General features: G+C 71.7%; 57 protein-coding genes (2 of these 57 only partly in view). 42 read left to right on the plus strand and 15 right to left on the minus strand.

What is annotated here, in order from left to right; genetic code table 11:
- The 4 genes in view from FHP06_RS11335 to FHP06_RS11350 are tightly spaced (at most 2 nt apart) and all read left to right on the plus strand, a layout consistent with a single transcriptional unit that may run on beyond the window.
- Window positions 1-342, plus strand: partial view of a Rossmann-like and DUF2520 domain-containing protein gene (locus FHP06_RS11335; RefSeq protein WP_269140142.1) — the 3' end only. Its footprint begins 537 nt before the window's first position; only the last 342 of its 879 coding nucleotides appear in the window; its start codon lies off the left edge, out of view; the stop codon is at window positions 340-342.
- A 2-nt stretch (window positions 343-344) separates the two neighbouring features.
- Window positions 345-1178 carry a pantoate--beta-alanine ligase gene (panC, locus tag FHP06_RS11340; RefSeq protein ID WP_147686827.1) on the plus strand — a complete coding sequence of 278 codons (834 nt, stop codon included), beginning with the start codon at window positions 345-347 and terminating at the stop codon, window positions 1176-1178.
- Window position 1179: 1 nt separating this feature from the next.
- Window positions 1180-1647, plus strand: a complete 468-nt coding sequence (gene panD, locus FHP06_RS11345; protein WP_147686829.1) for an aspartate 1-decarboxylase — start codon at window positions 1180-1182, stop codon at window positions 1645-1647.
- A gap of 1 nt (window position 1648) precedes the next feature.
- Window positions 1649-2428 carry a type III pantothenate kinase gene (locus tag FHP06_RS11350; RefSeq protein ID WP_147686831.1) on the plus strand — a complete coding sequence of 260 codons (780 nt, stop codon included), beginning with the start codon at window positions 1649-1651 and terminating at the stop codon, window positions 2426-2428.
- A 3-nt stretch (window positions 2429-2431) separates the two neighbouring features.
- Here FHP06_RS11350 and FHP06_RS11355 read toward each other — a convergent pair whose 3' ends face one another.
- Window positions 2432-3085: a PaaI family thioesterase gene (locus tag FHP06_RS11355; protein ID WP_147686832.1), complete on the minus strand. Its 654-nt coding sequence runs from the start codon at window positions 3083-3085 to the stop codon at window positions 2432-2434.
- Between the two features lie 57 nt (window positions 3086-3142).
- Between FHP06_RS11355 and FHP06_RS11360 the strand changes: the two genes are divergently transcribed.
- From FHP06_RS11360 to FHP06_RS11370, 3 genes are all read left to right on the plus strand, one after another.
- Window positions 3143-4000 (plus strand): hypothetical protein, encoded by an 858-nt coding sequence (locus tag FHP06_RS11360; RefSeq protein WP_147686834.1) that lies wholly within the window; start codon window positions 3143-3145, stop codon window positions 3998-4000.
- 65 nt (window positions 4001-4065) lie between these two features.
- Window positions 4066-5562, plus strand: a complete 1497-nt coding sequence (gene lysS, locus FHP06_RS11365) for a lysine--tRNA ligase (protein ID WP_230973491.1) — start codon at window positions 4066-4068, stop codon at window positions 5560-5562.
- Between the two features lie 282 nt (window positions 5563-5844).
- Window positions 5845-8364 carry an ATP-dependent Clp protease ATP-binding subunit gene (locus FHP06_RS11370; protein WP_147686837.1) on the plus strand — a complete coding sequence of 840 codons (2520 nt, stop codon included), beginning with the start codon at window positions 5845-5847 and terminating at the stop codon, window positions 8362-8364.
- Between the two features lie 7 nt (window positions 8365-8371).
- On the opposite strand, the gene FHP06_RS11375 is transcribed toward FHP06_RS11370, so the two are convergent.
- Window positions 8372-9250, minus strand: a complete 879-nt coding sequence (locus tag FHP06_RS11375; RefSeq protein ID WP_147686839.1) for an HhH-GPD family protein — start codon at window positions 9248-9250, stop codon at window positions 8372-8374.
- Between the two features lie 47 nt (window positions 9251-9297).
- Between FHP06_RS11375 and FHP06_RS11380 the strand changes: the two genes are divergently transcribed.
- Entirely contained in the window at window positions 9298-9969 is a 672-nt protein-coding gene (locus tag FHP06_RS11380; RefSeq protein WP_147686841.1) for a hypothetical protein, read from the plus strand.
- 226 nt (window positions 9970-10195) lie between these two features.
- Here FHP06_RS11380 and disA read toward each other — a convergent pair whose 3' ends face one another.
- The 5 genes from disA to FHP06_RS11405 form a co-directional block, all read right to left on the minus strand.
- Window positions 10196-11224, minus strand: a complete 1029-nt coding sequence (gene disA, locus FHP06_RS11385; RefSeq protein ID WP_147687080.1) for a DNA integrity scanning diadenylate cyclase DisA — start codon at window positions 11222-11224, stop codon at window positions 10196-10198.
- Between the two features lie 82 nt (window positions 11225-11306).
- The gene (gene radA, locus FHP06_RS11390; RefSeq protein WP_147686843.1) at window positions 11307-12695 is read right to left on the minus strand and encodes a DNA repair protein RadA; all 1389 of its coding nucleotides are present in this window, start codon (window positions 12693-12695) and stop codon (window positions 11307-11309) included.
- A 31-nt stretch (window positions 12696-12726) separates the two neighbouring features.
- Window positions 12727-14301: an MFS transporter gene (locus tag FHP06_RS11395; RefSeq protein WP_147686845.1), complete on the minus strand. Its 1575-nt coding sequence runs from the start codon at window positions 14299-14301 to the stop codon at window positions 12727-12729.
- Between the two features lie 95 nt (window positions 14302-14396).
- Window positions 14397-15035: a VOC family protein gene (locus FHP06_RS11400; RefSeq protein WP_147686847.1), complete on the minus strand. Its 639-nt coding sequence runs from the start codon at window positions 15033-15035 to the stop codon at window positions 14397-14399.
- Between the two features lie 44 nt (window positions 15036-15079).
- Window positions 15080-15805, minus strand: coding sequence for a hypothetical protein (locus FHP06_RS11405; protein ID WP_147686849.1), 726 nt, complete (start codon window positions 15803-15805; stop codon window positions 15080-15082).
- Window positions 15806-15844: 39 nt separating this feature from the next.
- On the opposite strand from FHP06_RS11405, the gene FHP06_RS11410 reads away from it, so the two are divergent.
- Window positions 15845-16630: a sugar phosphate isomerase/epimerase family protein gene (locus FHP06_RS11410; protein WP_147686851.1), complete on the plus strand. Its 786-nt coding sequence runs from the start codon at window positions 15845-15847 to the stop codon at window positions 16628-16630.
- A 16-nt stretch (window positions 16631-16646) separates the two neighbouring features.
- Complete coding sequence (locus tag FHP06_RS11415) at window positions 16647-17291, plus strand: LysE family translocator (RefSeq protein ID WP_147686853.1); 645 nt, start codon at window positions 16647-16649, stop codon at window positions 17289-17291.
- Here the strand turns inward: FHP06_RS11415 and FHP06_RS11420 are convergent.
- On the minus strand, window positions 17272-18222 hold the full coding sequence (locus FHP06_RS11420) for a bile acid:sodium symporter family protein (protein WP_147686855.1): 951 nt from the start codon (window positions 18220-18222) through the stop codon (window positions 17272-17274). The genes FHP06_RS11415 and FHP06_RS11420 overlap by 20 nt on opposite strands.
- 23 nt (window positions 18223-18245) lie before the next feature.
- On the opposite strand from FHP06_RS11420, the gene proC reads away from it, so the two are divergent.
- From proC to FHP06_RS11450, 6 genes are all read left to right on the plus strand, one after another.
- Entirely contained in the window at window positions 18246-19040 is a 795-nt protein-coding gene (gene proC / locus FHP06_RS11425) for a pyrroline-5-carboxylate reductase (RefSeq protein WP_147686857.1), read from the plus strand.
- A complete protein-coding gene (locus tag FHP06_RS11430; protein WP_147686859.1) occupies window positions 19037-20212 on the plus strand; it encodes an acetoin utilization protein AcuC in 1176 nt (391 codons plus the stop codon). The genes proC and FHP06_RS11430 overlap by 4 nt, the downstream gene beginning before the upstream one ends.
- A 192-nt stretch (window positions 20213-20404) precedes the next feature.
- Window positions 20405-20590 (plus strand): helix-turn-helix domain-containing protein, encoded by a 186-nt coding sequence (locus FHP06_RS11435; protein WP_187271907.1) that lies wholly within the window; start codon window positions 20405-20407, stop codon window positions 20588-20590.
- Between the two features lie 68 nt (window positions 20591-20658).
- Window positions 20659-20760 carry a 30S ribosomal protein bS22 gene (locus tag FHP06_RS11440; protein ID WP_012359487.1) on the plus strand — a complete coding sequence of 34 codons (102 nt, stop codon included), beginning with the start codon at window positions 20659-20661 and terminating at the stop codon, window positions 20758-20760.
- Window positions 20761-20765: 5 nt separating this feature from the next.
- Entirely contained in the window at window positions 20766-21764 is a 999-nt protein-coding gene (locus FHP06_RS11445; protein WP_147686862.1) for an NAD-dependent epimerase/dehydratase family protein, read from the plus strand.
- Window positions 21761-23008, plus strand: coding sequence for a lysophospholipid acyltransferase family protein (locus tag FHP06_RS11450; RefSeq protein WP_147686864.1), 1248 nt, complete (start codon window positions 21761-21763; stop codon window positions 23006-23008). Before FHP06_RS11445 ends, FHP06_RS11450 begins: the two co-directional genes overlap by 4 nt.
- Window positions 23009-23108: 100 nt before the next feature.
- On the opposite strand, the gene FHP06_RS11455 is transcribed toward FHP06_RS11450, so the two are convergent.
- The 3 genes from FHP06_RS11455 to FHP06_RS11465 all read right to left on the minus strand — a co-directional run bounded on the left by FHP06_RS11455 (window position 23109) and on the right by FHP06_RS11465 (window position 25946).
- Window positions 23109-24209: a DUF5667 domain-containing protein gene (locus tag FHP06_RS11455; protein WP_147686866.1), complete on the minus strand. Its 1101-nt coding sequence runs from the start codon at window positions 24207-24209 to the stop codon at window positions 23109-23111.
- A gap of 85 nt (window positions 24210-24294) precedes the next feature.
- A complete protein-coding gene (locus tag FHP06_RS11460) occupies window positions 24295-25002 on the minus strand; it encodes a sigma-70 family RNA polymerase sigma factor (RefSeq protein ID WP_230973492.1) in 708 nt (235 codons plus the stop codon).
- A gap of 50 nt (window positions 25003-25052) precedes the next feature.
- Complete coding sequence (locus FHP06_RS11465) at window positions 25053-25946, minus strand: HAD family hydrolase (protein WP_147686870.1); 894 nt, start codon at window positions 25944-25946, stop codon at window positions 25053-25055.
- Between the two features lie 52 nt (window positions 25947-25998).
- On the opposite strand from FHP06_RS11465, the gene FHP06_RS11470 reads away from it, so the two are divergent.
- The 7 genes from FHP06_RS11470 (at window position 25999) to hemB (ending at window position 33605) form a co-directional block, all read left to right on the plus strand.
- Window positions 25999-27597: a class I adenylate-forming enzyme family protein gene (locus FHP06_RS11470; protein WP_147686872.1), complete on the plus strand. Its 1599-nt coding sequence runs from the start codon at window positions 25999-26001 to the stop codon at window positions 27595-27597.
- 17 nt (window positions 27598-27614) lie between these two features.
- Window positions 27615-27875 (plus strand): glutaredoxin family protein, encoded by a 261-nt coding sequence (locus FHP06_RS11475; RefSeq protein WP_230973493.1) that lies wholly within the window; start codon window positions 27615-27617, stop codon window positions 27873-27875.
- A 139-nt stretch (window positions 27876-28014) separates the two neighbouring features.
- Window positions 28015-28743, plus strand: a complete 729-nt coding sequence (locus FHP06_RS11480; RefSeq protein WP_230973494.1) for a redox-sensing transcriptional repressor Rex — start codon at window positions 28015-28017, stop codon at window positions 28741-28743.
- Entirely contained in the window at window positions 28740-30035 is a 1296-nt protein-coding gene (locus FHP06_RS11485; protein ID WP_147686874.1) for a glutamyl-tRNA reductase, read from the plus strand. Before FHP06_RS11480 ends, FHP06_RS11485 begins: the two co-directional genes overlap by 4 nt.
- Window positions 30032-30979, plus strand: a complete 948-nt coding sequence (gene hemC, locus FHP06_RS11490) for a hydroxymethylbilane synthase (protein ID WP_147686876.1) — start codon at window positions 30032-30034, stop codon at window positions 30977-30979. The genes FHP06_RS11485 and hemC overlap by 4 nt, the downstream gene beginning before the upstream one ends.
- On the plus strand, window positions 30976-32634 hold the full coding sequence (locus tag FHP06_RS11495) for a bifunctional uroporphyrinogen-III C-methyltransferase/uroporphyrinogen-III synthase (protein ID WP_147686878.1): 1659 nt from the start codon (window positions 30976-30978) through the stop codon (window positions 32632-32634). Before hemC ends, FHP06_RS11495 begins: the two co-directional genes overlap by 4 nt.
- Before the next feature lie 2 nt (window positions 32635-32636).
- A complete protein-coding gene (hemB, locus tag FHP06_RS11500) occupies window positions 32637-33605 on the plus strand; it encodes a porphobilinogen synthase (RefSeq protein WP_147686880.1) in 969 nt (322 codons plus the stop codon).
- A gap of 46 nt (window positions 33606-33651) precedes the next feature.
- On the opposite strand, the gene FHP06_RS16035 is transcribed toward hemB, so the two are convergent.
- Window positions 33652-34824 (minus strand): lytic transglycosylase domain-containing protein, encoded by a 1173-nt coding sequence (locus FHP06_RS16035; protein WP_187271908.1) that lies wholly within the window; start codon window positions 34822-34824, stop codon window positions 33652-33654.
- 112 nt (window positions 34825-34936) lie between these two features.
- On the opposite strand from FHP06_RS16035, the gene hemL reads away from it, so the two are divergent.
- The 9 genes from hemL (at window position 34937) to FHP06_RS11550 (ending at window position 43376) form a co-directional block, all read left to right on the plus strand.
- Complete coding sequence (gene hemL / locus FHP06_RS11510; protein WP_147686882.1) at window positions 34937-36265, plus strand: glutamate-1-semialdehyde 2,1-aminomutase; 1329 nt, start codon at window positions 34937-34939, stop codon at window positions 36263-36265.
- Window positions 36262-36912 carry a histidine phosphatase family protein gene (locus FHP06_RS11515; protein WP_147686884.1) on the plus strand — a complete coding sequence of 217 codons (651 nt, stop codon included), beginning with the start codon at window positions 36262-36264 and terminating at the stop codon, window positions 36910-36912. The genes hemL and FHP06_RS11515 overlap by 4 nt, the downstream gene beginning before the upstream one ends.
- The gene (locus FHP06_RS11520) at window positions 36909-37520 is read left to right on the plus strand and encodes a TlpA family protein disulfide reductase (RefSeq protein WP_147686886.1); all 612 of its coding nucleotides are present in this window, start codon (window positions 36909-36911) and stop codon (window positions 37518-37520) included. Before FHP06_RS11515 ends, FHP06_RS11520 begins: the two co-directional genes overlap by 4 nt.
- Entirely contained in the window at window positions 37520-38269 is a 750-nt protein-coding gene (locus tag FHP06_RS11525) for a cytochrome c biogenesis CcdA family protein (protein WP_147687083.1), read from the plus strand. The genes FHP06_RS11520 and FHP06_RS11525 overlap by 1 nt, the downstream gene beginning before the upstream one ends.
- Window positions 38266-39807, plus strand: coding sequence for a cytochrome c biogenesis protein ResB (gene resB, locus FHP06_RS11530; RefSeq protein WP_147686888.1), 1542 nt, complete (start codon window positions 38266-38268; stop codon window positions 39805-39807). The genes FHP06_RS11525 and resB overlap by 4 nt, the downstream gene beginning before the upstream one ends.
- On the plus strand, window positions 39804-40784 hold the full coding sequence (gene ccsB / locus FHP06_RS11535) for a c-type cytochrome biogenesis protein CcsB (RefSeq protein WP_147686890.1): 981 nt from the start codon (window positions 39804-39806) through the stop codon (window positions 40782-40784). Before resB ends, ccsB begins: the two co-directional genes overlap by 4 nt.
- Window positions 40785-40793: 9 nt before the next feature.
- The gene (locus FHP06_RS11540; RefSeq protein ID WP_230973495.1) at window positions 40794-41639 is read left to right on the plus strand and encodes an ABC transporter ATP-binding protein; all 846 of its coding nucleotides are present in this window, start codon (window positions 40794-40796) and stop codon (window positions 41637-41639) included.
- Window positions 41636-42712: an ABC transporter permease gene (locus FHP06_RS11545; RefSeq protein WP_222706459.1), complete on the plus strand. Its 1077-nt coding sequence runs from the start codon at window positions 41636-41638 to the stop codon at window positions 42710-42712. Before FHP06_RS11540 ends, FHP06_RS11545 begins: the two co-directional genes overlap by 4 nt.
- A 154-nt stretch (window positions 42713-42866) precedes the next feature.
- The gene (locus FHP06_RS11550) at window positions 42867-43376 is read left to right on the plus strand and encodes a type IV toxin-antitoxin system AbiEi family antitoxin domain-containing protein (protein ID WP_147686892.1); all 510 of its coding nucleotides are present in this window, start codon (window positions 42867-42869) and stop codon (window positions 43374-43376) included.
- Window positions 43377-43473: 97 nt separating this feature from the next.
- Here the strand turns inward: FHP06_RS11550 and FHP06_RS11555 are convergent, their stop codons facing one another.
- Entirely contained in the window at window positions 43474-43734 is a 261-nt protein-coding gene (locus FHP06_RS11555; protein ID WP_222706460.1) for a PLD nuclease N-terminal domain-containing protein, read from the minus strand.
- Window positions 43735-43782: 48 nt separating this feature from the next.
- On the opposite strand from FHP06_RS11555, the gene FHP06_RS11560 reads away from it, so the two are divergent.
- On the plus strand, window positions 43783-44046 hold the full coding sequence (locus FHP06_RS11560; RefSeq protein WP_147686895.1) for a DUF4229 domain-containing protein: 264 nt from the start codon (window positions 43783-43785) through the stop codon (window positions 44044-44046).
- Window positions 44027-45115 carry an L-cysteine desulfhydrase Cds1 gene (cds1, locus tag FHP06_RS11565; RefSeq protein ID WP_147686897.1) on the plus strand — a complete coding sequence of 363 codons (1089 nt, stop codon included), beginning with the start codon at window positions 44027-44029 and terminating at the stop codon, window positions 45113-45115. The genes FHP06_RS11560 and cds1 overlap by 20 nt, the downstream gene beginning before the upstream one ends.
- A gap of 51 nt (window positions 45116-45166) precedes the next feature.
- Here the strand turns inward: cds1 and FHP06_RS11570 are convergent, their stop codons facing one another.
- Window positions 45167-46057, minus strand: a complete 891-nt coding sequence (locus tag FHP06_RS11570) for a 1,4-dihydroxy-2-naphthoate polyprenyltransferase (RefSeq protein WP_187271909.1) — start codon at window positions 46055-46057, stop codon at window positions 45167-45169.
- Window positions 46058-46080: 23 nt separating this feature from the next.
- Between FHP06_RS11570 and FHP06_RS11575 the strand changes: the two genes are divergently transcribed.
- Together FHP06_RS11575 and FHP06_RS11580 are read left to right on the plus strand one after the other, a co-directional pair.
- Window positions 46081-46278, plus strand: coding sequence for a hypothetical protein (locus FHP06_RS11575; RefSeq protein ID WP_147686899.1), 198 nt, complete (start codon window positions 46081-46083; stop codon window positions 46276-46278).
- The gene (locus FHP06_RS11580) at window positions 46275-47306 is read left to right on the plus strand and encodes an AMP-binding protein (protein WP_147686901.1); all 1032 of its coding nucleotides are present in this window, start codon (window positions 46275-46277) and stop codon (window positions 47304-47306) included. The genes FHP06_RS11575 and FHP06_RS11580 overlap by 4 nt, the downstream gene beginning before the upstream one ends.
- Here the strand turns inward: FHP06_RS11580 and FHP06_RS11585 are convergent.
- Window positions 47303-47962, minus strand: a complete 660-nt coding sequence (locus tag FHP06_RS11585; RefSeq protein WP_147686902.1) for an SDR family oxidoreductase — start codon at window positions 47960-47962, stop codon at window positions 47303-47305. The two genes, FHP06_RS11580 and FHP06_RS11585, sit on opposite strands and share 4 nt — an antisense overlap.
- Window positions 47963-48010: 48 nt before the next feature.
- On the opposite strand from FHP06_RS11585, the gene FHP06_RS11590 reads away from it, so the two are divergent.
- From FHP06_RS11590 to FHP06_RS16305, 6 genes are all read left to right on the plus strand, one after another.
- Window positions 48011-48958, plus strand: a complete 948-nt coding sequence (locus FHP06_RS11590) for an o-succinylbenzoate synthase (protein ID WP_147686904.1) — start codon at window positions 48011-48013, stop codon at window positions 48956-48958.
- A complete protein-coding gene (gene menD / locus FHP06_RS11595) occupies window positions 48955-50544 on the plus strand; it encodes a 2-succinyl-5-enolpyruvyl-6-hydroxy-3-cyclohexene-1-carboxylate synthase (RefSeq protein WP_147686906.1) in 1590 nt (529 codons plus the stop codon). Before FHP06_RS11590 ends, menD begins: the two co-directional genes overlap by 4 nt.
- A gap of 64 nt (window positions 50545-50608) precedes the next feature.
- Window positions 50609-52192, plus strand: coding sequence for a GMC family oxidoreductase (locus FHP06_RS11600; RefSeq protein WP_147686908.1), 1584 nt, complete (start codon window positions 50609-50611; stop codon window positions 52190-52192).
- Window positions 52189-53715: an aldehyde dehydrogenase family protein gene (locus tag FHP06_RS11605; protein WP_147686910.1), complete on the plus strand. Its 1527-nt coding sequence runs from the start codon at window positions 52189-52191 to the stop codon at window positions 53713-53715. Before FHP06_RS11600 ends, FHP06_RS11605 begins: the two co-directional genes overlap by 4 nt.
- 117 nt (window positions 53716-53832) lie before the next feature.
- Complete coding sequence (locus FHP06_RS16040) at window positions 53833-53991, plus strand: hypothetical protein (RefSeq protein ID WP_187271910.1); 159 nt, start codon at window positions 53833-53835, stop codon at window positions 53989-53991.
- A gap of 29 nt (window positions 53992-54020) precedes the next feature.
- Window positions 54021-55703: the 5' portion of a helix-turn-helix transcriptional regulator gene (locus tag FHP06_RS16305; RefSeq protein WP_187271911.1), read on the plus strand. 1158 nt of this gene lie beyond the right edge of the window; the window shows 1683 of its 2841 coding nt (coding positions 1-1683); the start codon lies at window positions 54021-54023; the stop codon falls past the right edge of the window.

Below are 55703 nucleotides of genomic sequence, written 5' to 3' on the forward strand. Positions count from 1 at the left end.
ACCTATCACGCGGCGCTCGCGCACGGCGCGAACCACCTGGTCACGCTGGTCTCGCAGTCGATGGACCTGCTGCGCGGCGTCATGGCGGAGGAGGCCGGCGCTGCCGACCCCGCCGCCGTCCTGCGGCCGCTGCTCGGCGCCGCCCTGTCCAACGCGCTCGACTACGGCGACGCCGCCCTCACCGGTCCGGTGAAGCGCGGCGACGCCACCACCGTCCGGGCGCACCTGGACGCTCTCGAGGACACCGAGGTCCGCGACACCTACGTCGCGCTCGCCCGCGCCACGGCCGACCGCATCGGCCGCGACTTCGACGAGCTCGCCGGCGAGCGGATCGAGGCCTGACCATGGTCACCGTCGTCCGTACGCCTCAGGAGCTCGCCGACGCCCGCGGGGCGTCCACCGTCGCGCTCGTGCCCACGATGGGCGCGCTCCACGACGGCCACGTGCAGCTGATGAAGCACGCCCGGCCGCTCGCCGACACGCTCGTCGCGTCGATCTTCGTCAACCCCACGCAGTTCGCGCCGGGAGAGGACTTCGACACCTACCCGCGCACGTTCGAGGCCGACCTCGAGCGTTGCGACGAAGCCGGTGTCGACGTCGTCTTCGCCCCCGAGATCGAGACGATGTACCCGAACGGCCTCGACGGCGGCATCGGCATCGAGCCGGGCCCGCTCGGCACGATCCTCGAGGGCGCGTCCCGTCCGACCCACTTCGCCGGCGTGCTGCGCGTCGTGGCCAAGCTGTTCGGCCTGGTCCGTCCCGACGTCGGCGTGTTCGGCGAGAAGGACTACCAGCAGCTCGTGCTCATCCGGCAGATGGCGAGCGAGCTGCGGCTGGGCGTCGACGTCGTCGGCTGTCCCACCGTGCGCGAGGCCGACGGCCTGGCCCTCAGCTCGCGCAACCAGTACCTGTCCGACGCCGAGCGGCAGCAGGCCACCGCGCTCTCGCGCGCCCTGCGCGCCGGAGCGGCGGCGGGCGACCAGGGTGCGGAGGCCGTCCTCGCGGCCGCGCACGCCGTCCTCGACGACGCCCCCGGCGTCGACCTCGACTACCTGGCCCTGACGAGTCCCGACCTGGGCGATCCTGTCCCGGGTCACGACGCCCGGCTGCTCACGGCGGCACGCGTCGGCACCACGCGTCTGATCGACAACGTCTCACTCACGCTCGGAGGGGCCTGACATGTTGCGCACGATGATGAAGTCCAAGATCCACCGTGCCACGGTGACGCAGGCCGACCTGCACTACGTGGGCTCGGTGACGGTCGACGAGGACCTGCTCGACGCGGCGAACCTGCTGCCGGGCGAGCTCGTGCACATCGTCGACATCGACAACGGCGCGCGCCTGGAGACCTACACGATCGCCGGCGAGCGCGGCTCGGGCGTGATCGGCATCAACGGCGCCGCCGCCCGGCTCGTGCACCCTGGTGACCTGGTCATCCTCATCGGCTACGGCCAGATGGAGGACGCCGAGGCGCGGGAGTTCGAGCCGAGCGTCGTGTTCGTCGACTCCGAGAACCGGATCATCGGCACCGGCTCCGACCCGGCCGAGGCGCTGCCCGGCTCGGGCCTGATCCGCGGCGATGTGATCGGCGGGGGTGCCGGGCCGCGGGCGGCTGATGTGGTCGACAATCCCTTGGTCAGTCACTGACATGTCGCTCCTCGCGCTGGACATCAGCAACAGCCACACCACGCTGGGCATCTTCCGCGAGGAGGAGCTGAGCGCACACTGGACCGTGGCGTCCGACGTCCGGCGCACGTCCGACGAGTGGTACCTGGTGCTCCAGGGCCTGGTGACGCGGACGACGCTCGCGGAGGTCACCGCGGTCAGCGTCTGCTGCACGGTGCCGTCGATCCTGGTCGAGATCCGCGCGATGATCGAGCGCTACTACGCCGGTGCCCCGGTCTCGATCGTCGGCCCGGGCGTGAAGACCGGCGTCTCGATCAACACCGACAACCCGCGCGAGGTCGGCGCGGACCGCATCGTCAACGCGCTCGCCGTCGCCGAGCTGTACGGCGGCCCCGCGATAGTCGTCGACATGAACGGCACGGCCACGATCTTCGACGTCGTCGACGAGGACGGCGCCTACCTCGGTGGCGCCATCGCCCCGGGCGTGGAGATCTCCCTCGAGGCGCTCGCCCGCCGCGGCGCCCAGCTGCGCAGCGTCGAGCTCGCCAAGCCGCGCGGCGTCGTCGGCAAGAACACCGTCGAGGCCGTGCAGTCGGGCGTCGTCTACGGCTTCGCCGGCCAGGTCGACGGCATCGTCCGCCGCATGATCGACACCATGGACGTGGACGCCGAGGACGTCGCCGTTGTCGTCACCGGCTCGTTCCCCGACGCCGTCGTCGACCACTGCGAGACCATCACCGCCCGCGACCCGTTCCTCACCCTCACCGGCCTACGGCTGGTGCACGAGAAGAACCACGACTGACGGCTACTCGAACCGCTCTCGAGGCGTCGCGGGCTCCTCGCGGGCCCACTTGGGGAGGATGAACACGCCCTCGGCCTCGACGGTGACGCCCTCGGCGTCGCTGATGTGGCCGACGGCGTAGGTCTTGATGCCCTCGACGCGGTCGATGTGGGCCTCGGCGTGCAGGTCGCCCAACGGGGTGCCGCGGCGGTAGCGGAGGGTCAGGGTGCCGGTCATGCCCGGCTTGCCGCCGGCGCCGGCCGCTTCACCGAGGATCTGGTCGAGGATCAGGGCCGCGACGCCGCCGTGCACCAGGTGCGGCGGGCCCTCGTAGCCGGCGCCGAGGTGGAAGTCGGACCACGCCTTGCCGACGGGGTCGCGCTTGACCTCCAGCGGGGGAGCGACCGGGTTGCGGAGCCCGACGACGGCGTTGCCCCAGGCGCGGGCGTGCCCGTCGGCGTTGAAGCGGATGCCGTACGAGGACTCCATCTGCTGCTCGCGCAGGCGCTTGGTGATCGCCTCGACCTCGGACTGGGCCTCGCGCACCGTCTCCTCCGGCACCTCGGTGCGGATCACGGCGTCGGCCAGCTCCCGGACGGCCTGGGCGAGCGGTCCGTAGAGGGCCTCCTGCCGGGCGAGCTCGTCGGGGCCGATCTCGTCGTGGACGTAGCCGTGCATGCGCTCGATCCTAGGGAAGGGCCCGATCGAGCCACCGGCCGCCACTAGATTGCTGCCGTGCGCGCGATCTCGGTGGCCGCAGCCGCACTGGCGGCGGCGCTCGTCCCGGCGTCGTGCAGCCTGCTGCCACCGGACGACCCGGTGCGCGTCGCCGACTGGTCCGTCGAGGACGGGTCGAAGGGCACGGCTCAGGAGCGGCTGGACTTCGCCGAGGGCACGCTGAAGATCAAGCGCACGGCGACGTTCTCGGTCCGGATCCCGTCCGCGCCCTTTTCGACGACCGGCAGCTTCGACCTGAAGCGCGAGGCGGCCGACTACACGCTCAAGGTCAAGGTCGGGAAGGTCACCACGCGGGTGCGCACCCGGCTCGTCGGCGGCCGGTCGTACGTCCAGTTCGCCACGAACGACCCGCAGGGCAGCGCGTTCCAGCAGTGCTGGGTGCGGTACGAGGGCGACGTCGACGCCGCACCGCTGCCGTACGCGGCGAGCCTGGTGCTGGACCCCGTCGCCATGGGCGTCGTGGAGGACGAGAAGGACGCGGTGCTGGCGCGCGTGCGCGTCCTCGACGCTCTCGGCGCCGCGCTGCCGAAGCTGGTCACCAAGCTGCCCGAGGACTTCGACCCGGACGCCCGCATCCCGGCCCTGGTGACACTGCGCGGCAAGACGTTCGCGTCGGTCACGTACGACCTCGTCGACCTGAAGAAGGCGCTGAAGGAGCAGGAGATCGACCTGGAGAAGCTCTCCGCCGACGCCAAGGACTCCGGGCGGGACTTCATCGACAACGCCACCGTGACCGTGCGGTACACGGGCATCGGGTCGAAGGCCGACATCCCGAAGCCCCCACGGCGGACGGTGATGACCGTCGACGCGTCGAAGCCGGACGCCACGCCGAAGCTCTGCGCGGACGCTCGGTAGCGTCGCGGCTCCGCCGCTAGCGACCGAGATCCCTGCCGCCGACGACGCTCGGTAGCCTGACCCGTGTGAGTGCCGACGAGTCCGCCGACGACCTGCCCGAGCAGCTGCGGGTGCGGCGCGAGAAGCGTCAGCAGCTGGTCGACCGCGGCGAGGACCCCTACCCGGTCGTCGTCGAGCGCACCCACACCCTGCGGCAGGTCGTCGAGGCGCACGACGCCGAGGCGCTGGGTCCCGACGTTCACACCGGCGAGACGGTCTCGATCGCCGGCCGCGTCATCTTCCTGCGCAACACCGGCAAGCTCTGCTTCGTCCGGCTGCGCGAGGGCGACGGCACCGAGCTGCAGGCGATGCTGTCGCTCGACCTCGTCGGCGAGGAGCGCTTGGCCGACTTCAAGAGCCTTGTCGACATCGGCGACCACCTGGCTGTCACCGGTGAGGTCATCACCAGCCGCCGCGGCGAGCTGTCCGTCATGGCCACCACCTGGCAGCTGGCCGCCAAGACCATGCGGCCGCTGCCGGTCGAGCACAAGCCGCTGTCCGACGAGGCGCGCAGCCGCATGCGCTACGTCGACCTCATCGTCCGTCCCGAGGCCCGCGACAACGTCCGGGTGAAGGCCAAGGTCCTGCAGTCGCTGCGTGCGACGCTCGACGGCCGCGACTTCATCGAGGTCGAGACGCCCGTCCTGCAGCACACCAACGGCGGCGCGGCGGCCCGCCCGTTCGACACGCACATCAACGCGTTCGACGAGGACGCCCTGCTCCGCATCGCCATCGAGCTGCACCTCAAGCGCGCGCTCGTCGGCGGCGTCGACCGCGTCTACGAGATCGGGAAGACGTTCCGCAACGAGGGTGTCGACAACACCCACAACCCCGAGTTCATGATGCTCGAGGCCTACGAGGCGTACGGCTCCTACGACACGATGGCCGACCTCACGAAGGCGCTCGTCGTGAACGCCGCGCGGGCGGTCGGCAAGACCGTCGTCCCGGCCCGCGACGGGTCCGAGATCGACCTCGAGGGCGAGTGGCGGCGCGCGACGCTGCACCAGCTGGTCTCGGAGGCCGTCGGCCAGGAGATCACCCTCGACACCCCCGTGGAGGACCTCGGCGCGATCGCCGACAAGCACGAGGTGGCCCTGCGCCCGGAGTGGGGCACCGGCGAGATCGTGCTCGAGCTGTTCGAGAAGCTCGTCGAGCACACCCTCATCACGCCGACGTTCGTGTGCGACTACCCCGAGTCGGTCCGCCCGCTGGCCAAGCGCCACCGCACCACGCCGGGCCTGGTGGAGGCGTGGGACCTGATCATCAACGGCGTCGAGCTGGCCCCGGCGTACTCCGAGCTCAACGACCCCGTCATCCAGCGCGAACGTCTGGAGGCGCAGGCCCGGCTGGCCGCCGCCGGCGACCCGGAGGCCATGGACGTCGACGAGGACTTCCTCCGCGCCCTGGAGTTCGGCATGCCGCCGGCCGGAGGCATGGGCCTCGGCGTCGACCGCCTCGTGATGCTCCTGCAGGGCATCGGCATCCGCGAGGCGATCCTCTTCCCGCTGTCCCGCCGCGAGTAGTGGTTGGTTTACCAGGTTCAGTAGGCAAACTTCGCTCGCGATACGACGTCCCGAGGCAAACCTGCACATCCCAGGGCAGATTTGCCTACAGATGTGTCGGCTTGCCTACTGAACCTGGTAAACGTCCCGATGCCGTGTGCGAAGTAAGGGTTACGCCGACGGCGAACGGCCGGAACACCTGACCCCCGGTGTCAGTTGGATGACGTATACGGACAACCTCCGCGAGGTTTCCCGTCCGCACCTAGACTGAAAAGACGAAGAACCCGAGTCCGAGGGGGACGAATGTTCGAGAGGTTCACCGACCGCGCCAGGCGCGTCGTCGTGCTCGCCCAGGAAGAGGCGCGCATGCTCAGCCACAACTACATCGGCACCGAGCACATCCTCCTCGGCCTGATCCACGAGGGCGAGGGCGTCGCCGCGAAGGCGCTGGAGAGCCTCGACATCTCGCTGGAGGCCGTCCGCGGGCAGGTGGAGGACATCATCGGCCAGGGCCAGCAGGCCCCCAGCGGCCACATCCCCTTCACGCCGCGCGCGAAGAAGGTCCTCGAGCTGAGCCTCCGCGAGGCGCTGCAGCTCGGCCACAACTACATCGGCACCGAGCACATCCTGCTCGGCCTGATCCGCGAGGGCGAGGGCGTCGCCGCCCAGGTGCTGGTGAAGCTCGGCGCCGACCTCAACCGCGTCCGCCAGCAGGTCATCCAGCTGGTCAGCGGCTTCCAGGGCAAGGAGGCCGAGGCCGCCGGCGCCCCGAGCGAGTCCGCGCCCAGCACGTCCGCCGTGCTCGACCAGTTCGGCCGCAACCTCACGCAGGCCGCCCGCGAGGGCAAGCTCGACCCCGTCATCGGTCGCTCCAACGAGATCGAGCGGGTCATGCAGGTGCTGAGCCGCCGCACCAAGAACAACCCCGTCCTCATCGGCGAGCCGGGCGTCGGCAAGACCACCGTCGTCGAGGGTCTCGCCCAGGACATCGTCAAGGGCGACGTCCCGGAGACGCTCAAGGACAAGCAGATCTACACGCTCGACCTCGGTGCGCTCGTCGCCGGCTCCCGCTACCGCGGCGACTTCGAGGAGCGCCTGAAGAAGGTGCTCAAGGAGATCCGCACCCGCGGCGACATCGTGCTGTTCATCGACGAGATCCACACCCTCGTCGGTGCCGGTGCGGCCGAGGGCGCCATCGACGCCGCCAGCATCCTCAAGCCGATGCTGGCCCGCGGCGAGCTGCAGACCATCGGCGCCACCACGCTCGACGAGTACCGCAAGCACTTCGAGAAGGACGCCGCGCTGGAGCGCCGCTTCCAGCCGATCCAGGTCGCCGAGCCGTCGATCGCGCACACCATCGAGATGCTCAAGGGCCTGCGCGACCGCTACGAGGCGCACCACCGCGTCACCATCACCGACGAGGCGCTGGTCGCGGCCGCCACGCTGGCCGACCGCTACGTCTCCGACCGGTTCCTGCCCGACAAGGCCATCGACCTGGTCGACGAGGCGGGCAGCCGACTGCGCATCCGTCGCATGACGGCTCCGCCGGACCTCCGCGAGTTCGACGAGAAGATCGCCGACGTCCGCATGCGCAAGGAGGGCGCCATCGACGCCCAGGACTTCGAGGCCGCCGCCGCGCTCCGCGACGAGGAGAAGAAGCTCATCGTCGCCAAGGGCGAGCGCGAGAAGCAGTGGAAGGCCGGCGACATGGACGTCGTCGCCGTCGTCGACGAGGAGCTCATCGCCGAGGTGCTGGCGCTGGCGACCGGCATCCCGATCGTCAAGCTCACCGAGGAGGAGTCCGGCCGCCTGCTCAACATGGAGGAGGAGCTGCACAAGCGCGTCATCGGTCAGGACGAGGCCATCAAGGCGCTCTCCCGGGCCATCCGGCGCACGCGTGCCGGCCTGAAGGACCCGCGCCGTCCCGGCGGGTCGTTCATCTTCGCCGGGCCCTCGGGCGTCGGCAAGACGTGGCTGTCCAAGGCCCTCGCCAACTTCCTGTTCGGCGACGACGACGCGCTGATCCAGCTCGACATGAGCGAGTACAGCGAGAAGCACACCGTCTCGCGGCTGTTCGGCTCGCCTCCCGGCTACGTCGGCTACGAAGAGGGCGGCCAGCTCACCGAGAAGGTGCGCCGCAAGCCGTTCAGCGTGGTCCTGTTCGACGAGGTCGAGAAGGCCCACCCGGACATCTTCAACTCGCTGCTGCAGATCCTGGAGGAAGGTCGCCTGACCGACTCCCAGGGCCGCGTCATCGACTTCAAGAACACGGTCATCATCATGACCACGAACCTCGGCACCCGAGACATCTCGAAGGGCGTCAACCTCGGCTTCAGCCGCACGGACGACGTCGCCGGTTCGTACGACAAGATGAAGGCCAAGGTGTCGGAGGAGCTCAAGCAGCACTTCCGCCCGGAGTTCCTGAACCGCGTCGACGAGGTCGTGGTGTTCCCGCCGCTCACGCAGGACGAGATCATCCAGATGGTCGACATGATGATCGACGGCCTGGAGCAGCGGCTCAAGGACAAGGACATGGGCATCGAGCTCACGCCCGCCGCCAAGGAGCTGCTCGCCACCCGGGGCTTCGACCCCGTGCTCGGCGCTCGCCCGCTCCGCCGCACGGTGCAGCGCGAGATCGAGGACACCCTCGCCGAGAAGATGCTCTTCGGTGAGCTGCGCGCCGGGCAGATCGTGCTCGTCGACGTGGAGGGCGAGGGTCCCGAGGCCGTGTTCACGTTCACCGGCACGGCCAAGGCCGAGCTCGAGCTCCCCGACGCCGAGACCGTTCCCGCGGTCGAGGCCGGTACCGGCACCTCGGAGTAAGCAACGGTCAAGGCCCGTGGCCGGGCAACGCATAAGCGCCGTCCCCGACCGGGTCCACCAGGCCGTCGGCGACCAGGGAGTCGAGGCAGCGCTCGCGCTGCTGGGCGTCCTCCCACGCCGCGTCCAACGCGGCCTTCGGCACCGGCCCCTCGGACTCGCGCAGCACCGCCATGAGGCGGCCGCGGACCTGGCGGTCGGTGCCGTGCCACGCCTGGCCGCGTCGCGGCGGGCCGTCGTGCTCGGGGTAGCCGGCTGCGCGCCAGCGGCAGAGGTCCGCGACGGGGCAGGCGTCGCAGCGCGGTGACCGTGCGGAGCACACGACGGCGCCCAGCTCCATCGTGGCCGCCGCCCAGCGGTGGGCGTCGTGCTCGGGCAGCAGCGACGTCGCCATGGCGCGCTCCGCCGCCGTGACCGACGGTGCCGGGAACGCCTGGCCCTCGACCACGCGCGCGAAGACCCGGCGGACGTTCGTGTCCATCACCGCGTGCCGCTGCCCGAACGCGAACGACGCGACGGCGGCGGCCGTGTACTCGCCGACGCCCGGCAGCGCGAGCAGCGCGGCGTGCTCGTCGGGCACTTCGCCGCCGTGCCGCTCGGTGATCGCGACGGCCGCCTGGTGCAGCCGCAGCGCGCGTCGCGGGTAGCCGAGGCGGCCCCACGCCCGCACGGCGTCGCCGGGAGAGTCCGCGGCGAGCGCGGCAGGCGTCGGCCAGCGCCGCATCCACGCCTCGTAGACCGGCAGCACCCGGCTGACCGGGGTCTGCTGGAGCATCACCTCCGACACCAGCACCGACCAGCCTGACGTGTCGCGCCGCCACGGGAGGTCGCGCGCCTCGACGGCGAACCAGTCCAGGAGTCGGCGGTGAAGGTCGTCGTGGGCGGTCATGGCGCGTCGATCCTCGCACGCCGGTCTCCGCCGGTTAGCGTGGATCCGTGAGCCAGCGTCGCCTGCCTGCCGAGGTGTACTGGCGTCGTCGTCTGCTCGTGCTGGCGCTGCTCATCCTGCTCGTCTGGCTCGGCATGCGGGTGTGGCCCGACGGTGACGGAGAGCCGGCCGCCGCCGCTCCCACCGCCACGCCGACGGCCACCCAGGCGCCTCCGACCACCAACGGCGTCACCAACGTCGCCCTGACCACGGGGTCCGAGCCGTGCGACGCCGAGTCGATCCGCATCACGCCGACCGTGCGCTCCGGCCAGCACACGCGCGGGCCGGTGACCATCACCCTCCTGGTGAGCTCCTCGTCCGCGAAGCCCTGCAACTTCACCGCGCGCAGCAGCGACCTGCTGGTGGTCATCAGCGCCGGCAAGACCCCGGTCTACGACTCGACGGTCTGCAAGGCGTCGCTGCTCCGGCAGACCGTCCAGCTCTCCCCGGGCTGGGCCACCTCGGTCGACGCCACGTGGAGCGGCCGCGGCTCCGGCCCCCGCTGCTCCAGCAAGGAGGGCTGGGCGACGCCCGGCACCTACGTGCTGAAGATCGGCACGCTCGGCGGCGAGCCGGGCCGGACGTCGTTCCGGCTGACGAGCCCGCCCAAGCCCAAGGCCACGCCCACGCCGACGCCCACCGCGACGCCCACGAAGAAGGCCGAGAAGAAGAAGAGCTAGGCCTGTGTCGGGCGTCATACCCCCGCCGTGTCCCCGGTCATACGGGCCGGCGAGCGCCGAGGTCCATGCTGACGACATCGGGGCCCGGTTGGAGGAGGCGTCATGATCCTGACGTTCGTCATCATCTTCGTGGTCGGCATGGTCTGGGACGCCGGACGCGTCAACCGCCTCCTCGGCAAGACCATCACCCCCGGCGAGAAGCCGAAGTCGCTCCGCTAGACCTGCCCTAGACGTAGCGCTCGAGGATGCTCGACTCGGCGAGGCGGGAGAGTCCCTCGCGGACGCCGCGGGCGCGCAGGTCGCCGACGCCCTCCACGGCCTGCAGGTCGTCGACGCTGGCCGCGAGCAGCTTCTGCAGCGAGCCGAAGTGCTCGATGAGCCGGTCGACGACCGAGAACGGCAGCCGCGGCACCTTGGCCAGCAGGCGGTAGCCGCGCGGCGAGAGCGGGGTGTCCAGCGTGTCGTCGTTGCCGATGCGCATGGCCTCGGCGACCGCGCCGAGCTCGACGAGGGCGCTGGAGTCGATCTCCGCCAGGGCCTCCAGCACGGACTCCACCGGACGCTTGCGGCGGCCTGACGGCAGGTAGTCGCGGACGACGAGCTCGCGCTCCGCGTCGACGCCGCCGATCAGCTCCTCCAGCTGGAGGGCGAGCAGGCGCCCCTCGACGCCGAGCTCGAGCACGTAGGTGTCGATCTCGCCGGAGATGCGGCGCACCATCTCGAGCCGCTGGGCCACCGCGGCGACGTCGCGCACGGTGACCAGGTCCTCGATCTCCAGGGCCGACAGGGCGTCGGAGACCTCGTCGAGGCGGTTGCGGTAGCGCTCGAGCGTGGCGATGGCCTGGTTGGCGCGGCCGATGACGGCGCCGGCGTCCTCGAGGACGTAGCGGGTCTCGTCGAGGTAGAGCGCGATGATGTGCATCGACGCCGAGACCGACACCACGGGGACGCCGGTCTGCCGGGCGACGCGGTCGGCCGTGCGGTGCCGGGTGCCGGACTCCTCGGTGGGGATCGACGGGTCGGGCATCAGGTGCACGGCCGCCTTGACGATGCGGCTGACGTCGGAGTCGAGGATGATCGCGCCGTCCATCTTGGCCAGCTCGCGCAGGCCGGTGGCCGTGAACGGCACGTCGAGCGCGAAGCCGCCGGTGCAGAGCGCGTCGACCTCCGGGCTCTCGCCGATGACGACGAGCGCACCCGTGCGGCCGCGCAGGATCCGCTCCAGACCCTCGCGCAGCTGCGTGCCCGGCGCCATCGTGCCGAGCGTCGCGCGCAGGTCGAACTGTGCCACCACGGAAGCTCCTCGTTTCAGGGACGCGGTCAGTCTAGAGAACCGATCAGCTCGATCGGACCGCTTGGACCGCACTGAGGAAGCGCAGCGCCTCGCGGACGTCGGCGACGGTGACGACGTTCAGGCCGGTGTCGAGCCGGTCGAGGCCAGGCGAGCCGGCGGGCACCAGGACGTGCTGGAAGCCGAGCCGCTCGGCCTCCTTGAGCCGCTCGGCCAGGAACCGCACGGGCCGCACCTCGCCGGCGAGCCCGACCTCGCCGATGGCGACAAGTCCGGCCGGTGCCAGCTGGGACCGCTGCGCCGATGCGACCGCCACGAGCACGGCGAGGTCGACGGCGGGCTCGTCGAGCCGGGCACCGCCGACGGTGGCCGTGTAGACGTCGGAGCTGCCGATCGGCAGCTCGCAGTGCTTGGTGAGGACCGCCAGGATCATCGACACCCGGGAGGAGTCGAGGCCGCTCGACGTGCGTCGCGGCGACGGTGCGTTGGTGGAGACGGTGAGCGCCTGCACCTCGGCCGGGAGCGGCCGCCGGCCCTCCATCGTGACCGTCAGGCAGGTGCCGGTGACGGGTGTGGCGTGCCGCGAGACGAACAGGCCGGTGGGGTCCGGCACCTCGACGAGCCCGGCGTCGGCGAGGTCGAAGCAGCCGATCTCGTCGACCGGCCCGAACCGGTTCTTGACCGCCCGGAGCAACCGGAGCCGGGACGCGCGGTCGCCCTCGAACTGCAGGACGACGTCGACCAGGTGCTCCAGGACCCGGGGACCTGCAACGGAACCGTCCTTCGTGACGTGCCCGACGAGCACGGTGGCGATGCCGGCCGACTTGGCGCGCTGGATGACCGCCGTGGCGACCTCGCGCACCTGGGTGACGCCACCCGGGACGCCGTCGACGTCGGCGGAGCCGATGGTCTGCACGGAGTCGACGACCAGCAGCGACGGCGCGACGTCGTGGACGTGCGTGAGCAGCGCGCCGAGGTCGATCTCGGCCGCGAGGTAGAGCTCGGGGTGCACCGCACCGGTGCGTTCGGCGCGGAGCCGCACCTGGGCCGCGGACTCCTCGCCGGAGACGTAGAGCGTGCGGCGGCCGGCGCGGGCCCAGCGCGCGGCCAGCTCGAGCAGCAGGGTGGACTTGCCGACGCCCGGCTCACCGGCGAGCAGTAGCACGCCGCCGGGGACGACGCCGCCGCCGAGCACGCGGTCGAGCTCGCCGATGCCCGACGACACCGACTGCGCCTCCTTCACCGACACCTCGGTGATGGGCCGCGCCGCGGTGCTCACCGGGGCGGCCGCCGTGCGGCCGGCCGGACGCGAGGACCCGCCGACGTCGACCGTGCCCCACGCCTGGCACTCGCCGCAGCGCCCGACCCACTTGGAGGTGGTCCAGCCGCACTCCGCGCAGACGTAGACGGGCCGTGCGGACTTGGTGGACGCCATGGTCGTCAGCGTAGGTGAGCGCTACGACACGTCAGGCGGCCACGGCGCCCGGCTCGGTCGGCACGTCCTCCTTGCGGGCGTTGATCAGGAACACGATCGCCGCCAGGCAGCCCAGGAACAGGATCGCGCTCCACAGGAACGTGGTCTGGTAGCCGTGGACGAACGCGGCGTCGGCCGGCCCGGCCTGCGTGACCGCGCTCGGGTGGTCGGTCAGGTAGCCGGTCAGCGAGCTCGCGAACAGCGTGTTCAGCAGCGCGATGCCCAACGACCCACCGACCTGTTGGGCGGTGTTCAGCACGGCACTGCCGACGCCCGTGTCGTGCTCCTCGATGCGCAGCAGCGCCGTGGTGGACGCCGGGATGAAGACGCCGGCCAGGCCGGTGCTCATGATGATCATCGACGGGAACACGTGGGTCCAGTACGACGAGCCCTCCGCGCTGATCTGCGTCAGCCACAGCATGCCGGCGGTGCCGACGAGGATGCCGGTGAGCAGGATCGGGCGTGGGCCGATCTTCGGCAGCAGCTGGGAGACGACGCCGGCGGTGATGATCATGCCGACGCTGAACGGCAGGAACGCGAAGCCCGACCTCAGCGGGCTGTACCCGAGCGTGAGCTGCATGTAGTAGGTCACGAACAGGAACATCGGGAACATGCCCGCGCCGAGGAACAGGAACAGGATGTTCGAGCCGCCGCGGTTGCGGTCGAGCACGACGCGCAGCGGCAGCAGCGGCTGGCTGGCCCGGAGCTCCCAGATCACGAACGCGACGAGCAGCGCCAGGCCGATGCCGAGGAACGTGACGGTGCTGGAGTCGGTCCAGCCCTGCACCTCGAAGCCGCGGCCGGGGTTCTTGGCCCGGGCGGCCTCGGTGAAGCCGTAGACGAGCGAGACCAGGCCGAGCGTGGCCATCACGACGCCGGGGATGTCGTACTTGGTGTTGCCCTGCGCCTTGCTCTCGTGCACGAGCGGCACGGCGGCGAAGGCGGTGGCGAGGGCGATCGGCACGTTCACGCCGAGGCACCAGCGCCAGTCGGCGTACTCGGTGAGCACGCCGCCGACGATCAGGCCGATGGCGGCGCCGCCGCCGGACAGCGCGCCGAACACGCTGAACGCGATGGCGCGCTCCTTGGCCTCGGTGAACGTGACCGAGATCAGGGACAGCGCGGCGGGCGCCATCAGCGCGGCGAACGCGCCCTGCAACGCGCGGGCCGAGTAGAGCATGCCGGCGCCGGCGGCGGACGGGTCGAGCCCGAAGAGGTCGACGACGTCGCGCAGGACGTCGGTGCCGACGAACCCGCCGAGGGCCGACGCGAGCGCGAACCCGACGAGACCGATCACGAAGATGCGCTTGCGGCCGACGTAGTCGGCGATGCGGCCGCCGAGCAGCAGCAGCCCGCCGAACGCCAGCGTGTACGCGGTGACCACCCACTGGCGGTCGGCGTCGCTGATGCCGAGGTCGGCCTGCGCCGAGGGCAGCGCGATGTTCACGATCGACGCGTCGAGCACGATCATCAGCTGCGCCGTGGCGATGACCCCGAGCGCGAGCCATCGACGGGGGTCGGGCCCTGCTGCCGTGGTGCGGTCAGCGGGGTCGAGGGTCTCGCTCATGAGGTCTCCTGCCGGTGGGTCCCGAACGTATTTCCGCTGCAACCGCGGCGAACGGGGTGATGTTCCCGATCCTGGCAGGAAGTTCCGACAGAACCTCAGATGCGGACGTCGCCGCCGGGGGTGGAGAAGGTGGCCGACAGGATGCCCGGCGTGCCGTTGGGAGCGGCCCACTCGACGCTGATCGACTCCAGTGCGTCGAAGACCTCCTCGCCGAGCCAGTCGGCCACGCGCTGCGGGTCGCCGGCGATCGCCAGCTCGGTGAGCTCCAGGCCGGTCTCCGCCATCTGCGACGGGTGCTCCGACGGGTCGATCTGCCAGCACGTCACGAACGGCAGCTGCGGGTCGGCGGCCATGCCCTTGACGCCGATCTGCTGCCACTCGAGGTTGAAGCCGTCAGGGCGGCGGCGGTTGCCCGGGACGGCGTGCCGGCCCATGCGGCGCTCGACGGGCGCGATGTCGTCGACGGACACGACCCAGCCGAGCCAGCCGCCCCCGGCCTCGGAGCGCTTGCGCACCGCCTGGCCGAACGGCGCCTTGTCGGCCGCGGGGTGGTCGAGGACCTCCACGACCTCCAGGTACTGGTGGTTCTTCAGCGGAAGGATCATGTTCCGCGTGCCGAAGCGAGGGTGCGGTCCACCGTCGAGGAACTGCGCACCGAGCGCCTTCCCGAGGGCGTCGGTGGTGGCGGCGAGGCCATCGGGTCCGGCGGCGAACGAGAGGTGGTCGAGATGCATAGGTCATTCTTTCCAGACGCCGAATCGCATCTCGACGCCGGGGGTCACTCCACCGAGGCTCGGTGCTCCGGTCCCACGTAGGCCTCGCAGTGGCGCTCCAGCTCGGCGTAGCCCTCCGGCCCCATGAGCGCGACGAGCTCCGGGCGGTTGGACACGTAGACCGGCTCCATGGCGACGTGCGCGTCGGTGTTGGACGAGCAGTACCACTCCAGGTCGTGGCCGCCCGGGCCCCAGCCGGCGCGGGTGTACTCGCCGATCTGCACCTCGGTGTAGGTGGTGCCGTCGCCGGGGTCGACCTCGCGGAACTGGCGACGGATGGGCAGCTGCCAGCAGACGTCGGGCTTGAGCTCGAGCGGCTCGACGCCCTCGGCGAGCGCCAGCGCGTGCAGGGCGCACCCGTAGCCGCCCTCGAAGCCGCGCGAGTTGTGGAAGATGCAGGCGCCGTCGAGCGTGCGGGTCTTGAGGTCGCCCTCGTCGTCGCGCTCGGTCCAGCCGTCCTGGCCCGCGTCGAACCGCTCCCAGCGCTCCGGGGTCAGCCGCTCGACGGCGGTGGCCACGCGCTGGTGATCGTCCTCGTCGGCGAAGTGCGCGCCCAGCGTGCAGCAGCCCGCCTCGGGGCTCGAGGAGTAGATGCCCGGGCAGCCAGCACCGAAGATGCACGTCCAGCGGGACGTGAGCCACGTGAGGTCGCAGCGGAACACCTCGGTGTCGTCGGCGGGGTTGGGGAACTCGACCCACTGGCGCGGGAATCCGAGCGAGACTTCGGGCATCCGTCCAGCGTACGGGGCGGGGTCCCTACTCTTGATGCCGTGCCTGATCAGCTTCGCGTGGCGCTGTCGACGTCGTCGGTCTACCCGGGATCGACCGCCAGCGGCTTCGAGACCGCCGCGCGGCTCGGCTACGACGGCGTCGAGGTGATGGTCAGCATCGACGACGTGAGTGGCGACGTCGAGGCCGTGAAGAGCCTCAGCGAGTTCCACGAGGTGCCGATCGTCTCCGTGCACGCGCCGTGCCTGCTGCTGACGCAGCGGGTGTGGGGCACCGAGCCGTGGGGCAAGCTGCACCGCAGCGCGGAGATGGCGCTCGAGGTCGGCGCGGAGACCGTCGTGGTCCACCCGCCGTTCCGCTGGCAGCGCGAGTACGCCCGCGGGTTCGTCGACGGCATCGCCGACCTGGAGCACCAGTACGGCATCACGTTCGCGGTGGAGAACATGTACCCGTGGCGCACGGGCCGCCGCGAGTTCCAGGCCTATGCGCCCGGCTGGGACCCGCTGCAGGAGTCGTACGCGCACGTCACCGTCGACCTGTCGCACAGTGCCACCGCCGGCGAGGACGCCCTGCAGATGGCCAAGGCCCTGGGTGGCCGGCTCGCGCACATCCACCTCACCGACGGCTCCGGCTCGCCGCGCGACGAGCACCTCGTGCCCGGCCACGGCGAGCAGCCCGCCCAGGCGTTCCTGGAGCACGTCGCGGCGAGCGACTACACCGGGGAGATCGTGGTGGAGATCAACACCCGCAAGGCCGTGGACCAGGAGACCCGGGAGGCCGACCTCCTGGAGTCGCTGGCGTTCGCCCGACTCCACGCCTCCCGCTGATCACTACGATCTGCTCATGGTCTCCTTCGAGCAGCTCACCGGCTTCGGGATCGCCGCGCTCATCCTGATCGCCATCCCCGGCCCGTCGGTCGTGTTCACGATCGGCCGTGCCCTGGCGTACGGACGCGCCGCCGCGCTGGCCACGGTCGTCGGCAACTCGTTCGGGCTGCTGTGCATCGTCGTCCTCGTGGCGGCCGGGCTCGGCGTCGTGGTCGAGGAGTCGATCGAGGTCTACACCGTGCTCAAGCTGCTCGGTGCCGCCTACCTCGTCTGGCTGGGCGTGCAGGCGTTCCGGCACCGCAAGGACTTCCGGATGAGCGCCGGCGACGGCGTGCACCCGGGCTCCCTGTCGGCCCTCCGCGCGGCCCGCCAAGGCTTCGTCGTCGGGGTCACCAACCCGAAGGCCTTCATGATCCTGGGCGCCGTGCTGCCGCAGTTCGTCGACCGCAGTGCCGGCCAGATCCCGCTGCAGATGCTCCTGCTCGGGCTGCTCGCGTTCGGCATCGGGCTCGTGTCCGACAGCCTCTGGGCGTTGATCGCCAGCCAGCTGCGCGAGTGGTTCGCCCGGTCCGACCGTCGCGGCGAGGCCGTCGGCGCCGTCGGCGGGCTGTCGATGATCGGCCTCGGCGTCGGGCTCGCCGTCAGCGGGGAGCCGCGCTGAGCCGTCGTGCCAGCACGGCGCCGGTGATGATCTGCATCTGGTGGTAGAGCATCAGCGGCAGCACGAGCAGGGCGACGCGCTCGCCGGTGAACAGCACCGTCGCGATCGGTAGCCCGCTGGCGAGGCTCTTGTTGGACCCGCAGAACAGCAGCGCGATGCGGTCCGGCCGGGTGAACCCGAGCAGCGAGCCGAGGCCCCAGGACCAGCCGAAGCCGAACGCGAGCAGCACGGCGCACACGGCCACCACGGCCAGCACCGACCCGACGGTCTGCGTCTCCCAGATGTCGGCCTCCGCACCTTCGCTGAACGCCACGAAGACCACCAGCACGATGCTGGCCCGGTCGTAGAGGCGCAGGCGGTGGTCGTTTCGCTCCATCCACCGGCCCACGAGCGGACGGAGCAGCTGGCCGGCGACGAACGGCACGAACAGCTGGAGCACGATCCGCAGCACCGAGCTGCTGTCGACGTGGGCGTCGGCCGTCATCAGGAGGGCGGCGAGCGCCGGCGTCAGGAACACCCCGAGCAGGTTCGACAGCGACGCGCTCACCACGGACCCGGCGACGTTGCCGCGGGCGATCCGCGTGTAGACCACGCACGACTGCACCGTGGACGGGACGAGGCACAGCAGGAGGACGCCGCTGGCCAGGGGAGCGGTCAGGACGTCCGGCTCCAGCAGCTGCGCGGCGAGTCCGAGCAGCGGGAACGCGACGTACGTGGTGGTCAGCGCCGCGGCGTGCAGCCGCCAGCTGCGCAGCCCGGCCAGCGTCTCGGCGGTGGACAGCCGCGTGCCGTACAGGAAGAACAGCAGGCCGATGGCCACCAGGCTGACGTTCTTGAGGACGTCGAGGGCGTCACCGGTGACCGGCACGAACGTCGCGACCAGCGCCGCGGCGACGAGCGCCACGATGAACGGGTCCGGTCGCAGTCGCACGCCTGAACACTAGTGTGGCGAGCATGTCGACACGGATCGCGATCCTCGGCGGCGGCGTGATGGGCGGGACGCTGCTGTCCGCCCTCCTCTCGGCCGGGCACGCGCCCGGCGACGTCGTCGTCGGCGAGAAGCTGGCCGAGCGCGCCGAGGAGCTGCGCGAGCAGTTCGGCGTCACCGTCACGGGCAACGTCGAGGCCGTCAGCGGCGCCGACGTCGTCCTCGTCGTCGTGAAGCCGCAGGACGTCCCGAGCCTGCTGGAGGAGATCGCCGGCGCCGTCCCGCCGGACGCCACGGTGGTCTCGCTGGCCGCGGGCATCCGCATCGCCACGATCGAGCAGGCGCTGCCGGGCGTCGCCGTCGTCCGTGCGATGCCCAACACCCCGGCCCTCGTCGGCGCGGGCATGTTCGGCATCTCGCCCGGGTCCACCTGCACCGACGACCGGCTCGAGCTCGTCCGCGAGCTGCTCGCCACCGGCGGCAAGGTCGTCGTGGTCGACGAGAGCGGCCAGGACGCCGTCACGGCGGTCTCCGGCTCCGGTCCGGCCTACGTCTTCTACCTCGCCGAGGCGATGATCGCCGGCGGCGTCGAGGCGGGGCTCGACCTCGAGACCGCCACCACGCTCGCCACCCAGACCATCGTCGGCGCCGCGAAGCTGCTCGACGAGTCCGACGAGGACGCCGCCGAGCTGCGGCGCCGCGTCACGTCGCCCAACGGCACCACACACGCGGCCATCACCACGTTCGACGAGCAGGGCGTCCGCGACGGGCTCGTCGCCGGCGTGCTCGCGGCGGCACGCCGGTCCGAGGAGCTGTCGTGAGCGGTCGCGCCACCCTCGTCTTCGACGAGCGGCTGACCGGGTACGACTTCGGCCAGTCGCACCCGATGGCTCCCGTGCGCGTCGTGCTGACGATGCTGCTGGCCCGGGAGCTCGGCGTGCTCGACCACCTCGACGTCGTCGGCGCAGAGCCGTGCACCGTCGACCAGCTCGCCACCGTCCACGAGCGGGGATACATCGAGCGGGTGCAGAAGCTCAGCGCGCACCCGACGCACGCCGACCCGAGCATCGGGCTCGGCACGGCTGACAATCCCGTCTTCGCCGGCATGCACGAGGCGAGCGCGCTCATCGCCGGCGCCAGCCTGGCGGCGGCGCGGCGGGTGTGGACCGGCGAGACCAAGCGCGCCGCGAACATCGCCGGCGGCCTGCACCACGCGATGCCGGGCACCGCGAGCGGGTTCTGCATCTACAACGACATCGCCGTGGGCATCCAGTGGATGCTCGACCAGGGCGCCGAGCGCGTCGCCTACGTCGACGTCGACGCCCACCACGGTGACGGCGTGCAGGCGATCTTCTACGACGACCCGCGGGTGCTGACGATCTCGCTGCACGAGGGGCCGCAGACGCTGTTCCCGGGCACCGGGTTCGCCTCGGAGTGCGGCGGCCCGGGCGCCGAGGGCACGTCGGTCAACATCGCGCTCCCGCCCGGCACGTCCGACGCCGGCTGGCTGCGCGCGTTCCACGCCGTCGTCCCGGCCGCGCTGCACGCCTTCGAGCCGCAGGTGCTCGTCACCCAGCACGGCTGCGACTCCCACATGGACGACCCGCTCACCAACCTGATGCTCAGCATCGACGGGCAGCGCACCGCCTACCTCGCGCTCGAGCGCCTGGCCGAGGACCTCACCGACGGACGCTGGGTGGTCACCGGGGGCGGCGGGTACGCGGTGACCGACGTCGTCCCGCGGATCTGGACCCACCTGCTCGCCATCGTCGCGGGCCACCCGATCGACCCGTCCACCGAGACGCCGGCCACCTGGCGCGCGGAGGTCGAACGGCTGAGCGGCCAGCGGGCGCCGCAGCGGATGACCGACGGCCGTTCCGCCTCGTGGCGCGACTGGGGCGAGGGCTACGACCCCGACAGCTGGCTGGACCGCTGCATCAACGCCACGCGCACCGAGTCGTTTCCGCTGATGGGCATCGATCTGAGCGTCTGAGCGCGGTTTGAGACGAAAACCACAACTTTCGGCACCTCTATCCCTCGGGCACCAGAAACCACTACGCTCCTAGCAAGCACGCGCGCTTCCTCTCCGGTGGGGAAGCCGGAGAGCGCGCGTGCCCCCCATGCCCGAGCGGCACCCAGGCACCGCCGCTCCGGCGGCTGAACCGGACGAAAGCAGGTGATGGACATGGCATCAGGATCGTCGTTCCTGACCGTGGCCGAGGTCGCCGCGCAGATGCGGGTGTCCAAGATGACCGTCTACCGTCTGGTCCACGCCGGCGAGCTCGAGGCCGTCCGTGTCGGCCGTTCCTTCCGCGTGCCGGAGGCCGCTGTCGAGCAGTACCTGTCCCGGTCCTTCTTCGAGGCCGGCTGAGGTCTGTTCGCCCTGACCGCGTAGGCTGAGGGCCACCATTTCCTCCCGGATCGGCAAAGGGTCACCACGTGGGTTCAGTCATCAAGAAGCGTCGTAAGCGGATGTCGAAGAAGAAGCACCGCAAGATGCTCAAGCGCACGCGGGTGCAGCGCCGCAAGCTCGGCAAGTAGGTCCCATGGGCCGGGTCGTCCTCGTCACCGGGGTCGCGGGCACGTTCGCGTCCCGGGTATCGCGCACGCTCGCCGAGCTCGGCGAAAACCCAGTGGACGGCACAGCCATCGACCGCGTCGTCGGACTGGACACCCGTCCCCCTGACGGAGACCTCGGCGGCGTCAAGTTCGTCCGCGCCGACATCCGCACGCCCGTCGTCGGCAAGGTCATGGCGGTGGAGGACGTCGACACCGTCGTGCACCTCGACGTCAACCCGCCCGACCGCTCGCGCGCCGGCAGCGGCGCCAAGGAGCGCAACGTCATCGGCACGATGCAGCTGCTCGCGGCCTGCCAGCGCTCCGCCACGGTCACCAAGCTCGTGCTGGGCTCGTCCACCGCGGTCTACGGCACGTCGCCCAAGGACCCGGCCCTGTTCACCGAGTCGTCCGCCGCGCAGGGTGGCGTCCGCTCCGGCTTCCCGAAGGACTCCGTCGAGGTCGAGAACTACGTGCGCGGCTTCTCCCGCCGGCGGCCCGAGGTCATCATCACGATCCTGCGGCTCGCCCAGGTGCTCCACCCGGACATCGACACGCCCCTGCGCAACTACTTCCAGAACCCGGCGCTGCCCACGGCTCTCGGGTTCGACCCGCGCCTGCAGTTCACCCACCTCGACGACGCGCTCGACGTGTTCAGCGAGGCCGTGCTGCGCGACCGGCCCGGCACGTTCAACGTCGCCGGCGACGGCGTCGTGACGCTGTCGCAGGCCACCCGCCGCCTCGGCAAGCCCGTCATCCCGCTGCCACCCGTCGGGTTCGCGGCCGCGGCCCGGCGCGCCATCCGCGTCATGGGCGGCGACCTGCCGCCCGACCTCAACCGCCTGCTCACCTACGGCCGCGCGGTCGACACCTCCGCACTCCGCGAGATCTTCGGCTTCGAGCTGAAGCACACGTCCGAAGAGGTCTTCGAGGAGTTCCGGGCCTCGCAGCGCCCGGGCATCCTCGCCGCACTGGGAGGCCGTCGATGAACGACGACCGCCGCACCATCGGGTCCGGGGGCAAGGCCGGCCGGGGCAACCGCTCGACGTCGCCGTCGTCGGCCGCTCGCTCGCTGGCCGGAGGCGCCCAGCGCCCGAAGAAGCCCGTCACCAAGGTCAAGAAGGCGGCCACGAGCACCACCACGAAGCCGGCGGCGAAGAAGACCACCAAGGCTCCACCCAAGCCCGCCAAGAAGGCCGCACCCGCTGCCAAGAAGGCGCCGGCGCAGGAGCGGCCCCGTCTGCGCGCCGTCACCGACGAGGACGCGGCAGCAGCGGCGGCGGCAGCGGCCGAGGAGGCCGCGCGCAAGACCCGCACCGCGGGTTCGGCCTCGCTGCCGGCCGGCATCCCGCTCGACGAGATCGTCGTCGCCCTCGTGCAGGGCGTGCAGCGCGTGCTCGGCTCGGACTGGGAGAGTCGCCTGGCCACGTTCTTCGCCGTGCTGCGCAAGCGCCTGAGCGGCGACTTCGCCGTCGACGAGTTCGGCTTCGACCCGCAGATCGCCGAGATCCTGGTCAGTGCCGTCGAGCCGCTCGCCGAGAAGTGGTTCCGCCTCGAGGTGCGCGGCGTCGAGAACATCCCGTCCGAGGGCGGCGCCCTCCTGGTGGCCAACCACTCCGGCACGGTGCCGATCGACGGACTCATCACCGGCTACGCCGTGAAGAAGTACAGCGGCCGCGACCTCCGCCCGCTCGGGGCCGACCTGGTCTTCGCGCTGCCGTTCGTCGGGCAGGTGGCCCGCAAGGTCGGCGCCACGCTCGCCTGCACGGCGGACGCCGAGCGGCTCCTCACCGGCGGCGAGCTGGCCGGCGTCTGGCCGGAGGGCTTCAAGGGCATCGGCAAGCCGTTCGCCGAGCGCTACAAGCTGCAGCGGTTCGGCCGCGGCGGCTTCGTGTCGTCGGCCATGCGGGCGCAGGTGCCGATCGTCCCGGTCTCGATCGTCGGCGCCGAGGAGATCTACCCGCTCGTGGGCAACGTGCCGTCGCTGGCGCGCCTGCTCGGCCTGCCGTACCTGCCGATCACGCCGTTCTTCCCGCTGCTCGGCCCGCTCGGCATGATCCCGCTGCCGAGCAAGTGGATCATCGAGTTCGGCGAGCCCATCCGCACCGACGCGTACGAGCCCGAGGCCGCCGACGACCCGATGCTGCTGTTCAACGTCACCGACCAGGTGCGCGAGACGATCCAGCAGACGCTCTACGCGCTGCTCGTCGACCGCGGCAACGCGTTCTTCTGAGACGCACCGAGCGCGCTCTGCGCGCGAGCGTGCGGCCAGGTCGAGCGACTGCGCCGGAGGCGCCCGCTTGACGAGACCTCGCCAGAGATGAGTGGTGGGCTCAGCGGCCGAGGAGGGTGTTCAGCAGGCCGGGGATGAGACCCTCCTGCTCGTCGTCGCCGAGAAGGGCGCCGACGATGGGCTTGGTGATCTTGCCGAGCGTGCCGACCGGGTCCTGCGTGGCCTCGGGGATCGAGGGCAGGGAGACCGTGGGCTTCGGGGCGGGCGTGGTGGTGGCCGTCGCGGCCGGCTTCTCCACGACGGTGGGAGCGGCGGCCTGGGCCTGCGGGGTGGGATCGGTGCGCGGCGGGTCGGTGACCTCGGCGGCGCCCAGCGAGGAGACGGCGGTGACGATGCCACTGACGTCGGCGGCGCCGCACGAGCTGCACAGGTCCGCGGCCTGGACGGCGAGCTTGGACACCGTGGCGGTGGCGGCGTCGAACGCGTCGCCCGCACCGTTCGGCAGCTGGCCGGACAGGGCCGCGAGATCCGTGGCGGCAGCGGCGGTGAAGTCGTTCACCACGGTGATCGAGTCGGTGGCCCGGCGGGTGTCGAAGTCGTCGAACAGCGTGCTCGATCCGTCCTCGGCCTGGTCGGTGAACTCGTCCAGGGCGTCGGAGATGTGGCGCTGGTCGGACGGCGAGCCCTTCTCGGCGAGCTGACGCGCCTCGGCGAGACGCTCGGACGCCAGGGTGAGACGGAACTGCGCCTTGGAGACGTCGCTGGTGTGCATGGCGAGCTCGACGTTCTCCACGGTGCGCTTGACCGGGTAGAGGACGTCGCCCGGCAGGGCCGAGGCGCTGGAGCCGATGAGGCTGACGGCGCTCACGGCGCCGATGAGGGCGGCGGTGGCGCCGGCGAGGCGGCGGCGGCCGGGGCGCGGGACCGAGACGGCGGGCTTGGTGGCCGTGCGGACCGGCTCCGGCGACGTGACCAGCACCGATGCAGCCTCGGTCATCAGGCGATCGCGCAGTCCGAACCGGAACTCGGCGGAGGGCTCGACGGCAGCGGCGGCGCACAGCTGCTCGGCGCAGCTGACCAGCGAGGCGATCTCCCTGTCGAGCGGCCGCCCAGGGCCCGGCACCCCTGCCGAGTCGCGGGGTGCGCGACCGGACCAGGCCTCCTCGAAGGCCCTCGCGTCGTCGTGATGCCGGCGGATCATCGCCCCATCCTCCAAGTTCGTGCGGGTGTACCCAGGTCAACGACGAATGCGCTGGTCAGGTTACGCAGGGAGAACGTGTTCCAGGTCATCGCAGATCACCCGGCACTCGCTTCGCCAGGCTGCGCACGGCGCGCAGCTGGAGCTGCTTGATCGCACCCTCGCTGCGATCCATCGCCGCGGCCGTCTGGGCGATGGACATCCCCTGGATGAAGCGCATCAGGACGCAGTCGCGCTGCTCCGGGGGCAGGGAGTTGACCGCCTCGAACAGCATCTCGTTGGAGATGAGCGAGAGCACGTCCTCCTCCGGGCTGGACGCGGTGGCGCGGCCCTCCGGGACGTCGTCGGAGACGATCTCGAGTCGCGAGCGGCTCGACTTGAAGTGGTCCGTGATCAGGTTGCGGGCGATGGTGGTGAGCCACGCGCCGAAGTCCTTGCCCTGCCAGTTGAAGCGCTGGATGGCGCGCAGGCCGCGGACGAACGTCTCGCTGGTGAGGTCCTCCGCGAGCGGCTTGGAGCCGACCCGGTAGTAGATGAAGCGGAAGATGCCGGAGACGTAGTGGTCGTACAGCTGGCCGAAGGCCTCGGCGTCACCCTCGCGGGCGAGGTCGACGAGCGCGCGCAGACGGGTGCCCTCGGGGTCGGGGTCGACGTCGCCCGGACCGAGACCGTTGCCGCCCGGAGAGAACGTCGACGGACTGTGCGTGGTGGTGAGCGCGATGCCGAGCGCTCGGTTGTCCGGGATCTCCAGGGCAAGCGACAGCGCAAGACGCAATGCGGTCGTCGAGCTGATCACTGGATTCCCTCCCCAGATCGATCGCAGTCTAGCGGTCGCGGGGGTCCATGTCAGAAAAATCGTGGCGGACGTCTCCGCAGGCGGCGGGCCACCTTCCATGCGCCGACGACGGCGGCTCCGGCCCCTGCCGTGCGGGCGCCGGCGACCGCGACCTTGCGGCCGGTGCGGTAGTCGCGGATGCGCCAGCCGTTGGCGCGGGCGTGTGCCCGCAGCGTGGAGTCGGGGTTGACCGCGCACGGGTGCCCGACGAGCGAGAGCATCGGGAGGTCGTTGCTGGAGTCGGAGTAGGCGTAGCACCGGTCGAGGTCGAGGCCCTCGCGCTCGGCGATGGAGCGCACCGCCTCCGCCTTGCCCTCCCCGTGCAGCATCTCGCCGACGAGCTCGCCGGTGTAGACGCCGTCGACGTGCTCGGCCACCGTGCCGAGGGCGCCGGTGAGGCCGAGGCGCCGGGCGATGACGGACGCGATCTCGATCGGGGCCGCGGTGACCAGCCAGACCCGCTGACCCTGGTCGAGGTGCCACTGCGCGAGGGCCCGCGTGCCCGGCCAGATGCGCTCGGCCATGCGCTCGTCGAAGATCTCCTCGCCGAGCTCCTCCAGCTCGCTGACGGTGTGCCCGGCGATGAACGCGAGGGCGGAGCTGCGGGCCTTGGCGATGTGCTCGGGGTCCTCGACGCCGGCGACGCGGAAGTAGATCTGCTGCCAGGCGGCCTTGGCGATGTCGCCGGTGGTGAAGAACTTGCGGCGGTGCAGCCCGCGCGCGAGGTGGAAGATCGACGCCCCCTGCATGACGGTGTTGTCGACGTCGAAGAACGCCGCCGCCTGGGCGTCGGGCTCGGGGGCCAGCGCGTGCTCGACCTCCGTGGCCGCCGCGGCCGCCTGTCCGGCCAGCACCGAGCGCGACTGCAGGTTGCGTCGGCGGGGGGCGCCGGAGGCACTGGCCATGGACCGACAGTATCGGCTCTGCCCAGGGCGTCCCTGTGGTTGAGTAGTGAGCGTGACGGTCAATGTCAGCGAGGTCCTCCGTGCGGCGGCCGAGACCGACCCGGACGGTGTCGCGCTGATCGAGACCCGTGGGGGTCAGCGGCGTCAGCTGACCTGGCGCGAGCTCGACGACAGCGCCGATGCGATCGCCCGGGCGCTGTCGGGTCGCGGCCTGGTGGCCGGCCAGCGCGTCGCGATGGTGATGGCCAACCGCATCGACCTCCCGATCGCCTACTTCGGCATCCTGCGCGGCGGCATGGTCGCCGTGCCGATGAACCCGCGCTCCACCACGCGCGAGGTCGGCCGGATGCTCTCGGACTCCGGCGCGCGGGTCGTCCTGTGCGACGAGTCGGGCGCCGACCAGGTGCGCGAAGCGGTCCAGACCCCGGCAGGGGTGCCGGGCCCTGGGCGGCAAGATGAGATCGACGTGGTCGTCGACGGGATCGAGCCGAGGGACGGGGAGACGGCGTTCGACGCGTTCCTCGCGGGGGCCCCGGATGCAGAGCCTGCGGCGCCCCGAGACGCCGAGGCGCTGGCCGTCATCCTCTACACATCCGGCACGAGTGGCAAGCCACGCGGCGCGATGCTCAGCCATCGAGCGCTGATCGCGAACATCGAGCAGACCGCGGCGATCGACCCGCCGCCGGTCAGCCGCGAGGACGTCTGCCTCGGGCTGCTGCCGATGTTCCACATCTACGGACTCAACGCCGTGCTCGGCCAAGCCGTGCGTCAGGGCGCGTCGGTGCTCATGGTCGACGGCTTCGACCCCGCCGGCCTGCTCGACACCATCCGCGAGGAGGGCGTCACCAACCTGCCGCTCGCCCCGCCGGTGATCGCGGCGTGGGCCGGGCGCGACGACCTGCGCGAGAAGCTGTCCGGCGTCCGCGTCGTGCTGTCGGGCGCCTCGACCCTCGACCCGGACCTGGCGACGTCCTTCTACGAGTCGTCCGGGCACTATGTCGAGCAGGGCTACGGGCTCACCGAGACCGCCCCGGTCATCGCCACCACGCTCGGCTCGGGCCGCGAACCGGGCACGCCGCCGAAGGCGGGGTCGGTGGGCCGGCCGCTCCCCGGCATCGAGGTGCGGTGCGTGGAGGCGAGCGGCGGTGACGCCGCGGCCGGTGATCCCGCCGAGCTCTGGATCCGCGGCGACAACGTGTTCTCCGGCTACTGGCCGGACGGCGTCGAGGGACCACGCGAGGACGGCTGGTACCCCACGGGCGACATCGGCTACGTCGACGGGGACGGCGACGTCACGCTCGTCGACCGGCTCCGCGAGCTGGTGATCGTGTCCGGCTTCAACGTCTACCCGTCGGAGGTCGAGGACGTGATCGGCGAGGTGCCCGGCGTCGCCGAGGTCGCCGTCGTCGGCGTGCCCGACGAGGAGACGGGGGAGGCCGTCACGGCGTTCGTCGTCGCCGAGTCCGAGACCGACGAGTCCACGCTCAGCGACGCCGTGTCCGCGCACTGCGCCGAGCGGCTGGCCCGGTTCAAGCAGCCGACGCGGGTCGTGGTGGTCAGCGGGCTGCCGCACTCGGCCACGGGCAAGGTCGCCAAGGGCCGGCTGCGGGCCCTGGCCCGCAGCGACCAGCTCGGCCTCGGCGCGTCGTGAGCGGTGCGGCGGCAGGGGTGCCGGGCCCTGGGCGGCAGATCGAGCACCGGGTCGTCGTCTACACCCGACCGGGGTGCCACCTGTGCGAGGCGGCCGAGGAGATCGTGGCCGCGGTGTGCGCCGAGACGGGCGACACCTGGACCACGATCGACATCTCCGGCGACGAGGAGCTCACCCGCCGATTCACCGACGAGGTGCCCGTGACCTTCGTGGACGGGGCTCAGCACGACTTCTGGCGGGTCGACCCGGACCGCCTCCGCGCGGCCCTCTCGCACTAGCACAGCTGGGTGTGACGTGGCCCACGGGGTCGACACAGGATTTTGTTCTCACGTTCACAAGCTCTTAAACTGAGGGTCGCGCGCCAGCCGGTCCCACTCCCTGAGGGACAAATCCCGGGCTGCGGCGCGATGGAGCACCGTGACTGTACTTCGCAACGACGTGGCCGCCCTTCGTCAGGCTCAAGGCCCACGTGGCATCCCTGACGCCACGGTGGCCCGCCTCCCGGTCTACCTGCGGGCGCTGACCGCGCTGGTGGACCAGGGCATCTCCACGTGCTCCTCCAACGACCTCGCGGCCGCCGCCGGCGTCAACCCGGCGAAGCTGCGCAAGGACCTGTCGTACCTCGGCTCGTACGGCACCCGCGGCGTCGGCTACGACGTCGAGTACCTCCGCTACCAGATCGCCCGCGAGCTCGGCCAGACGCAGGACTGGGACGTCGTCATCGTCGGTGTCGGCCACCTGGGCTCCGCGCTGTCGGCCTACCGCGGGTTCAGCACGCGCGGTATCCGCATCGCCGCCCTCGTGGACTCCGACCCGGAGCGGATCGGCACCGAGGTCGCCGGCGTCACCGTCGCCCCGATGGCCGACCTCGAGTCCATCGTGCGGGAGCACGGCATCGCCATCGCCGTCATCGCCACGCCGGGCGAGGCCGCCCAGGGCGTCGCCGACGCGCTGGTGTCCGCCGGTGTCACCAGCATCCTGAACTTCGCCCCGGCGATCGTCACCGTCCCCGAGGGCGTGGCGGTCCGGAAGGTCGACCTGTCGATCGAGCTGCAGATCCTCGCGTACCACGAGCAGCGCCGCAGCGCCGAGGCCCCCGGCGGGGGTGCCGGGCCGTGGGCGGCGGACGGTGAGGTGAGCCTGTGAGCGTCCTCGTCGTGGGCATGTCCCACAAGTCCGCCCCGATCGAGCTGCTCGAGCGTGCGTCGCTCGACACCGACGCGGCCGTCAAGCTGTCGCACCGCGCCCTGGAGACCTCCTCGGTCACCGAGGCCGCGGTCATCTCGACCTGCAACCGCGTCGAGATCTACGTCGAGGCGGAGCGGTTCCACGGCGCCGTCGAGGAGGTCTCGCGCCTGCTCGCCGAGCACGCCGCGCTCGACCGGGACCAGCTCGTCCAGGCCGTCTACGTCCACTACGACGACTCCGCCGTGGCGCACCTCTTCGAGGTGGCCGCCGGGCTCGACTCGATGATCCTCGGCGAGAGCCAGATCCTCGGCCAGGTCCGCGACGCCCTCGACACGGCGCAGGCCGAGGCCACCGTCGGCCCGGCGCTCAACGCGCTCTTCCAGCAGGCGCTCCGCATCGGCAAGCGCGGCCATGCCGAGACCGGCATCGACCGGCTGGCGCCGTCCACCGTCACCGCCGGCCTCGACGCCGCCGGACCCGTCGTCGCGGACCCGGGCACCCGGTTCCTCGTGGCCGGCGCAGGCACGATGGCGAGCCTCGCCGTCCGCACGCTCGTCGACCGCGGCGTGGACCCCTCCAGCATCGTCGTCGCCAACCGCACGCTGCGCCGCGCGCACGAGCTCGTCGCCACCTTCGGTGTCCGCGCCGTGCCGTGGGACGGCATCGACGCGGCGCTCGCCGAGACCGACGTCGTCGTCAGCTGCACCGGCGCCGCCGGCTTCGTGTTCGACCGCGACCGCGTGGCCGCGGCGGCATCCGGCCGTGAGCTCGTGCTGATCGACCTCGCCCTGCCGCGCGACGTCGAGCCCACCGTCGCCGACCTCGACGGTGTCACCGTCATCGACCTCGTCGTGCTGTCCGGCCGCTCGGAGAACGCGGAGCTCGCCGGCGACGTCGAGGAGGTCCGCCACATCGTCGAGGCCGAGGTGAACACCTTCCTGGCCGCGAAGAACGCGTCCCGGGTGACGCCCACCGTCATCGCGCTGCGCACCATGGCCACCGACGTCGTCGAGGCCGAGGTCGCCCGGGTGAAGTCGCGCGTCCCCGACCTCACCACCGATCAGGTGGAGCAGGTCCGCGACGCGCTGCGTCGGGTCGCGGAGAAGCTGATCCACGCGCCCACGGTCCGCGTCCAGGAGCTGGTCGAGGGACCGGCCGGGCTCACCTACGCCGACGCGCTGTCCGACCTGTTCGCGCTCGACCAGGCCGCCGTCGACGCCGTCACCCAGGTGGGCGGTGACGAGGCATGACCCCCAAGAACGTGCTCAGAATCGGCACCCGCGCCAGCCTGCTGGCCACCACGCAGACCGAGACCATCGCCGCGGCACTGCGCGACGCCCACGGCATCGACGTCGAGCTCGTCCCGGTGTCCACCGAGGGCGATCGCAGCCGCGAGCCGCTCAGCGTCATCGGCGGCCAGGGCGTGTTCGTCGCGGCGCTCCGCGAGGCCGTCGCGGCCGGCGACGTCGACCTCGCCGTCCACTCCCTCAAGGACCTGCCCACCACGCCCGACGAGAGGCTGAACCTCGCCGCCGTCCCCACGCGGGCCGACTCGCGCGACGTCCTCGTGGCGCGCGACGGCCTGACCCTGGGTGAGCTGCCCACCGGCGCCCGCGTCGGCACCGGCTCGGCCCGCCGGGCCGCCCAGATCAACGCCCTCGGGCTGGGTGTCGAGATCGTGCCGATCCGCGGCAACGTCGACACCCGCCTCGGCAAGGTCGCCTCCGGAGAGGTCGACGCCGTCGTCCTCGCCATGGCCGGACTCGTCCGGCTCGGGCGTGCCGACGAGGCGACCGAGGTCCTGGACCCGATCCAGGTCCTCCCCGCTCCCGGCCAGGGAGCCCTTGCGTGCGAGTGCCGCGCCGACGACGTCGCGACCGCTCGCCTGCTCGACGTGCTCGACGACCCGGACACCCGGGCCGCCGTCACGGCCGAGCGCAGCCTCCTCGCCTCGCTCGAGGCCGGCTGCACCGCCCCCGTCGGGGCCCTCGCGGAGATCGCGTGGGGCGACGACGGGGACGAGCTGTGGCTCCGAGGGGTCGTCGCCGATCCCTCCGGGTCACCGTCCATCCGCCTGTCCGCGACCGGCTCGCCCCGCGAGGCCGCCGCGGTCGGAGAGCGTCTCGCTGCCGAGATGCTCGCCGAGGGCGCCGCCGACCTGATGGCTTGCCCTCCGATCGGTACAGCGCAATGACAACCCGGCAGACGAAGAAGGAAGTAAGCAAAGTGACCACTTCTACCGCGACCGCCCCCGTCGCACCCGCACCCACGAAGCGCAAGCGGCCCCTCGGCCACGTGAGCTTCGTCGGCGCCGGCCCGGGCGACCGCAGCCTCCTGACCGTCCGTGCCGCCGAGCTCCTCGAGCAGGCCGACGTCGTCATCACCGAGCTGCCCGAGCAGGCCGCTCTCGTCACGAACGGCGCCGAGGTCGTCGAGGGTGGCGTCGGTGACGACGGCTCGACCCTCACGCACGCCGCTCGCGCTCGCCTGGTCGTCAAGCACGCGAAGAACGGCTCGCACGTCGTCCGCCTCGTCGCCGGTGACCCGTTCACCTACGCCACCGCGCCCGAGGAGGCCGCGGCCTGCGCGAAGGCCGGCATCGGCTTCGAGGTCGTGCCGGGCATCTCGTCCGTCAGCGCCGTCCCGGCGTACGCGGGCGTGCCGCTGACCAACCGCACGAACCGCGAGTACTCGGTCGTGCGCGTCGGCGACGCCACCATCGACTGGACCGCGTACGTCACCTCCGACACGCTCGTGCTGCTCTCCGCGGTCAAGCGGATCGGCGAGGTCGCCGCCGGGCTGATCGAGGCCGGCCGCGCGCCCGAGACCCCCGTCGCCATGACGCGGGTGGGCACCACCACCGAGCAGACCACCGTGGTCTCCACGCTGGCCGACATCGCCGTCGACGCCGCCGCGGCCGGGATGTCCGCTCCGGCCATCACCGTCGTCGGCGACGTCGTCTCCATGCGCGAGACGCTGTCGTGGTTCGAGACCAAGCCGCTGTACGGCTGGCGCGTGCTCGTGCCCCGCACCAAGGAGCAGTCCGCCGGCCTGGCCGCGCGCCTGCGCTCCTACGGCGCGGTGTCCGAGGAGGTGCCGACCATCTCGGTCGAGCCGCCGCGCAACCCGCAGCAGATGGACAAGGCCGTCCGCGGTCTCGTCGAGGGCCGCTACGAGTGGGTCGCGTTCACCAGCGTCAACGCCGTGAAGGCCGTCCGCGAGAAGTTCGAGGAGTACGGGCTCGACGCCCGCGCGTTCTCGGGCCTGAAGATCGCCGCGGTCGGCGACAAGACCGCCGAGGCCATCGCCACGTGGGGCATCAAGGCCGACCTCGTGCCGTCCGGCGAGCAGTCCGCCCGCGGCCTGCTCGAGGACTGGCCGCCGTACGACGACCTGCTCGACCCGATCAACCGGGTGTTCCTGCCGCGTGCGGACATCGCCACCGAGACCCTCGTGGCCGGCCTGATCGAGCTCGGCTGGGAGGTCGACGACGTCACCGCCTACCGCACCGTGCGGGCCGCGCCGCCGCCGGCGCCCACGCGCGAGGCGATCAAGTCGGGCAAGTTCGACGCCGTGATGTTCACGTCGAGCTCCACCGTGCGCAACCTCGTCGGCATCGCCGGCAAGCCGCACACGTCGACGGTCATCGCGTGCATCGGCCCGGCCACGGCGAAGACCGCCGAGGAGCACGGCCTGCGGGTCGACGTCCTCGCCGAGCAGCCCTCGGTCGAGGTGCTGGCCGACGCGCTCGCCGAGTTCGGCGCCGCCCGTCGCCTGGCGTTCCTGGAGGCCGGCGAGCCGGTCACCAAGCCGTCGCAGAAGCGTCCCTCCTCGCGGCGGAAGGCCTGACGATGTTCCCCGCCGACCGGCCGCGCCGTCTTCGCAGCTCCGCTGCGATGCGGCGGCTGGTCGCGGAGACGTCCGTGGAGCCACGGCAGCTCGTGCTGCCGATGTTCGTGGGCGAGGGGCTCACCGAGCCCAAGCCGATCAGCAGCATGCCGGGCGTCGTGCAGCACACGCGCGACTCCGCCCGCAAGGCGGTCGCCGAGGCGGCGACGCTGGGTCTGGGCGGCGTCATGCTGTTCGGGATCCCCGAGCACAAGGACGCCGTCGGCTCGGGCGCGCTCGACCCCGACGGCATCCTGAACGTCGCGATCGCCGACGCCCGCAGCGAGGCCGGCGACGACCTGCTGGTGATGTCGGACCTGTGCCTCGACGAGTTCACCGACCACGGCCATTGCGGCGTCCTTGACGCCCAGGGCCGCGTCGACAACGACGCCACGCTGAAGATCTACGGGCAGATGGGCGTCGCGCACGCCGAGGCCGGCGCCCACCTGGTGGGTCCCAGCGGCATGATGGACGGCCAGGTCGGCGTCATCCGCGCCGCCCTCGACGCCGCCGGTCACACCGAGGTCGCGATCCTGGCCTACGCCGCCAAGTACGCCTCCGCGTTCTACGGACCGTTCCGCGAGGCCGTCGACAGCTCGCTCCAGGGCGACCGGCGCACCTACCAGCAGGACCCGGCCAACGCCCGGGAGGCGCTGCGCGAGGCGCTCCTCGACGTCCAGGAGGGCGCCGACATCGTCATGGTGAAGCCCGCCCTGGGCTACCTCGACCTGCTGCCGCTGATCCGGTCGCACGTCACGGTGCCCGTGGCCGCGTACAACGTCTCCGGCGAGTACGCCATGGTCGAGGCGGCCGCTCAGAACGGCTGGATCGACCGCGACCGGGCGATCGACGAGACGATCACGTCGATCCGCCGCGCGGGCGCCGACATCGTGCTGACCTACTGGGCCGCGGAGATCGCCGCACGGCACTGAATCTGCCGCCCAGGGCCCGGCACCCCTGCCGGGGACGACGAGCTGCTCAGTGCGTCAGGTCGTACACGCACTGGTCGTAGCGCTCCTTGTGCGTGTTCAGCGGGTTGAGGCTGACCGTCGCGGTGCAACGGATGCGCGCCGTGGCGAGGTCGACGACGTCGACGATCGGGTCGAGCGGCTTGGTGGTGGTCGTGCCGCCCGTGCTGCCGCCGGTGGAGCCACCCGTGCTGCCGCCGGTGGAACCGCCCGTGGAGCCGCCAGTGCTGCCACCGGTCGAGCCGCCGGTGCTGCCACCCGTGGAGCCGCCGGTGCTGCCGCCGGTCGAGCCGCCGGTGCTGCCACCGCTCGTCTTGCCCTCGTTCTGCTTGGCCTTGTCGCGCTGCTTCGGGGTCAGCGTCTGGTCGAACGACTGGCTGGTGATCACGGACGCGGTGGACGTGCCGTTGGGCGACTGGGAGAAGTCGCCGGCGGCGTAGGCCGCGGAGATCTGCATGACCAGGTCGACGTAGGAGTCGGAGTGGTTGTAGCGCTTCACCGCGGCGCGGGCGCCCTTGTCGGTGGAGAGGTCGCCGGAGCCGGCGCACAGGTAGATGCCGGCCGCGGTGGCGGCGTCGTCGATGTCCTGGGGGTTCTTCTTGCCGTCGTTGTCGGAGTCGACGCCGACGTTGCTCCAGGTGGTGGGGATGAACTGCATCGGGCCCACCGCGCGGTCGTACACGGTGTCCTTGTCGAGCTTGCCGGAGTCGGAGTCGGTGATCCGGGCGCGGCCGTTGCGGCCGTCGAGCGGCTCGCCGTAGATGCCGGGCTCGGCGAGGCCGTCGGCGCTCAGGGCGTTGCCGTTGCTGCGGCCGTGGTTGGACTCGACGCGGCCGATGGCGGCGACGAGGTTCCACGGGAGCTGGCAGTCCTGGTCGGCCTTCGACAGCAGCGTCTCCGCGCGGCGGTACGCGTAGAGCGCGGCCGACGGGATGCCGTTCGTGGAGAGCGTGGAGAGTGCGCCGGCAGCGCCCGCGCGCGGGTCGATGCCCGGGGTCTCCTGGACCGAGGCGGGCTGCTCGAACGCGCTGGACGGCACGTCGGGGACGGCGTCGGGCGAGCTGCTCTCACCGGCGGTGGCGAGACCGGAGTTGGTCAGAGCCGCACCCCAGGCGCCGACCAGCAGCGTCATGGGTACCAGCGCGCTGGCCTTCTGCCATCGCGTCAGCTGTCGTGCTCGCATCTGTTCCAACCTCCCAAGTCCACCCCTGCGGACTACTACACCAACGATCAGTGTGAAACGGAGTTACGGGGTGATCGCCGTGGTCACAAGGGTCTCACGACACAATGGGTCGATGCATCCGAACCCCGAATCGACCGCTGGGAGCGAGCACTGGTTCGAGCGGGCCCAGAAGGTCTCGCCGGGCGGCGTGAACTCGCCGGTCCGGGCGTTCCGGGCGGTCGGGGGCACACCCCGGTTCATGGCGGAGGGCTCGGGTCCGTGGATCACCGACGTCGACGGCCGCCGGTACGTCGATCTCGTCGGCTCCTGGGGGCCGATGCTGCTGGGCCACGCGCACCCGGAGGTCGTCGCGGCGGTGCAGGAGGCCGCCGCCCGTGGCACGTCGTTCGGGACCCCGAGCGTGCCCGAGGTCGAGCTGGCCGAGGAGATCGTCGCCCGCACGCCGGTCGACGAGGTGCGGCTGGTCTCCTCCGGCACGGAGGCCACGATGTCCGCCGTCCGGCTGGCACGAGGCTTCACCGGCCGCGACATGGTCGTGAAGTTCGCCGGCTGCTACCACGGGCACGTCGACCCGCTGCTCGCCGAAGCCGGCTCCGGGGTCGTCACGCTCGGCATCCCGGGGACGCCCGGCGTGCCTGCGCACGTCACGGCCGACACCGTCGTGCTGCCGTACAACGACCGCGAGGCAGCCATGGCGGCGTTCGCCGAGCTCGGCCCGCGCATCGCCTGCGTCATCACCGAGGCGGCCGCGGGCAACATGGGCGTCGTCCCGCCGGAGCCCGGCTTCAACCGGTTCCTGGCCGAGACCTGCAGCGCCCACGGTGCCCTGTTCATCAGCGACGAGGTGATGACCGGCTTCCGCGTCACCCGCTCGGGCCACTGGGGCCTCGACGGCGCCGTCGAGGGCTGGCGGCCCGACCTGCTGACGTTCGGCAAGGTGATGGGCGGCGGCTTCCCGGCCGCGGCGTTCGGCGGACGGGCCGACGTGATGGAGCAGCTCGCGCCGAGCGGCCCGGTCTACCAGGCCGGCACGCTGTCGGGGAACCCGATCGCCACCACCGCCGGCCTCACCACCCTCCGCCTCGCCGACGACGCCGCCTACGCCCGCATCGACCAGACCTCGGCCGAGCTGCAGACATTGGTGACCGAGGCGCTGGAGAAGGAGGGTGTCCCGCACGTCGTGCAGACCGCCGGCAACATGTTCAGCGTCTTCTGGGGCGTCGAGGAGCCGGTGCGCGACTTCGCTGGGGCGCAGGCCCAGGACACGGGGCGGTTCACCGCGTTCTTCCACGCGATGCTCGACGCCGGCGTGTACCTGCCGCCGAGCGCGTTCGAGACCTGGTTCGTCTCGGCCGCTCACGACGAGGAGGCCCTCTCTAGGATGGCTGAGGCCCTGCCCGCGGCGGCCCGAGCCGCAGCCCGAGAGGACACGTCAGCATGACCGAGCGCACCATCGTGCACCTGATGCGCCACGGCGAGGTGGAGAACCCCGACGGCGTGCTCTACGGACGCCTCCCGTCGTACTTCCTCTCCGAGCTCGGCCACCAGATGGCCGCCGCCGCGGCCGAGTGGCTGTCGAAGAACGAGATCGTCCACCTGGTGGCGTCGCCGCTCGAGCGCGCACAGCAGACGGCCGAGCCGCTGTCGAAGATCCTCGAGGTCCCGATCACCACCGACGACCGCGTCATCGAGGCGGCCAACCTGTTCGAGGGCAAGACGTTCGGCGTCGGCGACGGCGCCCTGAAGCGCCCGCAGAACTGGTGGCTGCTGCGCAACCCGTTCCGCCCGTCGTGGGGCGAGCCGTACAAGGAGATCGCCGCCCGCATGCAGGCCGCCGTGGCCGACGCGCGCGAGGCCGCCCGCGGCCACGAGGCCGTCATCGTGTCGCACCAGCTGCCGGTGTGGATCGCGCGGCGGGCGTACGAGCAGAAGTCGTTCGTCCACGACCCGCGCAAGCGCCAGTGCTCCCTCGCGAGCATCACCAGCCTGACGTTCGACGGCGACGAGTTCGCCGGCTTCACCTACAGCGAGCCGGCCGGCCACCTGCTGCCCGACTCCCTGAAGGGCAAGTTCGTCGGCGGGGCGTGACTAGCTCGAGCCGGTCGTTGAGCCTGTCGAAGCGACCTTTCGACAGGCTCAAGGTCCGTGGTCTGGTCGTCCTGGTCTGTGTCGTCCTGTCCGGGTGCGGTGGTGTCGGCACGCAGGGGTCGACGGGCGGGTACGTCAGTGGCAACGGCGCCATCACCACGCTCGCCCCGGCCGACCGGGAGAAGGCTCCGGAGCTGTCCGGTGACGACCTCGAGGGGCGGCCGTTGGACGCCGCCGACCTCGGCGGCGACGTGCTCGTCGTCAACGTCTGGGGCTCGTGGTGCCCGCCGTGCCGCAAGGAGGCGCCGGCGCTGAGCGAGGTCGCCCGGCAGTACCGCGACCGCGGCGTCCGCTTCCTCGGGCTGCTCGTGCGCGACAAGCCCGCAGCCGCGCTGGCGTTCACCCGCAAGCAGAAGACGCCGTACCCGACGATCGTCGACTCCTCCGGCCGGCTCCAGCTCGGGTTCGCGAAGTCGCTCCCGTCGCAGGCCATCCCCACCACCTGGATCATCGACGCGAAGGGCCGCGTGGCCGCGCGCGTCATGGACGACGTCTCCGCGTCGACGCTCGCCGGGCTGATCGACGACGTGCTGGAGGACGAGTCGTGATCCTCCCGGCGGACGTCTCCGACACTGTGGCGTCCGGCTCGCTCGTCCTCGCGATCCCGATCGCGGTCGCGGCCGGACTCATCTCCTTCTTCTCCCCGTGCGTCGTTCCGCTGTTGCCGGGCTACCTCTCCTACGTCACCGGCGTGGGCGTGCAGGACCTCGGCACGACGTCCCGCAGCCGGATGCTGCTCGGCTCGGTGCTGTTCGTGCTCGGGTTCAGCGCGGTGTTCGTGAGCGGCGGCGTGCTGTTCGGCTCGCTCGGGCAGGAGCTGTTCGAGTACCAGCGCGAGCTGTCGATCGTCACCGGCGTCCTGGTGATCCTGCTGGGCTTCGTGTTCATGGGTTTCGTGCCGCTCCTGCAGCGAGAGGTCCGCATCCACGCGGTCCCGCGGGTCGGGCTCGTGATCGCGCCGGTGCTCGGGGTGTTCTTCGGTCTCGGCTGGCTGCCGTGCATCGGCCCGACGCTCGGCACGGTGCTGACCCTGGCCAACAACGAGGCGACGGCCGAGCGGGGCGCGCTGCTGACGTTCACCTACTGCCTCGGCCTCGGCATCCCGTTCGTCGTCGCGGCCCTGGCGTTCGACCGCTTCACCCACGCGCTGCGCTGGTTCCGCAGGCACCAGCGGGCCGTGAGCGTCGCCGGCGGCCTGCTGCTGATCGTCGTCGGCGTCCTGCTCGTCACCGGCTGGTGGAACGACATCGTCCTGGAGATGCAGTCGTGGATCGGCGGATTCGAGGCACCCCTATGAGTCAGGCCGCGCCCGCCCTGGGCACCCGCGAGATGCTGCGGTGGGCCTGGCGACAGCTCACGTCGATGCGGACGGCGCTGTTCCTCCTCCTGCTGCTCGCCATCGCCGCGGTGCCCGGGTCGCTGGTGCCGCAGAGCGGCGTCGACGCGCGCGCCGTCGAGGCCTTCAAGCTCGACCACCCGACCCTCGCGCCCTGGTACGAGCGGCTCGGCGTCTTCTCCGTCTACACGTCGCCGTGGTTCAGCGCGATCTACCTGCTGCTGATGGTGTCCCTGATCGGCTGCATCATCCCGCGCTCGGCGGCGTACTGGCAGGCCGTGCGGGCCCGGCCGCCCAGGGCGCCGAAGAACTTCGACCGGATGCCCGCGTCCGCACGGTTCGAGACCGAGAAGTCCGTCGACGAGGTGCTGGTCGCGGCGCGAACCGCGGTCGGACGAGCCCGCGTCGACGTGGTCGACGACCAGCTGAGGGCCGAGACCGGGCACCTGCGCGAGCTCGGCAACCTGGTGTTCCACGTCAGCGTCGTCGCGGTGCTGATCGGCGTGGCGGCGGGGGCGCTGTTCGGCTATCGCGGCTCGGCGATCGTCAGCGAGGGCGACGGGTTCTCCAACGTCCTGACGCAGTACGACGACTTCAGCTCCGGCGCGCTGTTCGACCCCGACGACCTCCCACCCTTCTCCCTCACGCTCGACGACCTGGTGGCCAAGTTCCAGCTGACCGGACCGCAGCGTGGTGCGCCGCGGCTGTTCGAGGCGCGCGGCACCTACCAACCCCGGCCCGGCGACAGCGAGCGCAGGTACGACGTGAAGGTGAATCACCCGTTGAAGATCGGCAGCACGTCGGTCTTCCTCGTCGGGCAGGGGTACGCGCCGGTCATCAAGGTCACCGACGCGAAGGGCAACGTGGCGTTCGAGGACGCCGTGCCGTTCCTGCCGAAGGACGGCACCTACACCTCGACGGGCGTCATCAAGGTGCCGGACGCCGAGCCGAAGGGTCTCGGCTTCCAGGGCTTCTTCCTGCCCACGGCGGTCTCGACCGGCGACAAGGACGCGCCGGTCTCGGCGTTCCCGGCCGCGGCCAACCCGCTCGTCGGGCTGTTCGTCTTCACCGGCGACCTCGGCGTCGACGCCGGCACGCCGCAGTCGGTCTTCGTGCTCGACAAGACGAGGCTGACGCAGGAGATGAACGCGGACGGCACGCCGTTCCGCGTCAGCCTGAGCGAGGGCCAGACCGTCGACCTGCCGGGCGGTGGATCGATCGAGTTCGTCGAGCTGCGCCAGTTCGCGCGGTTCCAGATCAGCTCGTCCCCGCTGGTGCAGGTGCCGCTCATCGGCATCGTCGTCGGCGTGCTCGGGCTGATCCTGTCGTTGTCCATCAAGCCTCGGCGCACCTGGGTGCGGGGCCGGCGTGAGGGAGCGGTTACCGTGGTCGAGGTCGCCGTGCTCGACCGCGTCCCCCGGGACGACCTGCCGGCTGATCTCGACGACCTCCTCGAGCGGCTGCGGAGCGCGCTCGGCGAAGAGAAGGAACCGACATGAGCCTGTCCGACTACGCCACCGCGTCGAACTACCTGATCGCGGCCGCCACCGTCGTGCTCGCCCTCGCCGCGCTGGCCTACGTCGCGCAGTGGGGCTTCGCCCGCACCCTCGCGCCTGAACGAGAAACGGTTTCGCTCCCCCACTCGCTTCGCTCGCGGGAGGTGCCCCCAGGCTCAACCACCGGAACGGTCGTCGAGCTCGTCGAAGCGACGGAGTCGGCTGAACGCAGCGACGTGGCCGGCGGCATCGGCCTCTCGCTGACCGCGCTGGCCTGGCTGCTCCTGCTGCTCGGCGTCGCGTCCCGCGGCATGGCGGCGGAGCGGGTCCCGTGGGGCAACATGTACGAGTTCGGCTGCGCCGCCATCCTGATGGTGCTGACGGCCTACCTGGTGCTCGTGAAGGTCTGGTCGATCGACTGGGTCGGTCCGATGGTCACCGGCTTCGGCACGATCGTGCTCGGCGCGTCGATGCTCGTGTACGTCCCGGCCGGCCCGCTGGTGCCGGCGCTGCACTCCTACTGGCTCGTCATCCACGTGCTCGGCGCGATGATCTCCGGCGCCGCGTTCCTCGTCGGCGCGGCCGCGTCCGTCCTCTACCTGGTGAAGTCCAAGGCCGAGGCCACGACGCCGGACGACGAGCGCACCGGGTTCCTCTGGCGCATCCCGCCGTCGGCGAAGATCGACCAGGTCGCCTACCGCGTCCACGCGTTCGCGTTCCCGATCTGGACGTTCGCCGCGCTGATCGCCGGACCCATCTGGGCGCAGTACGCCTGGGGCCGGTACTGGGGGTGGGACCCCAAGGAGGTCTGGGCGTTCATCACCTGGGTCGTATACGCCGGCTACCTGCACGCCCGCGCCACGGCCGGGTGGAAGGGCAAGGCCGCGGCGATCCTCGCGTTGGTCGGGTTCGCGACGTTCGTCTTCAACTTCACCGGCGTGAACCTGTTCGTCGGCGGCATGCACTCGTACGCCAAGTAAGGTCGCCGCGTGGGGGTTCGCATCACGGCCGACGGTCTCGTCATGACCTACGGAGCCGTGAAGGCCGTCGACGGGGTCAGCTTCACCGTCGAGCCGGGTGAGTTCTTCGGACTGCTCGGGCCCAACGGCGCCGGCAAGACCACGACGCTCGAGATCGTCGAGGGACTGCGGAAGCCGCATGCCGGCACGGCCCGCATCGACGACGTCGACCCCGCCACGCGTGCGCCCGGGCTGATGCGCCGGATCGGTGTGCAGCTGCAGTCGTCGTCGTTCTTCGAGCGGCTGACGGCGCGCGAGCAGCTCGACACGTTCGGCGCGCTGTACGACGTCCCGCGCGGCCGCAGCGACGCGCTGCTGGAGCAGGTCGGCCTCACCGACAAGGCGGACATCCGCACCGAGGACCTCTCCGGCGGCCAGAAGCAGCGGCTGTCGATCGCCTGCGCGCTGGTGCACGAGCCCGACGTCGTCTTCCTCGACGAGCCCACTGCCGCGCTCGACCCGCAGGCCCGGCGCAACCTCTGGGACCTGCTGCGCTCGCTGAACGACTCCGGCCGCACGGTCGTCCTCACGACGCACTACATGGACGAGGCCGAGGCCCTCTGCGACCGCGTCGCGATCATGGACGCGGGCCGCATCCTCGAGCTCGACACCCCCGCCGCCCTCGTCAGAGGGCTCGACGCGCCGGTCCGCATCACCGTCCTCGTCGACGGTGAGGAGCAGGTGATCGAGACGCGCGACCCCGGCCGCGCGCTGGCCGACCTCGCGGAGCACGGCGCGCTCGACGGGCTGAGTGTCAAGGGCGCCACCCTCGAGGACGTCTTCCTGCACCTGACCGGACGGGAGTACCGCGCGTGAGCCCCCTCCCGATCAGCGCAGCTTTTCGCAGCCTGACGACGGCGATGCTCAAGGGCTTCTTCCGCGACAAGATGGCGTTCTTCTTCGCGATCCTGTTCCCGCTGATGTTCCTGGTCCTGTTCGGCGGCATCTTCGGCAACCAGGGCTCGTCGAAGGCGGAGATCGTCCAGGTGGGCAAGGTCGCCGTGCTCGACGACGCCCCGCCGGCAGCCCAGAAGGTGTTCGAGCAGACCCTCGACATCGAGAGGACGACCAGCGAGGCGCACGCCATCCGCGAGGTGCGCAAGGGCGACGCCGACGCCGCGGTGCTCCAGCGCGGCGACGAGGTGATCGTCCGGTTCTCGCGGGCCGACCAGGTGAAGGCCGCCACCGTGCAGGGCATCTTCAGCTCGATCGTCCAGTCGGCCAACGTCAGCGCCACCGGCCAGCCGCCCCGGTTCTCGCTCGCGACGCAGCAGGTCGAGGACGAGTCGCTGTCGGCCATCCAGTTCTTCACGCCGAGCCTGATGGGCTGGGCGATCGCGTCGGGCGCCACGTTCGGCGCGGCCACCAACCTCGTCGTGTGGCGTCGCAACGGGCTGCTCCGCCGGCTGCGGCTCGCGCCGGTGCGGACGTCGTCGATCGTGCTGGCGCGCGTGTCGGTGAGCATCGCGATCGCGCTGGTGCAGGCCGCCATCTTCATCGGCATCGGCATGGCGTTCTTCGGCCTGAAGCTCACTGGAGCCTGGCCGATGATCATCCCGCTCCTCACGGCCGGCACGCTCGCGTTCATGGCCATCGGCCTGCTCGCGGGCTCGGTGTCCAAGAGCGAGGAGGCTGCGGTGGGCATCTCGAACTTCGTCGTCCTGCCGATGGCGTTCCTGTCCGGCTCGTTCTTCCCGCTCGACGGCGCCCCCGGCTACATCACCGCCATCGGACGCGTCCTGCCGCTGAAGCACCTCAACGACGGGATGCTCGACACGATGGTCCGCGGCGAGGGCCCGTCCAGCGCCCTGGTGCCCCTCGCGGTCCTGCTCGGCTTCACCGTGGTGCTGACCGCGGCGGCAGCCACCCTCTTCCGCTGGGATGACTGACGCGCTGAGGTGCCCGACCCCAACTTTTGCGGGGTTACGCAGGTTCCCGATGCAGGGAACCTCCGTAGGTCCACAAAAGCCGTGGTGAGAGGCGCATCCACAGGCTTCAGATCGCCCCTGACGTCGTCCCGGTTCGCGCACGAGGCTCGGAGGCGTGCCGCGTCTCGTTCACCTTCCACCGCCACTCACCGATCGCCCGATCAGCGTCGCGATGGCCAGGGCGCACGGACTGGGGCGCGCCGTGCTCGAGGGTCCACGGTTCCGACGGATCTTCCGCGGCGTATACCTGGCGGCCGACGTCGAGCTCACCTTCGACCGCCATCTCGCGGCCGCGATGCTCGCCCTGCCACCTGACGCCGTCGTGAGCCACTCGAGCGCCATGCAGCTCTACGGAGTCGCGCCGAGCCGGTCGGGCCCGCTGGAGCTGTCGACGAATCGTGGCGCCACGACGGAGCTCGAGGGCGTGGTGCTCCATCGCCGGCAGGGACGGCTGCATCCGGTGCAGATCCAGGGGATGCCGGTGACCGGTCCGGATCGGACCTTCGTCGACCTGCAGAACCCGTCGTCGATCCCGTGGAGGGTGTACGCGGCGCTCGCCCAGGGCGGTTACGCCGGCCCACCGCCGCGGACGAGCGCGATGTGGCACCGGTGGTTCAGCTTCTGAAGGCTTCGGCGGGTTCCCGAGGCTGGGAACCTGCGTAACCCCACAAAAGTCGAGGTCCGGGGACGCAGGTCAGAGGACGCAGGTCAGAGGACGCAGGTCAGAGGTTGCGCAGGAAGTCCGGGTCGTCGTCCGGGCCGCGACCCCAGGAGCGTCCGGGGGGCGTGGGCGGGTGCGGGTTGTCGCGGCGCTGGCCGACGAAGATCCACAGCAGCGGCCCGACGAACGGGACGAGCACGATGACGTACCAGAGCGCCTTGGGCGCGAGCTTGACCTTGTGCACGGGGGTGGCCCGGAGGTCGAACACCGCGTACACGAGCAGGACGACGCCGAGCACCAGGGGGACCAGCAGCTTGCCCATGAATCCCACGGTACCGGGGCGGTTCCAGCCCCCAGTAGGCTGCGTGGCATGAAGGCGTTCTGGATCTACACCCTGGCCAGGATCGCCGTTTTCGTGGCGGTCTACGCGGCCATCTGGGGTCTCGCGTCGATCTGGTACGACATCTCCCTCCTCAACCTGGCCGTCCTGCTCGTCGCGGCCATCCTGTCCGCGGTGATCTCGATCGTCGCGCTCGGTGGACTGCGCGACGACCTGGCCCGGAACATCGAGCAGCGGGCCAGCCGGATCGCCGACCGCATCGAGGAGTCACGCAGTGCCGAAGACGTCGACTGAGGAGCGCGCCTGGATCGCCGAGGCGATCCGTCGTGTCGACGCCGACGCCAACCGCAGCGCCGACACGCACCTCCATCCGTTCCCGCTGCCGGTGGAAGGCATCGACCTCTACCTGAAGGACGAGTCCGTCCACCCCACGGGCAGTCTCAAGCACCGGCTGGCGCGCTCGCTGTTCCTGTACGCGCTGTGCAACGGCTGGGTGTGCTCCACCAGCACGATCATCGAGGCGTCCAGCGGGTCCACGGCGATCAGCGAGGCGTACTTCGCTCGGCTCCTCGGCCTCCCGTTCGTCGCGGTCATGCCGGCGTCCACCAGCCCGGAGAAGATCGCGTTGATCGAGTTCCAGGGCGGTCGGTGCCACCTCGTCGACGACCCGGGAGCGGTCTACGACGAGGCCCGGCGCCTGGCCGACGAGTGCGGCGGCCACTACATGGACCAGTTCACGTACGCCGAGCGCGCCACCGACTGGCGGGGCAACAACAACATCGCCGAGTCGATCTTCGAGCAGATGCGCGCCGAGCGGCACCCGATCCCGGCGTGGATCGTCGTCGGCGCGGGCACCGGTGGCACGTCGGCGACGATCGGTCGCTTCGTCCGGTACCGCCGCTTCCCGACCCGCATCGGCGTGGCCGACCCGGAGGGGTCGGCGTTCCTCGAGGGCTGGGTCGCGGACCGCTCCGACGTCACCACCACCACGCCGTCGCGGATCGAGGGGATCGGCCGGATGCGGGTCGAGCCGTCGTTCGTGGGCGGCGTCATCGACGACATGGCGCGCGTGCCCGACGCGGCGTCCATCGCCACGATGCGGTGGGTGTCCGACGTCCTCGGCCGTCCGGTCGGCGGTTCCACCGGCACCAACGTGTGGGCGTCGTTGCGGGTCATCGACAACATGCGCAAGGACGGCGAGACCGGCAGCGTCGTGACCCTGCTGTGCGACGGTGGCGAGCGCTACGCGCACACCTACTTCAACGACGCGTGGCTGGCCGACCACGACATCGACATCACTCCGTACGCGGCCGCGCTCGACGAGCTCGCCAAGACCGGCGTCCTCACCTCGCCCTCACCGTGAGCGTGACGATTTCACCCAAAATTCGTCAATTTCCGGGCGAAAACGTCACGCTCAGCGGGTACCCAGGGCCAAGCCGAGGGCGAGCCCGGCCGCGAGGACGAGCTCGGCGAGGCCGGTGTCGCGGAGCACAGGGATGAGGGCGGGCCCGCCGGCTCCGGACGTCACGACCCGGGCGGCGCGCACGACGATCGGCAGCCCGAGCAGGCCGAGCAGGGCCCAGGGCGTCGCGAAGGCGCAGGCGACGACGGCGCCGACCGCCACGACGGCGAGCAGCACGTAGAAGACCCGGGTGCGCGGCTCGCCGAGCACCACGGCGAGGGTGCGCTTGCCGGCGACCGTGTCCGTGGGCACGTCGCGGAGGTTGTTGGCGACGAGGATCGCGCAGGCCAGCGCCCCGACGCCGACGGCGGCGACGACGCTCGGCCAGGTGATCTTCTCGAGCTGCACGTAGGTGGTGCCGACGACCGCGACGAGGCCGAAGAACAGGAACACGCTGACCTCGCCGAGCGCGCGGTAGCCGTACGGGCTGGACCCGCCGGTGTACGTCCACGCGGCGGCGATGGCGGCGGCACCGACGAGCAGCAGCCACCACGTGGTCGTCGCGGCGAGCGCGAGGCCGAGGACCGCGCCGAGGCCCAGGAGCGCGAACGCTGCCGTCTTCACCGCGCGCGGCGACGCCGTGCCGGAGCCGACGAGGCGCAGTGGCCCGACGCGGTCGTCGTCGGTGCCGCGGATGCCGTCGGAGTAGTCGTTGGCGTAGTTGACGCCGATCTGCAGGCTCAGCGAGACGCCGAGAGCGAGCAGGGCCTTCCACCAGACGAACCCGTCGTCGAGCGCGGCCGCTCCGGTGCCGGCCAGGACGGGCGCGACGGCGGCGGGGAGGGTGCGGGGCCGAGCCCCTTCGATCCAGGCGGACAGACCGGACGGGGCGTTTTCAGGCACGACCGCCAGTCTAGAGTCGAGCCATGGAGCAGCCGCCGTTCCCCACCGCGCTCGTCGTGATGGTGGGGTTCTTCGGCCTCATCGCGGTCACCACCGACGCCCTCTGGATCCGCGTCGGTGCGATCATCGCCGTGCTCTTCGTCGGCACGGTGGCGGTGGTGAAGTCACTGCCGCGGCGCATCGTCGAGGACGAGCCGGAACCGGACGACGAGCTGGGATGACGGCGTCGCTGGCACCGGTCTCCGGGGAGCCGCGCGCTCTCCTCGACCTGCTCCGTCCCTGGGTCCGCGACGGTGGCGACCCGCTGGTCATCCGCACGTCCGGCAGTACCGGAGAGCCGAAGGACGTCGTGCTGTCGCATCGCGCGGTGCTGGCGTCGGCGACGGCCACGCACGAGCGGCTCGGCGGGGACGGGCAGTGGCTGCTCGCCCTGCCGGCTGACGGGGTCGCTGGCCTTCAGGTGCTGGTGCGCTCCGCGCTCGCGGGCACCGATCCGGTCGTGGCGAGCGAGCACGACGACCTCGAGGCCGCCCTCGCCGCGCTCGACCGGCCGCGCCGGTACGCGTCGCTCGTTCCCACCCAGCTGCACCGTCTCGACGCGGCCGACCGCCTCGACGTCCTGACCGGTCTCGACGCCCTGCTCATCGGCGGGGCGGCGATCGACCCCGGCCTCCTCGAGCGTGCACGGACCGCCGGCGTGACCGTCGTCCGGACGTATGGCATGAGCGAGACCTGTGGCGGCTGCGTCTACGACGGCGTCCCGCTGCGCGACGTCCGGATGCGGATCGGCGACGACGGCCAGGTGCTATTGGCCGGCCCCGTGCTGTTCGACGGGTACGCCGGACGTCCGTTCGACGGCGAGTGGTTCGCGACGTCGGACCTCGGCGAGATCGACGACGACGGTCGGCTGCACGTGCTGGGCCGGATGGACGACGTGGTGGTCAGCGGCGGCGTCAACGTGCCGCTGCCCGCGGTGGAGCGGGTGCTGCGCGCCGTCGACGCGGTCGGCGACGCGGCCGTCGTCGGCGTCGACGACGAGGAGTGGGGAGCCAAGGTCGTCGCGGTCGTGGTCCCGGCCGACGCCGTCTGCCTGGACGGCTGCCGCCTCGACGAGCTGCGCGACGCGGTCACCGAGGCCGGGCTGCCGCGTACGTGGGCGCCCCGCGACGTGGTGCTGGCCGACGCGCTGCCGCTCCTGCCCGGCGGCAAGGTCGACCGCCTGGCGCTGCGCCGGCTCGCGGCCCGCTAGGCGACGAGGCCGTGGACGGCCTGGTCGATCGGGGTCTCCCCGCCGACGAGGTCCCACTGGTGGCCCGCGGAGGCGGGCTCGTCGAGCACAGCGACGACGGCGGCTGCGACGTCGGCGCGGGGGATGTCGCCGCGACCGACGGAGTCGCCGATCGTGACGGCACCCGTGCCGTCGTCGTCGGTGAGGCGGCCCGGCCGCAGGATCGTCCAGTCGAGGTCGCTCTCGCGCAGCGCGATGTCCGCGTCGCGCTTGGCCTCCACGTACGCGCGCCACACCGGCTCGGTGTCGTCCGGCAGCGGCAGGTCGACCCCGATGGCCGAGATCTGCACGAAGCGCGGCACCTCGGCGATCCGGGCGGCATCGATCGACTTCAGCGCACCGCCGAGGTCGACCGTGCGCTTGCGCTCGAGGTTGCCGTCCGGGCCGCCTCCGGCGGCGAAGACCACGGCGTCGCTGCCCTCGAACGCGGCGGCGAAGGCGTCGACGTCGTGCTGCTCGATGTCCAGCATGCGCACCCGGGCGCCGAGGGCCTCGAGGTTCGCGGTGTAGCTGGGGTTCCGGACGAGCGCCACGGGCTGGTGCCCACCGGCGGCCAGCTGGCTGATGAGGTGTCGGGCGACCTGGCCGTTGCCACCCACGATGGCGATCTGGCTCATACCTCCACCGTACGCACGGCCCCTGATCCCGCCACTAGTGTCGTGGCCATGCAGTTCCGGACCTACGCGATCGCGATGCCGACGCCGTTCCGCGGCATCACGCGACGCGAGGGGATGGTGCTGCGCGGGGAGGCCGGCTGGGCCGAGTTCAGCCCGTTCCTCGACTACGACGATGCCACCAGCGCGGCGTGGCTCGCGGCTGCCCTCGACTCAGCGGAGCGCGAGTGGCCGGCGGCCGTCCGCGACCGCATCCCGGTCAACTGCACGGTGCCCGCGGTCGGGCCGGAGCAGGCCCACGAGATCGTCCGGCGCTCCGGGTGCACGACGGCGAAGGTGAAGGTCGCCGAGACCGGGCAGACGCTGGCCGACGACATCGCCCGCGTCGAGGCCGTCCGAGACGCGCTCGGGCCCGGCGGCAAGGTGCGGGTCGACGCCAACGGTGCCTGGACCGTCGAGGACGCCGAGGTCGCGATCCGCACGCTCGCCGCCGAGCACGACCTCGAGTACGTCGAGCAGCCGTGCGAGACGGTCGAGGAGCTCGCGGAGCTGCGCCGCCTCGTCGACGTCCCGATCGCCGCCGACGAGTCGATCCGGCGCGCCGAGGACCCGCTGCGTGTGGCCCGCCTGGACGCGGCCGACGTCGCCGTCCTCAAGGTGCAGCCGCTCGGCGGTGTGCACGCGTGCCTGCGCATCGCGGAGGAGATCGGGCTGCCGGTCGTCGTGTCGAGCGCGGTGGAGACGTCGATCGGCCTGGCCGCCGGAGTGGCGCTCGCCGCCGCCCTGCCCGAGCTCCCGTACGCCTGCGGCCTGGGCACCACGTCGCTGCTCGACGGAGACGTCGTCGCCGACCCGCTGGTCCCGGTCGACGGTCACCTGCCGGTGGGCCGCTTGGAGCTCGACGAGTCGGCGTTCGCCGCCGTCGCGGCCGACCCGGAGACCGACGAGCGCTGGCAGCAGCGGCTGGCCGGCGTCGTGCGGGCGCTGGAGGCGCCGTGAGCGCCACCGAGACCTGCCGTGCGCTCGTCGAGGACCTGCTCGACCTCGGCGTCCGCGAAGCCGTGCTCGCGCCCGGCTCGCGATCGGGGCCGATCGCCCTGGCCCTCGCCGAGGCGGACCGCGCGGGCGCCCTGCGGCTGCACGTGCGCGTCGACGAGCGGACCGCCGGCTTCCTCGCGCTCGGCCTCGCCAAGGGTTCGCACGCCTGGGTGCCGGTGGTGACCACGTCCGGCACCGCGGTCGCCAACCTGCACCCGGCGCTCCTGGAGGCGCGGCACAGCCGCGTCCGCGTGCTCGCCCTCACCGCCGACCGGCCGGCCCGGCTGCGCGGTACGGGGGCGAACCAGACCACCGACCAGGTCCGCATCTTCCCCGGCATCGCGTACGGGGAGGAGCCGGCGGCCGTGCACGCACTGCTCGCCGAGGCCGACGGCCCGGCGCACCTCAACGTCGAGCTCGACGAGCCGCTGATCGAGCCGGGGGAGTGGGCCCCCGCACGGCGCGACGATCACCCCCGCACCGGTCCGCACGTGTCGTTCGACGGACCGCCGCTCGAGATCGCCCCGCACGCCGTCGTGGTGGCCGGCGACGACGCCGGTCCGCAGGCCCGGCTGTTCGCCGAGCAGGCCGGCCTGCCGCTCCTCGCGGAGCCGACGTCGGGCGCCCGCAACGGCGAGAACGCGCTGGTCAGCTACCGGCCGATGCTCGCCGCCACCCCGCTCGCCCGGCAGATCGACCAGGTGATCATGTTCGGCCACCCGACGCTCAGCCGGCCGATTACGTCGCTCCTCGGGCGCACCGACCTCGACGTCGTCGTGCCGGCCGGCGACCTCCGGGCCTTCCCGCACCCGCCCGGCCACGCGCGGCTCGTGCACCCGCACGCCGAGCCCGACGGCCGCGCTCCGGACTCGTGGCTCGAGGCCTGGCGCACCGCCGACGCGATGGCGACGGCGGCGGTCGACGTCGTCACGACCGAGCGACCGGACGGCGCCCCCTACGTCGTGGCGCGCGCCGTGAGCGCGGCCGTCCCGCCGAACGGCCTGCTCGTCGTGGGCTCGTCCAACCCGGTCCGCGACCTCGACCTCGTCGCCCGCCCGTACACCGTGGGGGAGCGGCGGTTCGTCATCGGCAACCGCGGGCTCGCGGGGATCGACGGGACGATCTCGACGGCGGTCGGATCCGCTCTCGCCCGCCAGCCGAGTCGCGCCATCGCGTACCTGGGCGACCTGACCTTCCTGCACGACGCCAACGGCCTGCTGATCGGCCCGGACGAGCCTCGCCCCGACCTCACGGTCGTCGTCGCGTCGGACGACGGAGGCAGCATCTTCACGACCCTGGAGCAGGGCGACCCGGCCTTCGCGGCGTCGTTCGAGCGGGTCTACGCCACCCCAACGGGTGCCGACCTCGGCGCGCTCTGCGCCGCCGTCGGCGTCCCGCACCGACGGCTCGACGCGACCGAGCTCGCCGCCGCCCTGGAGGAGCCCGTGGCCGGGATCCGGGTGCTCGAGGTGCGGGTGCCGCGTGGCACCCGCCGCGAGCTGGGGGCGGCGATCAACGCCGCCGTGGAGGCTGCCGTCCAACCGTGACAGCGGTTGTGTCATGGTGTGCGGCAGCAGTACCGTGGACAGTCCAGCCGCCGGAGAGGGATCCATGCCCAACGAGCACTTCGACTACGTCGTCATCGGTTCCGGGAGCGCCGGAGGAGTGGTCGCAGCGCGGTTGTCGGAGGACCCGTCCGTCTCGGTCCTGCTGCTCGAGGCCGGCCCCGAGGACGACGACGACATGATCCACCTGCCGGCCGGCTTCTCCGCCCTCTTCAAGACCAAGTGGGACTGGGGCTACGAGACCACCCCGCAGAAGCAGCTCGGCGGCAAGCGCGCGTTCTGGCCGCGCATGAAGGCGCTCGGCGGCTGCTCGTCGATGAACGCGATGATCTACATCCGCGGCAACCGCGCCGACTACGACGAGTGGCGCGACGCCTACGGCGCCGAGGGCTGGGGCTACGACGACGTCCTCCCGTACTTCAAGAAGGCCGAGGGCAACACCCGGCTCGGCGACCCGTTCCACGGCACCGATGGCCCGCTGCACGTCGAGGACCGCCGCTACAACCACGAGCTGAGCCAGGCGTTCGTCGACTCGGCGGTGTCGGCCGGCTTCAAGCCCACCGACGACTTCAACGGCGCCGAGCAGGAGGGCGCCGGCTTCTACCAGGTCACCTGCAAGAAGGGCCGCCGCTGGTCGGTCGCCGACGCCTACATCCACCCGAACCGGGAGCGGCCCAACTTCACGGTGCGCACCGAGGCGTTCGTGCAGCGCATCGAGATGGACGGCAACCGCGCCACGGGCGTCACCTACCGTCGCGGCGCGGTCAGCGAGACCGTGCACGCCGACGCCGAGGTGATCCTGTCCGCCGGCGCCATCGGCAGCCCGCAGATCCTCATGCTGTCCGGCATCGGCCCGGGCGCCCACCTGCGCGAGCACGGCATCGACGTCGCGGTCGACTCGCCCGGCGTCGGGCAGAACCTGCAGGACCACCCGGTCTCCGGCGCGCTGTTCTACACGAAGAACACCACCGACATGGCCGAGTTCCTGAGCCTCGGCAACCTGCTCAAGGCGCAGAAGGCCGGCCGCGGACCGCTGAGCTCCAACCTCGCCGAGGCCGGCGCGTTCTTCCGCTCGCGCCCCGACCTCGACGCCCCCGACCTGCAGTTCCACATGGTGCCCGGCGGCTTCTACGACAACGGCCTCCACGAGCCCGTCCGTCGCGGCCTGACCATCGCGCCCACGCTCGTGCGCGTCAACAGCCGCGGTCACATCAGGCTCCGCTCGGCCGACCCCACCTGGCACCCCGAGATCGAGCCCGGCTACTTCGACGACGGTGCCGACCTCGACGCCATCGTCGCCGGCTACGACCGCCTCTGGGAGGTCGTCAGCCAGGGTCCGATCGCGCGGTTCATCGACGAGCCGTGGGACCCGGCCACCCGCAACCCCACCCACGACGACGTCCTCGAGACGATCTCCCGCCTCGGCCAGACCCTGTACCACCCGGTGTCCACGTGCGCGATGGGCACGATCGAGGGCAGCGTCGTCGGCCCCGACCTCCGCGTGCACGGTGCCGAGAACCTCCGCGTCGCCGACGCCTCCGTCATGCCCGCCGTCCCCCGCGGCAACACCAACGCCCCCGCCATCATGGTGGGGGAGAAGGCTGCCGACCTCATCAAGGAGTCCCGATGACCGCCATCATCGAACCCACCACGACCACCGATCCCGGCACCACCGAGACGTTCGAGTCGCTCAACCCGGCCAACGGCGACGTCGTCGGCGTGCACCCGGTCGCCTCGAAGGAGGACGTCGACGCCGCCGTCGCGCGCGCCCGCGAGGCGTCCGCCTGGTGGCGCGAGCTCGGCTTCGAGGGCCGCCAGGAGCTGCTGATGCAGTGGAAGGGCGTCATCACCCGGCGGATGGCCCAGCTCGCCGACCTCGTCCACCTCGAGACCGGCAAGCCGCACGGCGACGCCCAGCTCGAGATCGCGCTCGCCATCGACCACCTCAACTGGGCCGCCAAGCACGCCAAGAAGGTGCTCGGCCGCCACAAGGTGAGCTCGGGCCTCCTGATGGCCAACCAGGCGTCCTACGTGCAGTACCAGCCGCTCGGCGTCATCGGCGTCATCGGCCCGTGGAACTACCCGGTCTTCACCCCGATGGGCTCCATCGTCTACGCGCTGTCCGCAGGCAACACCGTGGTGTTCAAGCCCAGCGAGTACACGCCCGGCGTCGGCCGCTGGCTGGCCGAGTCGTTCGCGGAGGTCGTCCACGGCCGTCCGGTCCTCCAGACCGTCACCGGCCTCGGCGAGACCGGCAACGCGCTGTGCCTCGCCGACATCGACAAGCTCGCGTTCACCGGCTCCGGCCGCACGGGCAAGAAGGTCATGGCCGCCTGTGCCACCAACCTCACGCCGGTGATCATCGAGGCCGGCGGCAAGGACGTGCTGATCGTCGACGAGGACGCCGACCTCGCCGCGGCCGCCGACGCCGCCATCTGGAGCGGCATGGCGAACGCCGGCCAGACCTGCATCGGCACCGAGCGCGTGTACGTGCACGAGAAGGTGTTCGACCCGTTCATGAAGGAGCTCACCGACCAGGTGCAGCAGGTGCGCGCCGGTGACGACGCGACGGCGTCGTTCGGGCCGATCACCATGCCGTCGCAGATCGACATCATCAAGAGCCACCTCGACGACGCCGTGGCCAAGGGCGCCAACGTCGTGATCGGTGGCCCGGAGGCCGTCGGCGAGCGGTTCGTCCAGCCGACGATCCTTTCGCACGTCCCAGAGGACTCCACGGAGATGACCGAGGAGACGTTCGGCCCCACCCTCGCGGTGAACCCGGTCAAGACCATGGAGGAGGCCGTCGAGCGCACCAACGCCACGGCCTACGGGCTCGCCGGTGCCGTGTTCTCCAAGAAGAACGGCATGGCCATCGCCGAGCGCATCCGCTCCGGCATGACGTCGATCAACGCGGTCACCGCGTTCGCCGGCGTCCCGTCGCTGCCGTTCGGCGGCGTCGGGGAGTCCGGGTTCGGCCGTATCCACGGCCCGGACGGCCTCAAGGAGTTCACCTACGCCAAGGCGATCACCCGGCAGAAGTACAAGCCGCTGCTGGCCCTCACGACGTTCGCGCGCGACGCGAAGACCGACAAGCGGGCCGCCACGCTGATCAACCTCATGCACGGAGGCAAGAGCACGCTCCCCAAGAAGTAGAGCGCCGCAGGTCAGCGCGCCTCTGAGGTAGCTGGAGCCCTAACTTAGGGAGGTCGCCCGATGTGGGGGCCTACCTCAGAAGACCAGGATCGAAGCACCAAGAAAGAGGTGCTCATCATGATCCTGAACCCCCAGGACTACATCCCCGTCGAGGTAGCACTGCGCACCACCCGCGCGCAGCAGGCCTACCGGGCCCAGCCTCGACGCACCGTCCGTCGTGCTCGTCGTTGGTCGCTGCTCACCCGCAGCGCCCAGCGGCGGGCCGCGGCCGCCTGATGTCAGTGTCATTCGCCACAATGGACGGCATGGCCGTCGATCACGCAGCACCGCTCGTCGGTCGCGACGAGGAGCTCGCGCAGCTGAAGGCCGCGATCGGCCTCAGCGGCGACGCCGGCTCCGGCGCCGTGCTGCTGGGCGGTGACGCCGGCATCGGCAAGACCCGTCTGGTCACCGAGCTCGTCGACCAGGCGCGCGACGCCGGCCGGCAGATCCTCGTCGGCCACTGTCTCGACCTCGGCGACAGCGCCCTGCCCTTCGCCCCGTTCGCCGAGGCCTTCTCGTCCCTCGACGACGCCGACCGTGAGCGCATCACGGCCGAGGCTCCGGCCCTCGGACCCATGATCTCTGCCGCTCCGGCCGGGGGAGACCGCGCCGACATCCTCTCCGCCGTCGCCCGCGGCCTCGACGCGCTCGCCGAGACCGGCCCGATCCTCCTCGTCGTGGAGGACGCCCACTGGGCCGAGGCCTCCACCCGGCACGCCCTCCAGTTCGTCCTCGCGCGTCGCTTCGTCAACGACGTCGCCGTGGTCGTCACGTATCGCACGGACGACCTCCACCGCCGCCACCCGCTCCGCACCGCCGTGGCCGAGTGGTCGCGGCTCCCGGGCGTGCGTCGCGTCGAGCTCGCCCCGCTCGACGACGTCTCCGTCGCCGCTCTGCTCCGCTCGCGTGAGGAGAGCCGGCTCACGCAGGCCGGCGTCTCGGCGATCGTGCGGCGGGCCGGTGGCAACGCCTTCTACGCCGAGGAGCTGCTCGACGCCGGGCTGGCCGACGGCGCCCTCCCCGAGAGCCTCGCCGACCTGGTGCTCGTCCGACTCGACCGCCTCGACGACGACGCCCGCCAGGTCGTCGCGGCCGTGGCCTCCGGGGGCGGCCGCGCGTCCGACGACATCCTCGCCGAGGTCGTCGGTCTCGAGCCGGCCCGCTTCGACGCCGCCGTGCGCGACGCCCTCGACCACAAGGTGCTGGTGCTGCGCGACGGCGGCCTCGCCTTCCGCCACGCTCTGCTCGCCGAGGCCGTCCGCGAGGACCTGCTCCCCGGGCAGCGCATCCGCCAGCACGCCGCGTTCCTCGCCGCTCTCACCCGCCCCGGCGCGGAGGGGGCCGCGCGGGAGATCGCCCACCACGCCGAAGGAGCCGGCGACCTCGCCACCGCGTTCACCGCCAGCATCGACGCCGCCGTCGAGGCCGTCTGCATCGGCGGCTACGACGAGGCTGCCGGGCACTACCAGCGCGCCCTCACCATGCTCGAGGCCGCACCGGAGGGCACGGACGTCGTCGCGCTGCTGCTGTCCACGGCCGAGGCGCTCACGGGCGCCGGGCGCCTCCGCACCGCGGCCAAGCTGCTGCGGGCCCAGCTCGACCAGTCCGGGCTCAGCGAGCTCGACCGCGGCCGGCTGCTCGTCGCGCTGGGCGACGTCACCTTCTTCTCCGACGACGACGACGGCGCCCTCGAGGTCAGCGCCGAGGCCCTCGCCGTGGTGCCGGACGAGCGCACCGAGCTGCGCGCCCGTGCCGAGGCGCTGCGGGCCCGGACGTTCTCGTCCGTCCGCCGCTGGGACGAGGCCCTCGAGCACGCCGAGCGTGCGCTCGCCATCGCCGAGGAGCTCGACGCCGTCGAGATCGCGCTCGACGCGCAGGGCACGTCCACGTACGTGCTGTCCCGCACCGGCCTCGAGGTCGACAAGGCACACCGCCTGTACCTCGAC

Source organism: Aeromicrobium terrae, assembly GCF_008039565.1.
GTDB lineage: Bacteria > Actinomycetota > Actinomycetes > Propionibacteriales > Nocardioidaceae > Aeromicrobium > Aeromicrobium terrae.

What these genes read in the sequence shown, in the direction of transcription:
- panC (WP_147686827.1), top strand. Translation starts at nt 345, where the DNA reads ATGGTCACCGTCGTCCGTACGCCTCAGGAGCTCGCCGACGCCCGCGGG.
- panD (WP_147686829.1), top strand. Translation starts at nt 1,180, where the DNA reads ATGTTGCGCACGATGATGAAGTCCAAGATCCACCGTGCCACGGTGACG.
- FHP06_RS11350 (WP_147686831.1), top strand. Translation starts at nt 1,649, where the DNA reads ATGTCGCTCCTCGCGCTGGACATCAGCAACAGCCACACCACGCTGGGC.
- FHP06_RS11355 (WP_147686832.1), bottom strand. Translation starts at nt 3,085, where the DNA reads ATGCACGGCTACGTCCACGACGAGATCGGCCCCGACGAGCTCGCCCGG.
- FHP06_RS11370 (WP_147686837.1), top strand. Translation starts at nt 5,845, where the DNA reads ATGTTCGAGAGGTTCACCGACCGCGCCAGGCGCGTCGTCGTGCTCGCC.
- FHP06_RS11375 (WP_147686839.1), bottom strand. Translation starts at nt 9,250, where the DNA reads ATGACCGCCCACGACGACCTTCACCGCCGACTCCTGGACTGGTTCGCC.
- disA (WP_147687080.1), bottom strand. Translation starts at nt 11,224, where the DNA reads ATGGCGCCGGGCACGCAGCTGCGCGAGGGTCTGGAGCGGATCCTGCGC.
- radA (WP_147686843.1), bottom strand. Translation starts at nt 12,695, where the DNA reads ATGGCGTCCACCAAGTCCGCACGGCCCGTCTACGTCTGCGCGGAGTGC.
- FHP06_RS11395 (WP_147686845.1), bottom strand. Translation starts at nt 14,301, where the DNA reads ATGAGCGAGACCCTCGACCCCGCTGACCGCACCACGGCAGCAGGGCCC.
- FHP06_RS11400 (WP_147686847.1), bottom strand. Translation starts at nt 15,035, where the DNA reads ATGCATCTCGACCACCTCTCGTTCGCCGCCGGACCCGATGGCCTCGCC.
- FHP06_RS11405 (WP_147686849.1), bottom strand. Translation starts at nt 15,805, where the DNA reads ATGCCCGAAGTCTCGCTCGGATTCCCGCGCCAGTGGGTCGAGTTCCCC.
- FHP06_RS11415 (WP_147686853.1), top strand. Translation starts at nt 16,647, where the DNA reads ATGGTCTCCTTCGAGCAGCTCACCGGCTTCGGGATCGCCGCGCTCATC.
- proC (WP_147686857.1), top strand. Translation starts at nt 18,246, where the DNA reads ATGTCGACACGGATCGCGATCCTCGGCGGCGGCGTGATGGGCGGGACG.
- FHP06_RS11435 (WP_187271907.1), top strand. Translation starts at nt 20,405, where the DNA reads ATGGCATCAGGATCGTCGTTCCTGACCGTGGCCGAGGTCGCCGCGCAG.
- FHP06_RS11445 (WP_147686862.1), top strand. Translation starts at nt 20,766, where the DNA reads ATGGGCCGGGTCGTCCTCGTCACCGGGGTCGCGGGCACGTTCGCGTCC.
- FHP06_RS11450 (WP_147686864.1), top strand. Translation starts at nt 21,761, where the DNA reads ATGAACGACGACCGCCGCACCATCGGGTCCGGGGGCAAGGCCGGCCGG.
- FHP06_RS11455 (WP_147686866.1), bottom strand. Translation starts at nt 24,209, where the DNA reads ATGATCCGCCGGCATCACGACGACGCGAGGGCCTTCGAGGAGGCCTGG.
- FHP06_RS11465 (WP_147686870.1), bottom strand. Translation starts at nt 25,946, where the DNA reads ATGGCCAGTGCCTCCGGCGCCCCCCGCCGACGCAACCTGCAGTCGCGC.
- hemC (WP_147686876.1), top strand. Translation starts at nt 30,032, where the DNA reads ATGACCCCCAAGAACGTGCTCAGAATCGGCACCCGCGCCAGCCTGCTG.
- FHP06_RS11495 (WP_147686878.1), top strand. Translation starts at nt 30,976, where the DNA reads ATGACAACCCGGCAGACGAAGAAGGAAGTAAGCAAAGTGACCACTTCT.
- hemB (WP_147686880.1), top strand. Translation starts at nt 32,637, where the DNA reads ATGTTCCCCGCCGACCGGCCGCGCCGTCTTCGCAGCTCCGCTGCGATG.
- FHP06_RS16035 (WP_187271908.1), bottom strand. Translation starts at nt 34,824, where the DNA reads ATGCGAGCACGACAGCTGACGCGATGGCAGAAGGCCAGCGCGCTGGTA.
- hemL (WP_147686882.1), top strand. Translation starts at nt 34,937, where the DNA reads ATGCATCCGAACCCCGAATCGACCGCTGGGAGCGAGCACTGGTTCGAG.
- FHP06_RS11515 (WP_147686884.1), top strand. Translation starts at nt 36,262, where the DNA reads ATGACCGAGCGCACCATCGTGCACCTGATGCGCCACGGCGAGGTGGAG.
- resB (WP_147686888.1), top strand. Translation starts at nt 38,266, where the DNA reads ATGAGTCAGGCCGCGCCCGCCCTGGGCACCCGCGAGATGCTGCGGTGG.
- ccsB (WP_147686890.1), top strand. Translation starts at nt 39,804, where the DNA reads ATGAGCCTGTCCGACTACGCCACCGCGTCGAACTACCTGATCGCGGCC.
- FHP06_RS11555 (WP_222706460.1), bottom strand. Translation starts at nt 43,734, where the DNA reads ATGGGCAAGCTGCTGGTCCCCCTGGTGCTCGGCGTCGTCCTGCTCGTG.
- FHP06_RS11560 (WP_147686895.1), top strand. Translation starts at nt 43,783, where the DNA reads ATGAAGGCGTTCTGGATCTACACCCTGGCCAGGATCGCCGTTTTCGTG.
- FHP06_RS11575 (WP_147686899.1), top strand. Translation starts at nt 46,081, where the DNA reads ATGGAGCAGCCGCCGTTCCCCACCGCGCTCGTCGTGATGGTGGGGTTC.
- FHP06_RS11580 (WP_147686901.1), top strand. Translation starts at nt 46,275, where the DNA reads ATGACGGCGTCGCTGGCACCGGTCTCCGGGGAGCCGCGCGCTCTCCTC.
- FHP06_RS11585 (WP_147686902.1), bottom strand. Translation starts at nt 47,962, where the DNA reads ATGAGCCAGATCGCCATCGTGGGTGGCAACGGCCAGGTCGCCCGACAC.
- FHP06_RS11590 (WP_147686904.1), top strand. Translation starts at nt 48,011, where the DNA reads ATGCAGTTCCGGACCTACGCGATCGCGATGCCGACGCCGTTCCGCGGC.
- FHP06_RS11600 (WP_147686908.1), top strand. Translation starts at nt 50,609, where the DNA reads ATGCCCAACGAGCACTTCGACTACGTCGTCATCGGTTCCGGGAGCGCC.
- FHP06_RS11605 (WP_147686910.1), top strand. Translation starts at nt 52,189, where the DNA reads ATGACCGCCATCATCGAACCCACCACGACCACCGATCCCGGCACCACC.
- FHP06_RS16040 (WP_187271910.1), top strand. Translation starts at nt 53,833, where the DNA reads ATGATCCTGAACCCCCAGGACTACATCCCCGTCGAGGTAGCACTGCGC.